The sequence below is a fragment of the Daejeonella lutea genome (assembly GCF_900168015.1).
GTDB classification, from domain to species: Bacteria; Bacteroidota; Bacteroidia; order Sphingobacteriales; family Sphingobacteriaceae; genus Daejeonella; species Daejeonella lutea.
Genome location: NZ_FUYR01000002.1, coordinates 346029 through 403699, shown reverse-complemented (window position 1 = coordinate 403699; position 57671 = coordinate 346029). Strand labels below are relative to the sequence as shown.

The following is a 57671-nucleotide window of genomic DNA, read 5'->3' as shown; positions in this document are numbered from 1 at the left end:
GGCAGCTTGATCATGCTTTTAGCTATAATCTATTTGCATCTTCAAACACCAAATAACAGTTATGATATCGCAGAATTTTATAAACTCAATTTAGATTCATCAACTCAGGGATGGATATTCTGGGCATTCTTCCTGGCATTCGCGATCAAGATGCCAGTATTTCCCTTCCATACCTGGCAGCCTGATACGTATACAGAAGCCCCAACCGCTGGAACAATGTTACTTTCAGGAATCATGTTGAAAATGGGAATATATGGTGTGATTCGCTGGCTTATACCAGTAGCGCCGCTTGGTTTTCACGATTGGGGATTAACTGCACTCGTCCTCTCAATAATCGGTGTCGTATATGCATCAATAATTGCCTTTACTCAGAATGATATAAAAAGGCTGATCGCTTATTCTTCCATTGCTCACGTAGGCTTAATATCAGCAGGAATTTTTGCCTGGAATATGCAGGGTTTGCAGGGTGCGATGATCCAAATGCTGAACCATGGTATTAATGTCGTTGGAATGTTCTTCGTCGCAGATATCATTATTAGGAGGATGGGCACACGTGAACTTGACCAACTTGGTGGAATTGCAAAACCTGCGCCGAAACTTGCTATAGCTTTTTTAATAATCGTATTAGGTACTGTTGCCTTGCCTTTAACCAATGGGTTCATCGGAGAATTTCTTTTGTTAATGGGTGTTTACAACTATAATATTTATTTCGCGGCCTTAGCAGGACTCACCATCATATTAGGGGCGGTTTATATGCTCAGAATGTACCAAAAGGTCATGTTGGGTGTAACAAACGAAAGGACCACAATATTCAGCGATATTGACACCACCGAAAAATCAGTGCTTCTTATTGTTTCAGTACTGATTATAGTAATTGGGATTTATCCACAACCAATACTTCATATATCTGAAGCTGCAATTTCTAATTTGCTCGAACAGGTAAACCAAAAGATTTTAGTACAGTAAGCATGAGCTCATTAATAACCCTATCTATTTTAGCCATTCTGGTTCTCTACCTGGGCCTGTACAAAGCAAAAAATGCTTTGCTGCCAGCTACTCTGCTGGGACTTGCTGGTGCTTTGGTATTAGCGGTTTTGGAATGGAATGGCGGAGCACAGCCGATTTACAGCGGAATGATGCTATTTGACAATTTCGCAATTGCATTCACTACAATATGTATCTTTTCTACTATGTTGATACTATTGATCTCAAAGGATTATTTTGAAAGTATCAGTGAGCATGTTGCTGAATACTATACCCTCATCCTATTTTCCCTTGCGGGGATACTGGTAATGGTTTCGTACCACAATCTTACCATGCTGTTTATCGGCGTGGAAATCATGTCAGTAAGCTTGTATATTCTCGCCGGCATTCGGAAAGATGATTTCAAGTCGAACGAAGCTGCGTTAAAATATTTTTTAATGGGCGCATTTTCAACTGGCTTTTTGCTATTTGGAATCACGCTGCTTTACGGAGCAACAGGCACGTTCGACCTTACCCAAATACGTGATTATGTTATAGCGAACCCAACAGGAATCTCACCATTATTTTATACTGGCATAACTTTACTGATAATTGGATTGTGTTTCAAGGTCGGAGCTGCGCCCTTCCACTTCTGGACACCTGATGTTTATGAGGGCTCGCCAACTTTGATAACCGCATTCATGAGTACAGTTGTTAAGACAGCAGGCTTTGCAGCTTTCCTACGATTGTTCCTAATGTGTTTTGCACCGTTGCATGACTTCTGGATGCCTGCCCTGCTTGTAATCTCTCTCCTGACACTTTTTGTTGGAAACGTTACTGCTTTATATCAACATAGCTTTAAAAGAATGCTTGCATTTTCAAGTATTTCTCACGTGGGTTATATGTTGTTTGCTATCGTTGCATTGGGAGTGAACTCAAGTAATTCAGTTTTTATTTATGCAACTGCTTACTCCATAGCTTCGATTGTCGCATTTGCTGTGCTTATTCTGGTCAAGCGTCAAACTGGTGCAGATAATTTTGACAGTTTTAACGGGCTTGCCAAAAAGAATCCTTTTATAGCCTTTACACTTACAGTGGCAATGTTATCGCTTGCCGGAATACCGCTGACAGCTGGTTTTATTGGAAAGTTCATGATGTTTTCGACTGCCCTTGCAGAATACCATATCTGGCTGGTAATATTAGCTGTGCTGAATGCCGTGATTGGTATTTTCTACTATTTAAGGGTTATTGTTGCCATGTACTTCAAAGGTGCGGAACGGAATGAAATTCAATCGTCCTCATATTTTAATTTTGTTTTGGGCTTCTCCGCATTAATTACCGTTGTGATTGGTGTATATCCAGGCTTCATATCAAGCCTTTTCTAAGCCAAACTATTACATAAATATTGTAGCTTTACGCATATTGATTTTATGCAAGAGATTTGGGACTCCCTGCAACACCTTGTTGATCCGGTAAAACTGCTTCGGGAAGGAGGATTCTATCTTCTTCTATTTGTAGTTTTTGCGGAAACAGGATTGTTTTTTGGGTTTTTTCTGCCAGGTGATTATCTGCTTTTTTTAGCAGGTATGTTTGTGGCAACCAATAAACTGGACGTTTCAATATATGTGCTTATAGGCGGACTTATAGCCGCTGCAGTTGCCGGAAACTTTGTTGGATATTGGTTTGGAAAGAAAACGGGGCCAGTTCTGTATGAGCGAGACGACTCCATTTTTTTCAAGAAAAGATTTTTGCGGGCAGCCGAGAATTATTATAAAAAACAGGGTGCATTTGCTTTGATAATGGGCCGATTTATACCTATAGTACGAACTTTTGCTCCAATCATTGCCGGGATTGTAAGACTTGACTACAGGAGATTTGCATTTTATAACATTTCAGGTGCTTTCCTGTGGATTACATCCTTAACTTTGCTGGGGTTCTTTCTTGGCAGAAGATTTGAGAAGGAAATTGATGATTATCTCTTGTACATAATTGTTGGTTTTATCTTAATAACAACTATTCCTCTGATTGTTACTTATTTGAAGAGGAAGATCGGTGCAGACAGAGAAGATGCAGAGGAGCTAAATCCTGAATAAATATGATTAACGATAACCCCTGGCATACAGTTTCTCCCGGTGAAAATATCCCTGAGATCGTAAACGCGATCATCGAAATTCCAAAAGGTTCAAAAGCAAAATATGAAATTGATAAGGATTCTGGACTGATCAAGCTTGACCGAGTCTTGTTTTCGTCGGTAATGTATCCTGCAAATTATGGCTTTATACCGCAAACGTATTGCGATGACAAAGATCCCCTGGATATTTTAGTTTTATGTTCAGTTGATGTTTATCCATTGTCAATAGTCGAAGCAAAAGTCGTAGGTGTAATGCACATGGTTGATAATGGTGAGCAGGACGATAAGATTATAGCAGTCGCTAAAAACGATATGTCGGTTAACTACATTGAAGATTTGAAAGAATTACCCCCACATACAATGAATGAAATTGTAAGATTTTTCCAGGACTACAAAGCTCTAGAAATGAAGAATGTTACTATTGAACATCTCTTGGGAAAAAATTACGCATATAAAGTCATCAGAGAAAGTTTGGAGTTATATAAATCGACATTCATAAATAACTAAAAGAATATGGGTCTGGCGTTATTTTTCACTTTTTTTCTGGTTTTCTTAAATGGCTTTTTTGTTGCCGCGGAATTTGCGTTGGTAAAAGTTCGTGCTTCCCAAATTGAAATAAAAGCAAAATCGGGCAGCAGAGTTGCAAAAATCGCAAAACACATGACCCAGCACCTTGATGGGTATCTGGCAGCTACTCAGTTAGGTATTACCTTAGCATCCCTTGGGCTTGGTTGGGTAGGTGAGGAAGTTATGACTGATATTGTGACAAGATTTTTCCATCTTGTGAATATTGATACCAGCACGGCTGTTGCTACAAATATTGGACATGTCCTGGCCTTTGCGATAATCACAATACTTCATATTGTGTTTGGTGAATTGGCTCCGAAATCACTGGCCATCCAACGTCCGATTGGAACTACAATGGGCGTGGCTTTGCCTCTTCATTTTTTCTATCTCGTATTCAGGCCTTTCATTTGGCTTTTGAATGGCTTTGCTAATTTCATCTTAAGACTTTTAGGAATAAGTACTATCGGTGGTCATGAAGCTCATCACAGTTCTGAGGAGCTTCAGTATTTGCTTGATCAGGGCAAGGAAAGCGGTGCATTGGAGAACAACGAACACGAACTCATCAAGAACGTGTTTGATTTTAACGAGCGGGTTGTTAAGAATATCATGGTGCCCAGAACCAAAATTTCAGGCATCGAATTAAATACGCCACATCGCGAACTGCTTGATCTTATTATCCACGAAGGTTATTCACGAATCCCTGTTTACGACGAAACCATCGACAAAATCGTGGGTATCGTACATGCAAAAGATACTCTTCCCCTCTTGGCTGATAATAAGGAATGTGTATTGAAAGATATCATCCGTAAACCTTACTTTATCCCTGAAACTAAGAAAATCAATGACCTGTTGAGCGAATTACAGTTGAAGCGCATCCAGATAGCGATTGTTCTGGACGAGTTTGGCGGTACCGCCGGCATGGTTACCCTTGAGGATATCGTGGAAGAGCTTGTAGGTGAAATACAGGATGAATACGATGAGGAAAAGCCTATCGTAGATAAGGTGTCTTCAACAGAGTTTATTATTGATGCGACAGCTTCTATTTATGATGTTAACGAATACCTTCCGCATGATTTGCCTGAAGACGGTGACTACGATACTGTTGCAGGGCTTGTTAGTGAGATTTTTGGAAGAATACCAGAGGTGGGTGAAACCCGCGAGTATAACGGTTATAGCATTACAATTCTCAAGAAGGCAGATCAAAATGTAGAATCTGTTAAGCTTGAACTTGTCATCAATAACGATGACGCTGTTGACCTCCGATAATGAAAATGCTGGATGCATATTTTTTACACACCTGATATTCATTCAGACACTTACATTCTAAGTGAAGAGGAGAGTAAACATTGCATAAAAGTCTTACGCCTTCAAAAGGACAGTTTGGTACAACTGGTTGATGGCAAGGGTGGTTTTTACGAAGCAATAATTAGCGACCCGCACCCTAAGAGAACTTCCTTGAGCGTTATTAAAGTGCAGGAGGAATTTGGTAGGCGCAACCATCATCTGCATATAGCGATAGCTCCAACTAAAAATATTGAACGCGTAGAATGGTTTCTTGAAAAGGCAACTGAGATAGGGATTGATACAATCACACCTTTAATTTGTGAAAGGTCAGAACGTAAAGAATTGAAAACTGATCGTCTCAATAAGGTTATAACATCTGCCGTTAAGCAATCGATCAAAGCTTACCATCCAAAATTAAACGAGGTCGTACGATTTAAGGAGTTTATTGGATCGGTTTCAAGTACTCAAAAATTTATTGCTCATTGTATCGACGGCGAAAAATTTACGTTAAAAGATAAGATCGCGTTGAATTCTGATTATCTTGTAATGATCGGCCCCGAAGGAGATTTCAGTCCGTCAGAGGTATTGGAAGCCCTCGCAGTTAACTTCGTTCCAATTAGCCTGGGCAACTCCAGGTTAAGGACAGAAACCGCGGCTCTTGAGGCCTGTTTTGAGATCAACTATCTTAACAGATGAAAGCTTTAATGAAGATCAACCTTCTTGTTTTATTCGTCCTGTTTGCCGGGATTATTTCGTCTTATACGGCTCCGAGTTACAAAATTGCCAAAATGAAGTATAACGGCGGCGGAGATTGGTATGCAAACCGCACGGCACTACCTGAACTAATCAGCTTTTGCAATAAGAATTTAGGGACTAATTTTGATAAAGACGAAGCGGTTGTTGAGGCCGGAAGTGCTGAAATATTCAATTACCCGTTTGTGTATTTAACTGGCCATGGCAATATTGTTTTCAGCGATCAGGAAGCGGAAAACCTTCGTAAGTACCTAACCGGTGGAGGTTTTTTGCATATTGATGATAATTATGGACTGGATAAGTTTATCAGACCACAAATGAAACGGGTATTCCCCGACCTCGACTTTATCGAGCTGCCATCCAACCATAGTTTATATAATCAGAAGTTTAAATTTCCAGGAGGACTTCCGAAAATCCATGAACATGATGGGAAAAGGCCTCAGGGATTTGCATTGATATACAAGGGTAGAGTGGTTTGTTATTACACTTTTGAATGTGATCTTGGGAATGGTTGGGAAGTGGCAGGAACATATTCAAGCGATTCGGAGGATACGCGTCAAAGAGCCTTGAAAATGGGTGCTAATCTGGTTCAATACGCCCTTACGCAATAAGATGTTTAAGATAAAAGTTAACGAACAATTCGATTTTCAAGTAAGATCAGAGAAAGATCAGACTCTTGTTAACGATCAGCCCATGGATCTGGACATTTATTCCATTAGTAAATCAACGTTTCATATCCTCCATGAAAATCGTTCTTATAATGTAGAGCTTGTCACGTTGGACAAGAATCAAAAAACATGCTCCGTTAGGGTAAATAAGAACATTTATACGATGTCACTTACCGACCAATTTGATGAGTTACTTCATAAACTGGGAATGGATAACCTCAATTCTCTGAAAATCACCGAGCTTAAAGCCCCTATGCCAGGGCTTGTCCTCAAAGTACTTGTTAAGGAAGGTGAAGAAGTTTCTAAAGGGTCTAACCTATTGATCCTCGAAGCTATGAAAATGGAAAACATCATTAAAGCTCCTACAGATGGTGTTATAAAATCAATTAAAGTAAACCCGTCAGATAAAGTTGAAAAAAATCAGGTGATGATTGTTTTCAACTAATTCCCTCCGTTCTATTCTCATTCCAGACTGGTCCTTTCGCGAGATATAATTCTTTGCGTATCTAAATATTGCTTAATTTAATGAAAACTTTGGATCAGAAGTTTTTTAAAAACATGTTGGCTGATGGCTATAGAAATTAAAACCAAAGGAGAGTTATATGACGTTTGTATTGTAGGCTCTGGGGCCGGCGGAGGAATGGCGGCGAAAGTCTTAACGGAAGCAGGCTTAAAAGTGGCGCTGCTAGAGGCCGGACCCGATTACGATCCGGCAAATCCTGAGCAGCAGACACAACTGAAATGGTCTTATGAATCTCCCAGGCGTGGAGCTAATACAACCCGGCCTTTCGGCGATTTCGATGCCGCATATGGTGGCTGGGAAATAGAAGGCGAACCGTATACTAAAGCAAAAGGCACAGAGTTCGATTGGTTTCGATCGAGGATGCTTGGCGGCCGTACAAATCATTGGGGAAGAATTTCATTACGGTTTGGTCCTAACGATTTTAAAAGACATGATTTTGATGGTCTAAGTGATAATTGGCCAATTGGTTACGACGATGTAAAACCTTACTACGACCGGGTAGACAAAATGATCGGTGTTTTTGGCACTAAGGAGGGAATCTATAATGAGCCTGATGGCTACTTTCTTCCACCACCAAAACCACGGCTCCACGAGATGATGATAAAGAAAGCCGCTGGGAAAATCGGGATTCCCGTGATTCCATCAAGGCTGTCCATCTTAACAAGACCAGTAAATAAGGACAGGGGTTCATGTTTTTTTTGCGCCCAATGTAGCCGCGGTTGTACAGTACATGCTGATTTTTCATCATCGACCTGTCTGGTGAAGCCAGCTAGAAAAACAGGCAATGCTGATGTTTATGTTAATGCCATGGCACGTGAGGTATTAACTGATAAAGAAGGACGGGCGACAGGTGTCTCATATGTCGATAAAACCGATATGCAGGAGTACCAGGTGAACGCAAAAATTGTCGTCCTTGCTGCAAGTGCGTGCGAATCTGCACGGCTGCTTCTTAATTCCAAATCATCCGCTCATCCTAACGGATTGGCGAACTCAAGCGGCATGGTCGGCAAGTATCTTCATGATTCGACGGGAGCTTCCAGAGGAGCTTTTATTCCGCAGTTGATGGACCGAAAACGATACAACGAAGATGGTGTCGGTGGTCTGCATCTATATATTCCATGGTGGCTTGAAAATAAAAAACTGGATTTTGCGCGCGGTTACCATATTGAGTTTTGGGGTGGTATGAGTATGCCTTCGTATGGCTTTGGCTTCGGAATGGAAAAAACGAACGGTAAATATCCCACAGTTGAGGGCAAGATGAAGGATGCCGGGGGATATGGAGCTGCTTTAAAAAACGACTACCGACGCTATTATGGATCTACTGTAGGTTTTGCCGGCAGAGGCGAAAGCATACCCAGGGTTGAAAATTATTGTGAAATTGATCCCGGGGCCGTAGATAAATACGGCATACCGGTATTGAGGTTTAATTATAATTGGACAGACCAGGAAGTGAAGCAGGCTAAGCATATGCAGGATACCTTTGAAGAAATAATTCATTCAATGGGTGGTGTGGCTAGTGGCGATAAGCCGGGAGCGGATGAAAAATATGGGCTGTTGGCACCGGGACGAATCATCCACGAAGTGGGTACCACCCGGATGGGTAATAACAAAAACACGTCAGTTCTTAACAAATACAATCAGGCACACGATGTAAATAATCTTTTTGTTGTTGACGGCGGAGCTTTTGTGTCCCAGGCTGATAAAAATCCAACGTGGACCATTCTCGCTTTGGCTATGCGTGCGTCAGAATATATCGTTGATCAGTTAAAAAAGCAAAATATTTAATCACATGAACAGAAGAGATTCACTCAAAGCACTTGCCGTTGGAACGGTTAGCGTCGGTACCTTATTATCGTCATGCGATAAAAAGGAAGGAAAAGACTCTGTAGCTGCTGGCAAAAAAGGGGCTTATGGAAGGACCCCGGAAGAGCAGCTCAATGATGAAAAGTTGATGGCTGAAAAGTTCTTCACTGCAGCTGAATTTTCAACGATCACTATTTTGGCTGATATCATAATTCCCAAAGACGACACATCGGGAAGTGCCAGTGATGCCAAAGTCGCAGACTTCATTGAGTTTATTGTAAAGGATCAGCCGGACCTTCAGCTTCCATTGCGGGGAGGACTTAGATGGCTTGATGTTAAATCATTGAAATTATTCAAAAAAGCATTCTCTGATGCCACTGCCGAACAGCGAATCCAGCTTGTGGATCTAATCGCCTATCCTGAAAAAGCGCTTCCTGAAAATGCAGCGGGGGTAAGTTTTTTTGATACGATGCGCGGGCTCACGGCTACAGGGTTTTTTACGAGTAAGATCGGCATGGAGGACCTGGGCTACAAAGGAAATCAACCAAATGCCTGGGATGGAGTACCTGATGATGTCCTAAAACAATTCGGTCTTGAATACGATGCGAAAACCTTGGAGCAATGTTTAAAAGCAGAAGATAGGGGAAAAATAATGACATGGGATAGCTAACTCGGGACAACAAAAAAGGGGCAGATATAATTTATCTGCCCCCTTTTTTTATTAAAAAATTCGCTTATCTCGCTTTCTTAGGAGCCTTAGATTTAGGCTGATTAAATTGAGGTTTTCCTTTTGAAATTATTTCAGGTGCACCAACCAATGTCATGGCCGACCGAAAACCCATCTCAGCACTGGTTTCGTCTTGTTGCATAAATCTTCTGGTAGCAGGATTTAACCAGTAAGCTCTGTCATTCCATGATCCGCCTTTATAAACTCTTGAACGATCATTAACCAGCGTAGTGATTCCGTAAAGATTAGGATTCACAGAGTCAAGATGACCACGGAAATCCGGATTGTAAGGCTTTCCTGCAATTGAGGAAGTATCCTGAGCAGCTTGAGCGCTTTGCATCTCAGCCCATGTTTGCTTCTTTCCAGCTGGTGCAGGATCTTTAATTGGACGACCGTATTTATCCTTCGCATAAATACCTTTCGTCTTGTCGGCCAACCTCTTGTTTACAAATTCATTTCCCCTGAAAGGATTGAAATCTGCGAAATCCTCAAATGTTAGCTTACGATAAACATCGGCAGTCCATTCATTAACGTTTCCGGCCATATTATACAAACCGAAATCATTCGGAACATATGCTCTAACAGGTGCAGTAATATCGGCCTTGTCGTTAAGATATCCCCCAGTTCCCATATTATCCCCTTCACCTCTTTTAAAGTTGGCCAGGATCATTCCCTGAGTTTTCTTTCTCGGCGAACGCACACCAAGACCATTCCACGGATAGATCTTTCCGTCCGCAATATTCTCGTATTCAGTGTTTCCAGCTAATGCTAACGCAGCGTATTCCCACTCTGCCTCTGTTGGCAAACGATAAGGTTGTTTTAAAACCCCGTCTTCCAAGCGCACCGGGCGCGTAGGACCGCCTTTACCAGTTGTTGTAGCGCCATTCGCAGCGTTTGGATTAAGATCTTTTTCCATCTTTTTCCCATCGATTCCTTCTCCGCGATATTGGCCATTTAAGTAAATATCGGTGTTGAATGGATCGGTTGACGTTGAAACAGTTGTTGCGGTACCTGCTTTTCCTCCCCCAGCCAGAGTCTTGTAGTCAAGTAATCTGCCAGTACTACGTAAAATTTCTTCATTAACTCGGTCTGTACGCCACTCACAATAAGCATTAGCCTGTTCCCAGGTAACCCCCACTACCGGATAATCCTGAAAGGCCGGGTGACGCAGGTAGTTATTAACGTATGGCTCATTATAGGAAAGAGGTTGTCTCCAAACCAGCGTGTCCGGAAGGGCATTGTAATAATATTCAGCGTCGTTAGCGTAATTTCTTCTGATCCAGTATAGGTATTCCAGCCAATCTACATTTGAAACCTCGGTTTCATCCATATAGAACGATGCAACTGTAACCCTCCTGCGGACGTTGTCAAACTCATATCCTAAATCCTGATTTAAGCTTCCCCCCATAACAAACGTACCGCCCTCAATAGCGATAGTGCCAGGACCAGGGCCAGCTTTCACTTTATTATTTACCTGGAATCCACCGTTATACTTATCGTTATAGGCCATCCCTGTTTTTGAGGACGTGCCGCTCTTTTTATTACATGAGGATAATACGCCTGCCAGAAAAACCGCGGCGGTAAAAATTAAGGATATTCTTTTCATTACTAACAATGTAATTGGAGCATTAATTTTATAAAAATACGAAATTTGAATAATATCCCCAACGGATATTTATGGTCATTATTGTAGCTGCTAATGCAGATATTATGTTTAAACGAAAATTCTAATTTAAGGTTACAGGACTTATGTTGTCTAGACGCAAAATATCCCGACTTTTAAAGCTCCTGTTATTACCTATAATTTCATTTACGTATTCTAACGTAAGTTAAGTAAATAAATTGTAATTTATTAATATACAGTTGTTTAACATCAGTGAAATTTTGTTGAGAAGCACTATAAAAAAGTTCTTCTAACTATATTAATTTTGAAAAAGAAACGTTGTATATGAGCCTCAATTAAGCTATATGTTCAAAAATGTGTATATTTAATGCACGTCAGGATATTAATTGGGTTTCAGCTTGATATTTGGTAATGATTAACAAACTCTCACTTTGTTGCTGTTTAATTTTTGTTGTTGCCCGATCTGCTGACCGGGTTATGGCTCAAATTCCGCAAAGTGATGGCAAGAGAACAAACACCATCCAAACTGCTGCTCCATTTTTACTTATTGCCCCTGATGCGAGATCTGGTGCTATGGGTGACGTCGGCGCCGCAACATCTCCGGATGCAAATTCCAGCCATTGGAACCCAGCCAAGCTTGCATTTTTAGAGCAACCAACAGGCATTTCAGCGTCTTATACTCCCTGGTTGAGAAATCTGGTGCCCGATGTTGACCTTGGTTATTTGACGGTATTTCATCGCCTTGACGAACGGAACATTATTGGCGGTTCTCTTCGGTATTTTTCATACGGCTCCATTCAATTAACTGATGACAGCAAGAATGACATTGGAGTTTACAGTCCCAATGAGTTTTCCATTGACGGAACTTTTGCGCGGAAGTTCGGTGAGAATTTTTCGCTTGGAACAGGTATAAGATATATTCGTTCAAGTCTAAGTAATGGTCAGTTCAACGGGCAGGATATTCAGCCTGCAACAGCATTAGCCGCGGATGTTTCGGCTTACATGAAGAAAGGTACGCTAATGTTCGGAAAAGATACGGAGTTAGCCTTTGGGCTGAATATTTCAAATATTGGAACGAAAATGAACTATTCAGATGGAAGCTCAAAGTCTTTTCTGCCCACTAATATGAAATTGGGAGGCGCATCCACGTTTAATTTAGATGAACTTAATCAATTTACGGTAGCGCTCGACCTTAACAAACTTCTTGTTCCAACCAATCCCATCAGAGATTCTAATGGTAATATTGTCAGTGGTAAAGATCCTGACCGCTCCGTTCCAGCTGGCATCTTTGGTTCTTTCGGTGATGCACCAGGCGGATTTTCAGAAGAACTGAGCGAGGTAAGCTATTCACTTGGCACAGAATATTGGTATAATAAACAATTCGCCCTTCGTTCGGGATATTTTTATGAAACTCCAACCAAGGGTGACCGGAGATATTTCACAGTGGGAGCCGGACTTAAATACAATGTTTTTAACCTGGATTTCGCATATCTTCTTGCTAACCAGCAAAAAAGTCCTTTAGCGCAAACGCTGCGCTTCTCGCTGGTATTTAACTTTGCAAATAATTAATGAAGATTAGGGTAGGATTTGGGTTCGATGTTCATCAGCTGGCTGAAAAACATCCTTTTATAATGGGTGGAGTAAATCTCGAGCACCATTCAGGCGCCTTTGGCCATTCGGATGCCGACGTGTTAGTACACGCAATATGCGATGGATTATTGGGTGCTGCGAATCTTCGTGATATCGGTTTTCACTTTTCTAATACTGATGATCGGTGGAAGGGTATCAGCAGCCTTCTGATTTTAAAAGAATGTGTAAGTCTTTTGAAAGAAAAAGGTTGGGAAATTGGCAACATTGACGCCATGTTATGTCTTGAAGCACCTAAAATAAATCCTCATATTCCCCAGATGAAACTAAATATTGCCTGGGCAGCGGGTATTAGCGAAGATGACATTTCCATAAAGGCTACTACTAATGAGACTATGGGATTTATCGGCCGGCAAGAGGGTGTTGTTGCATACGCGGTATGCCTAATCGAGAAAGAAAAATAATCAGACTTTACTCTCCGGAATTTTAATATCAGAAAAATCTGCTGCACATTTACCGCAATTACTTGCACAGGCTTTCTTGCTTGTTAGGCTGCGGTACACCATTCGCCCCAGCCATAAAACCGCCAGAGCAAATAATACAAATACTAATATGGTTTGCACGTCCATAATACAAAATTAGGCAATAGCAGTTGGTTTTTAGTCTTTCCTCTGTAATTTTGTACGCTGGCATTGTGTATAAGAATTAGACTGTCGTTCTTCCTCAAAGCCTTGAAACTTTTTCAATTTCCCTATTTTATTATTCCCATCCTCCATTTCCCATTCTCCATTCTCAACTTTCCATTCTCCACTCTCCATTTCCCATTCTCCTTTATAAACAGTACCTTTGCAAAAAATTTTAGAACAAATTTTTAATGCAAAAAATAAGGAATATAGCGATCATCGCTCACGTTGACCACGGCAAGACTACTTTGGTTGATAAAATTTTACACCAAACTAATTTGTTTCGTGACAATCAGGAAACTGGTGATCTGATACTTGATAACAATGACCTTGAGCGTGAACGAGGAATAACGATCGTTTCTAAAAACGTTTCTGTTAGCTATAAAGGAGTAAAGATCAATATTATTGATACTCCTGGTCACGCGGATTTTGGAGGTGAAGTAGAACGTGTATTGAAGATGGCCGATGGTGTCGTTCTTCTGGTTGACGCATTTGAGGGTGCCATGCCTCAAACAAGATTTGTTACTCAAAAAGCACTCTCTCTTGGTTTAAAGCCAGTAGTTATCGTAAATAAAGTCGATAAGGAAAATTGCCGTCCGGAAGAAGTTTACGAGTCAGTATTTGAGTTGTTTTTCAATCTGGAGGCTACTGAAGATCAGTTAGACTTCCCAGTCTTATATGGCTCTTCCAAACAAGGCTGGATGAACACAGACTGGAAAGTGCAAACGGAAGACATCACTCCGCTTTTGGATACTATCCTTGAGCATATCCCACCTGCACCAAGTTTTGACGGTACATTACAGATGCAGATCACCTCGCTTGACTATTCATCGTTCGTAGGACGAATTGCTATTGGTCGTGTTGCCCGTGGTGTTATAAAGGAAAATCAACCGGTTTCTCTTGTTAAACGCGATGGAACTATTCAAAAATCAAGAATTAAAGAATTATACACGTTTGAGGGTCTTGGAAAAGTAAGAGTCCAGGAAGTTTCTTCAGGTGATATTTGTGCCGTAGTTGGTATCGATGGTTTTGATATTGGTGACACTATCGCTGATTTCGATAAGCCGGAGCAATTGGCTGTTATCAAAATTGATGAGCCGACAATGAACATGTTGTTCACGATAAACAACTCGCCGATGTTCGGTAAGGAGGGTAAGTTCGTAACATCTCAACGTCTTCGTGAGAGGCTTTACAAAGAGATGGAGAAGAATCTTGCGCTTAAAGTGGTAGAAACAGAATCACCTGACTCTTATTTGGTTTATGGCCGTGGTATTCTTCACTTGTCAGTACTGATCGAGACCATGCGTCGTGAGGGTTACGAGCTTCAGGTTGGCCAGCCGCAAGTAATCATCAAAGAAATTGATGGTGTTAAATGTGAGCCAATTGAGACTCTTATTGTAGATGTTCCTGCTGAAGTATCCGGAAAGGTTATTGAATTGGTAACTCAGCGTAAGGGTGATCTTTTAGTAATGGAACCTAAGGGCGATCTACAGCACCTTGAATTCGAAATCCCAGCAAGGGGAATTATTGGCCTGCGTAATAATGTTCTGACAGCCACTGCAGGAGAAGCTATAATGGCTCACCGCTTTAAAGCTTATGAGCCATGGAAGGGGAATATCCCGGGCCGTTTGAACGGAGTATTAGTTTCAATGGAAAAAGGTTCTACTACAGCATACTCAATCGACAAATTACAAGACCGCGGTCGTTTCTTTGTTGAGCCTGGTGTTGAAGTTTACGAAGGTCAGATCATGGGGGAGCACATCCGCGATAATGATCTTGTAGTTAACGTAGTCAAAGGCAAGGCATTAACAAATATGCGTGCATCCGGAACTGACGATAACACACGTATTGCAACCGCAATCAAATTTTCACTTGAAGAGGCTATGGAGTATATCCAGGCTGATGAATACATCGAGATCACACCTAAAAGCATGCGTCTGCGTAAGATTTACTTAAGTGAAAACGAGCGTAAGATCAATGCTAAGAAGTTTGTGAACCAGTAATTATTAAGTTGAGAGTTGAGAGTTGACAGTTGACAGCGAACTAAACGCTGTGCTAATTATCAATTATCAATTTTCAACTTTTCACTCGCCAACTTTCAACTTAATAAGGGTTCAGCAAAAAACTGAGCCCTTACTTTTTTTATATAAGTTTGTACTTGATGAGGATACCTGCCATTCCCGGTTTTGACCCCGAAGCTTTTCAAAAGTATTTTAAGAATACCGGATGGCTGATGTTTGGAAAGGTGCTAAGCTTAATTGTAGGGATCTTCATTGCAAAGTTCCTGGGTCCGCACGATTTTGGAGACCTAAGTGTAGCAACTGCCTTCGCTGCAATCATAGCCGCCGTGGGCACACTCGGTCTTGATAGCTTTGTGATACGCGAGGTTCTTGACGAGCCCGCCAAGCGCGACGAGATTTTAGGTACTGCTTTCTGGATGAGACTTGCGGTTAGTCTGGTTCTAGTGCCCGCGTCTGTTCTTATTTATATTTTCTCCAGAAGTATCGCCGAACAGCAAGGGACAGACCTAACGCTTATAATCACTTTTTGCGCCTCAGCTCTGCTGTTCAAATCATTCAACATAATTGATTCCTATTTTCAATCTCAGGTTCGTTCTAAGTTTGTCGTACAGGTTCAAAATGTCTGCCTGATTCTATCCTCAATAATCAAGATAACCTTCGTTTTATTAAAGCTTCCACTGGTTTATTTTGCATTTGCTTTAGTTATCGACGGCCTGATGCTGGCCATCGGACTTGTTATTATATATCATCGGGATAAGCTTCATATCCGTAACTGGACATTTAAAACACACCGCGCTAAATCACTCCTAAGTAAATCATGGCCCTTGATATTGTCGGCCGTGATGGTCACGCTGTACATGCAGATCGACATTTTGATGCTCAAACACTTTGCCGGGAGCACGGAAGCCGGAATCTATAGTTCAGCTGCCCGGATCAGTGAATCATGGTACTTTATTCCCGTAGCAATTGTCACTTCGGTGTTTCCAGCAATCATTCATGCACGAAAAACAGACCCGCCAAGATATCAGAAGCGTCTACAGAATTTATATGATCTCCTGATAATTATAAGTGTACCGGTTGCATTGGTGGTTAGTGTTGGTGCCGATACATTTATTCACCTGGTTTACGGGGATCAATTTCAGGGAGCAGGAATAATGCTTTCCATTCATATTTGGTCGGGAATATTTGTTTTCCTTGGCAGTGCCAGCGGACAATACCTTCTTGCGGAAGGCTATACTATGATCTCATTCTACCGCACAGCAGTTGGTGCAATCATAAACATACTTCTTAATCTTTGGCTAATACCTCTGTATGGCGGACTTGGGGCATCAATCGCAACCTTAATTGCATACTTTTCAGCCACATTCTTTATTCTTGTATTTGCAAGGACCAGACATCAGGGACTGAAAATGCTTAAATCACTTTTTTTAATTTCACTAATACAAAAAATTCCGAGACGTTGAAAAGAAAGGAATCAATCTTCAGCTTGTTAAGTCCGGCGAAAGTTAAAGCTTTACTATCATTTGGGGTCAAAGGCTATCTGGCAGAGATAGGATGGTTCAAAGCCTTGAGTACACATTCACCAATTGATGATAATGGTGAGCCAATTCCCTGGGTGACCTACTCATTTATTGATTTTATTTCACAGCGAATAAAGGATAGCCATACCGTTTTCGAATTTGGTTCAGGTAATTCAACGCTCTATTATGCAAAAAGGGCGAAGAAGGTCGTTTCGGTAGAACATGATAAAGCATGGTATGAAAAGATCGCTGGATCATCTCCCTCAAATGCAGAAATGATATTTTGTGACCTTCAGAGTAACGGTGATTATAGCAGGATGCCTTCGTCTTTACCCGGAAAATTTGATATTATTATTGTCGATGGTCGTGACAGGGTTAATTGCTGCTACAACTCATTGTCAGCGTTGAGTGAAACAGGTGTAGTTGTTTTGGATGATTCTGAAAGACTAAAATATAATGACGCCCGAGTATTTTTTGAAAAAGAAGGATTCAAAGAAATTTCTTTTTCAGGAATCTCCCCTGGCCTTTTTTATAGAAAATCTACTTCGGTATTTTACAAGGGCAATAATTGTTTGGGTATTTAGGTGATCAACCCGTGGAATGAAAGTAGTTACAATTCAATTTTTACCCCCTATTAATCGTAATGAATAAAGAAGAACTGGTGAGCTCTGGATTGAAGACCGCCTACGACGATTTTTATAAAGGTAAAGACGACGAATGGCGCATGCTTAGTGCAAAGTACAAGGCGCGAAATATAGTTCAGGTTTGTGGAAGTGGTCAGTTCAAAAAGATACTCGAAGTTGGTGCCGGAGATGGAAGTATTTTGAAATATCTGGACGAGTGGCAGTTTGCTCCTGAGCTTTACGCGTTGGAAATTTCCGAAAGCGGAGTTGAACAAATTGTACAAAGAAAACTGAATACTATAAAGTCGGTTCAGGTTTTCGATGGTTATCAGATTCCTTTTGCAGACAATGAATTTGACCTGGTAATTTTATCGCATGTTTTGGAGCACGTTGAATATGAAAGGATGTTGCTCCGTGAGATCAGGCGGGTATCAAAAAATGCAGTTATAGAAGTGCCGATTGATTACAGGTATGATGTCGACAAAAGGATGAAACATTTTCTGGCTTATGGTCACATCAATATGTACACACCAAGTTCGTTAAGATTTTTGGTCCAGACTGAGGGTTTTGAAATCCTGAGCGATAAGATTACCATAATTGAACCGGAGGTTACAAAATTCAATACTTTTGTTAATCAAAAGAAAAGCCGGAATTTCTTCAGCACGCTCAGGATCGACCTCGAATTCTGGGTTAAGGTGTTCTTAATAAAACTTGGCGGCAGAAAAAGGCACGAGAAATTTGCCAGTGCTTATACGATTTTACTGCACAAAACAAAAGAGTCGGAGATTTTAACCTGAGCAAACAAATAAACTTCATGAGAAGCAGAACGTATTTCCTGACCTTTCTAATAATAGGTTTATTCATTCTGATTGGAAGCGGAGCGTTCCGCCAAATTGAAGCAAGCTTTACCCTTGATTCGCTGCGCATTCGTCAGCAATACAATTCATCTCCGGTGTTGTCGGCCGAGGAATCCATAAAAACAATGGAGCTTGAAGATGGATTTGAAGTTAAAATCGTTGCGAAAGAACCCCTGGTTAATTCGCCTGTTGCCTTTGTTTTTGACAAAATTGGACGGATGTGGGTTGTTGAAATGGAAGGCTATATGCCCGACACCGTCGGAACTGACGAAGATAAGCCGAGGGGCCGTATAACAATTCTGAGCGATAAAAATGGTGATGGGATGATGGACGATCGCAAAGTATTCCTGGATTCCCTGCTTCTCCCTCGTGCCATTTGCCTTATTGGAAATGGAATTCTGGTTGCAGAATCACCGCGTTTATGGTTTTATGAAATCCGCGATGATAAGCCTGTCAAAAAAACTTTAGTGGATCCAACTTATGCTGAAGGCGGTAATGTGGAGCATCAACCTAATGGTCTTTTTCGAGCCCTGGATAATTGGATTTACAATGCAAAATCTGACCGTCGCTATCGTAAGCAAGGGGAAAAATGGTTAATTGAAAGAACTCATTTCCGTGGGCAGTGGGGCATCAGCCAGGATGATCAGGGGCGATTATTTTATAATAACAACTCTGAGAATTTACTTGGCGACCTCTTTAGTCCAGGCTTTGGTGCATCGAACGAGAATCAATTGTCCGTCGCAGGATTCAATAAAAAAATGGTCGGCAGCAATAAGGTTTATCCGGCTAGAGCTACAACGGGTGTAAACAGGGGTTATCAGCCAGGTGTACTTGATGATAGCCTTCGACTCGTGAATTTCACTGCGGCATGTGGGCCTGTTATATACAACGGTCACCTGTTTGGCAAGCAATATTATGGTAATGCATTTGTCGCAGAACCCTCAGCCAATTTGATCAAAAGAAACATTCTCGAAAATAACGGCTATTCAGTAACGGGCAGACAAGCCTATCCGAACAAAGAATTTTTGAGAAGCACTGACGAACGATTCCGGCCTACCAATCTGTATAATGGGGCGGATGGGGCATTGTACATTGTTGATATGTACAGAGGTATTATCCAGCACAAAACGTATTTAACCCCATATTTAAAGAACGAGATAAAAGAACGTTCACTTACCGAACCACTGTCATATGGGAGGATATACAAAGTTGTGCCGAAGAACAGAAAATCCCGGCCAGTTAAGTTTTCCGGCGATAAGATCAAGCTCATTAAGCTATTAGGAAATGAAAATGGATGGGTTCGGAGCATGGCTCAGCAGATCTTAATTGATGCCGGGGATAAGAACGTAGCGCCTCTTCTAAGGAAACTTTTAAAAACTTCAACTCAGCCCCTTGCATCAACTCACGCACTCTGGACATTGGAAGGCTTGAGCTTGCTAACCAAAGAAGACTTATGGCCCTTTCTCACAAGTCCGGACCCGAACCTGCGAATGCAGGCATTCGCCCTTTCCCGGTCAGTAATTAACAAGGAAAATTATACTGAGTTCGTCACATACTTCGAAAAATTGATAGCGGCAAAAGATCCACAGGCAGCCCCATACATTGCTTTTCTAAGCCCAGCTATCAAACCTTTTAGTTCTCTTGCTCAGAAATCGCTCCTATTGAACTTGGGCAAAACCTTCGGAACTGATCTATACGTTTCAGATGCGGTTATTAGTGGACTGAAAAACGAAGAAGCTTGGTATTACAAAGACTTCACTGCTTCAAACCCAGATACAGCTCTTACAATTAACCGGAGGCTAAGGAAGGTTTTGGCAGATGCAGACAAAGCCAAAAATAACAAGGTTGATCTTGCGGTGCAGTTTCCACGAGGTGCAACCATATTCAAATCTTTCTGCCAGACCTGCCATGGCCCTGATGGAAATGGTGTGGCTTCTCTGGCACCACCTCTTAACAATTCTGAGTGGGTAACGGGCGACAAGAATAAATTGAGTGCGATCGTTTTGTTTGGGTTAACAGGTCCTATCCAAATTGGGAACAAGCTTTACAAGGCACCGGAAATAAATGGAGAGATGCCGGGCATTGCAGCAAATAAAGAATTTTCCGATGCGGATATTTCACAACTTCTCAACTATATCAGGAATTCCTGGAACAACAAAGGGGATTTGATTCAAAGCGGGGATGTTTATGGAGTGCGAAACAAATTCAAAGGGCGTCAAAAACCTTTCACGATGGATGAATTGCTAAACATGAAATAGTCGCCTGATTTGATTAATATCTGTTAAATGAAAACCATCTTACTAAATATTATTTGCTGCGTCCTGACAATGAATACATTTGCTCAAAGTAAACAGATCATAAAGCTTTGGCCAGGCCCTGTACCCGGTCAAAGCCAAGCAAAGCATCCGGCTGAGCCAGCCGCAGACACCAGCAGAAACGTTAAACGGATTACGAACATTACTGACCCTCAGTTAACGGTTTATCGTCCGCAGGGAAAATCAAATGGAGCCGCCATTATTGTTTGTCCGGGCGGGGGGTACAAAATCCTCGCTTTCAACCTCGAAGGAGAGGAAGTTGGCGAACATTTCGCTGCCAAGGGCTTCACTGTTTTCTTATTGGAATACCGGGTACCTGATAACCGTGAAGGAGCCCTGCAGGATGGTCAGCGTGCCATTCGGCTTGTTCGTGACAGGGCAGACGAATGGAAACTGGATAAGAATAAAATCGGTATGCTGGGTTTTTCAGCAGGGGGGCACATGGCAGTCATGGCTGGTACAAGTTTTAACACGAGGACCTACGAGCCAATTGATAAAACGGATGATATATCCGCTCGTCCGGATTTTCTCGTACTGATTTACCCTGCATACACGGCAAACGGTCCGAATAAGCAAGAGCTTAATCCCCTGATCAAAGTGACAAGTGAGACACCGCCTGTTTTCATATTTTTCACCGCCGACGATCAGAATGATCTTCCTTTGCCTCTAGCAAATGCTTTACGGGTGCAAAAACTTCCGTTTGAATTTCATATTTACCCAAAAGGCGGACATGGTTATGGTTTACGACCTGGAAATAACGCTGCATTAGAATGGCCCCGCCTCGCGGAGAAGTGGCTATCGAATACTTTGGGGATGAACTAAACGTTTTCTGTCGTCATTGGCATTATTAAGGATCACACCTGAGGCCCAATTCATATAGAACTAAATCGCACCGATGCAAACCCTGGCTCCCATAGCTTTATTCGTTTATAACCGTCCTGAGCATACACGGCGTACCATCAAGTTTTTGAAGCAGAATTTACTTGCAGATGAGTCCCGGTTATTTATTTTTTCTGACGCAGCAAAAAATGACCTCCATAACGGCAAAGTTGCAGAGGTGAGGGATATCATCAGATCAGTTGAAGGTTTTAAATCAGTACAGGTAATAGAACGGAAAGCCAATTTAGGACTTGCTAATTCAATCATTGATGGCGTCACCATGCTCACGGAAAAATATGGTAAAGTCATAGTTTTCGAAGACGATCTGATTAGCTCAAAATTCGCCCTGCAGTATTTCAATGATGCATTACAACGTTACGAAAATCAGGATCGGGTTATGCATATTGGGGCGTACATGTATCCTCTAAAAAGTAATAACTTACCCCAGACCTTTTTTTATCGTGCGGCGTCAAGCTGGGGTTGGGCGACTTGGGGAAGGGCATGGAAATACTTCGAACCTGATATCGATAAGATCATCAGTAATTTTGACAGTCACAAGCGATACCAGTTCTCCATTGAAGGCACTATGAACTTCTGGAAACAGGTAAGGGAATTCAAAAGAGGGAAGAATAATTCCTGGGCCATCAGATGGTATGCATCCATATTTTTGAACGACGGACTAACTCTCAATCCCTCGGCTTCTCTAATCAACAATATTGGACATGATGGGACCGGAATTCATTCCGGGAAGAATAATATGTACGATGTTAAAATCAGTGAACGGAGGGTAACGGAGTTTCCGGACGTCATTGAAGAGAACAAGGAAGCATACCAGTCAATTAAGTATTTTCTGGCGAATCGGAAAGGGAGTTTTTTAGAACGTGTTGTCAGATTCATCAAAGAGATATTATAGATGGGATGCTATATCAAGCCAATACCTTTTTTTATGGATTTGATAAATTGCCACCGGCTTTAGCCGGTGGGCAAGATAACGGTGTCACTGGGCTTTAGCCCAAACGCTAATGGTTGGGCTGAAGCCCGTTCACTATGCAATCCAATACCTCCAGCTAAAGCTGGAGGCAATTGATGCGATGGCCCTTTATACTTTCTTGAAATAATACTTCTTGAAGGCACCAGGTGGCTAGCCTTAAGAGCATTTATTTTGTATTTTTGATATTCGTGAAGATACTTCATCTAAATACTTACACTGGAAACGGAGGAGCAGGAAAGGCATGCGACCGTCTGAGTAAAGCGCTTCAAAAGCATGGAATAGATTCACAGGTAGCCGTCAATTTTCTTTTTAAAGACAACCCTGAAGTTCACGATCTTTCAAGCGGCTTTTTTTCTAAATGGTTAACCGCAGCAGCGATTATTCTCGAACGCCTGGCCAATAAAATTTTTGTTAAGCCTCTGCCAATCCCTTTTTCAATACCCTTGTGGGGGAAGGACCTATCGCAACGGAAATTGTTGAAATCAGCCGATATTATTCACATACATTGGGTGAATCACGCATTTCTGCGCCCGGAAGACATTGCGAAGCTTTCCAGTTTAAACAAGCCCCTGGTGTGGACTTTTCACGACAGCAATGCGTTTACCGGAGGTTGCCATGTTCGGTACACGTGTGATCACTACATGAATGAATGTGGCAATTGTCCGGTGCTTAGACGATCGCATCCCCAGGACTTGTCTCATCGAATCTGGATGAGAAAAAACAAATCTTATCAAGGAATAGAGTTGACCATCATCGCGCCAAGTGCATGGATGGCCGAGTCTGTACTGAAGAGTAAGCTGTTAAATTCTAAGTCAATTATAACTATACCAAACACACTTAATATGGAGATTTTCAAGCCGCATACACAAGCTGAGTCCCGCAAAAACCTCGGGCTTTCGTCGGATAAGTTCATTATCATGAGCGGTTTTATGCCATCCCGCAAGGATATGCATAAGGGAACCTCATATCTTGTTGAGGCATTGGAAATTTTTGCCCGGGATCAACAAGTAGATAAAGATAAAATTGAACTAGTCATCTTCGGAAATAGAGACACCAGCAATGTACCTGCATTTCCCGTCAGAACCACATTTCTGGGTACCATTGCATCTGAGGAAAAGCTCTCGATGTGCTATAGTGCTGCCGATGTATTTATGGCACCTTCGCTTGAAGACAATCTTCCATATACTGTTATGGAAAGCCTCGCATGCGGTACGCCTGTGGTCGCATTTACTACGGGCGGAATTCCAGATATGGTTGAGCATAAATCAAATGGCTACCTGGCTGAGTATCGTTCATCAAGCGACCTTGCCGCCGGGATAAGCTGGGTATTTAGTCATGCCGACAGGCTAATGCTTCGATCAAACGCGCGAAACCACATTATGGATAATTTCTCTGAACAGGAGATCGCACAACGACATGTGAAAATGTACAATTCTTTATTAAGTGGCCATGTTTCAGCCTAGATTAAGCGTCATAACAATAGTTTACAATAATGTGCATGATATTGAGCGCACGGTGCTTTCAGTACTTGGACAGACCTATTCAAACATTGAATATATAGTGATTGATGGTGCCTCTACGGATGGCACTTTGGAAGTTTTAAAGAAATACGAGTCGCGCATTAGTAAGTTAGTTTCAGAAAAAGACAAGGGCATTTACGATGCGATGAACAAAGGCCTCGCCCTGGCCGAGGGTGACTACGTCCTGTTCATGAATTCGGGAGATGAGATATATGCTGCAGACACCGTTGAAAAAATATTTGCTTCCGAACCGGACGGAGATATCTACTACGGCGAGACCGAGATGTACGATGAAAATTGGAAGAGCCTCGGACAAAGACGGCATAAAGCTCCTGAGAACTTCACCTGGAGAGACTTTAAATTTGGAATGAGTATCAGTCACCAGGCTATCTACATCCGCAGGTCTCTAACAGAACCATATGATCTCGATTATAAGCTAAGTTCAGATATTGACTGGATTTTAAAAGCTGCGAAGCGTTCGAAAAAGATAGTCAACACCAGAATGTATGTCGCGAAGTATCTTGTTGGAGGAATGTCCAAAAAGCGGCATCGCCAAAGCCTGATCGAGCGCTTCCATATTTTTTCAAAACACTACGGCCTTATCCCAAATCTGTTCAATCATGGGATCATTGCTGCGAAATTAGCTGCGTATTATGTAAAGCATAAGAGGACGAACGATTGAGGTCCTTTTGCTTCTGTTTTGAGATGCTCTCTCGGTGTGTACGCTAGCGCTCCCCTTTTTTCAACCTGCCTGCGGTAGGCAGGGGGAAGCTGTCCGCCCAGGGCGGATCCGATAGCTATCGGATGAGGGGTCAAGTTTACCCCTTCACCACCTTCGCTCCCTCATCCGGCTTCTTAGCCTCCAAGTACATCGCATATCCAAGTGCCAAAACAAGCAAAATAGACGCAATTAACGAGATTATCTCCCCAGTATAATATGATGCAGGCTCGAACTTAAATTCCAGTTTGTGATTACCACCTGGCAGCTGTGCGGCTCTTAACAGATAGTTGGCTCTAAAATATGGAACTTTTTGTCCGTCAACATAGGCATTCCACCCATGTTTATAGTACATTTCAGAAAACACAGCCAGTGCATCTTTGCCTGAGGAATACTCATATGTCATGAGGTCTGGGTGATATGAGGTTAACCTGATAAATCCATTCGCATCAAATCCAATTCGTCTAAGGTCGATCATTGGCTTGAACTCCTCCGAAACAATCATCACCTTTTTAGGATCAAAACTGCTGATCGCAGCCATCTCCTGGTCCGCATTTTTAACATATGTAACACTCGGTACAAACCAGGCATTGCCGGCTGCGCTGTCCCTGTTTTGTACGGTTTGTTTTGAACCGGTTTGATCTGACGTAATTACATACTTAGTGTTCAGCATGTCAAGTACATCTTCATTGATAGAACCATTAAACTGTTTGTCAAGCAGCTCCTGGTACCGTTTCAATTTAGCCGCATGGTATCCGCCAAGACTCTTATGGAAATAGGAAGGACCTGAATCTGAGAAGGGACCTTGTCTGCCGCTTAGATCAAATACTCTGTAATTTGACGTATCGCGCATGATCATCTGATCCACATCCCTAGGTTGAAATTGCTGTGCCAGAACATTTTTCTCAACAAACTTTTCATTGTTCAGGTATCGGCGATCAATATTCCACATATCACCTAAAATCACGGCAGCCAGAAGAATAAATACGATCTGTGGACTAAGTTTCTTATTGATTAAAGTCCAAATGAGTCCGGCACCAATGAGAACGAAAACCAGCGAGCGCAAGGCATCCATTCGCGCCATGCTGATCCGATCCTGGATCAGGGAATTTGCAATGCTGTCAGCGAACGGGCGGTCGCCATTAGTTAATTGGGTTAATTGCTCGACAAATTGATTATGGCCAGTCGCCCTGAAATCCAGTAGTAAAGATGGAACGGCGATTAATATCAGTAAAAGTCCACCAGTTATGTAAAGCGAATACAGCAGATGTTTCTTTAGCTTATTCGGATCTTCTGTGTGGAATGCAACTTCTTTTACTGCAAGAATTGCAAGCACCGGTACCAATAAAGCTGCAATAACCAGGATTGATTCAACTGCACGAAATTTATTGTAAAGCGGGAAGTAATTAAAGAAGATATCGGACAAGAAAGGCATATGTCTTCCAAACGAAAGCAGCAAACACAACAAGGTCGCACTAAGGATCCACCATTTGATTCTGTGTTTTATAATGAATAATCCCAGAACAAACAGGAAGCATATAATAGCCCCAAAATACCACGGACCGGATGTGAATTGCTTGTCGCCCCAGTAGGTGCTTAAGCCGACACCATACAATTGCTGCATCGCAGGCATGATTTGTTCTGCCGGAATTCCCTTTGATCCAAGTGTCTTTGCAACTTCAGAATCTACACCTAAGTCAGATACCCCGGAAGCACCGCCGTAAGCATTCGGTACCAAGAAGGTGAGGCTTTCTCCAACACCCTGGCTCCATGCGTAAGCATAGTCCCTGTCCAGGCCGTTATTCGGTTCAGACTTATCAGTTGTTAAATTCGATGGTCCACGGGTTGATTCTTTTGCGTACTCATAACTTGTCCACAATGCACCTGCATTTACTGCAATTGAAAGAACCGCCGCTGCTGCGAGATAGGCGAAAGACTTAATGAATTCTTTGGTGGTCTTTGCTTTAATTGCGTGATATAATTCTATCCCTATAAGGATCAGAAGTACCAGGAACAGATAGTACGTCATCTGGATATGGTTGGTCCTGATCTCAATAGCGAGAAATAAGGCGGTTATCGCCGCTCCGGCAAGATATTGCCTCCGGAAGGTCATTATTATACCGGCAAGAATAGGGGCAAAAAATGCGATTGCAATTGCTTTGTTGCTATGACCGGCATCTATAATCTGAAAGTTATAGGACGAGAAAGCGAATGCAATCGCACCGGCTGCAGCCAGCCAGGGATTCATTCTCAGCACACAGAACAGAAAATATGCACCCAATAAATAAAGCAGAACAGTATCAATAGGATTTGGGAAAACTGCTTTGAAAAATGAGATGACGTAGGTAGTTATGTTATTAGGATACTGAACCCAAATCTGGTAAGATGGCATACCTCCGAACATGGAATTCGTCCAGAGAGGACCTTTACCATCTTTGGCTTTGTAGTCCATGATCTCTTTTTGCATGCCTTGAGCTTGAATAACATCACTTTGAAACAGGGCTTTTCCCTGCAGCGCAGGACTGAAATACACGAAACATATCGCAATAAAAATTCCTATGATCGCCAGGTGAATGCCATTGCGTTTAAACCAGTTATTCATTATCCTCAAATTAGTTGAATGCCAAAAATAGAAAAAAAGTAATACGTTTTAAGTTGAACGCAATACGTTTCGCAACAGGCATGTCAGATGGAAGGATTTAACGGGCATTCATCTGGCGATTAGAGCACTCTATCTTGAAGAATTTCATTCATAAAAATGGCAATGGCTACTCAGATAGTAGGGACAAAGGGAAATGGCTTTCTTACCGACCCTGAAGGGGTCGAATATTTATAGAAAATGTTGGTCCCGAAATCCCGACCCTGAAGGGGTCGTATGTGTTGTCGTATTATTTAAATGAATTCGCATTCTAAATGCGACCCCTTCAGGGTCGATGAAAATGCCGATTTCGATACTATAAATATGTGACCCCCTCGGGGTCAAAGGAATATTAGAGAAAAATCCGGAATATTAATGGCTGTGGTGGACGTAGTTTTTTCCGTCTGGCCCTAACACCTAATTACTAACAACTAACCACCATCACCGATTGTCCTTCTCCGCCCAGCCTGTCAACCGTCAACCGTCAACCGCAACAACCTACTTCACCTCCTCGTAATCAACAAAATCACCCGCATTATCGCCACGGCTTTTTTCCTTTGGAGGCATGTAGTCAACTCTGATACGACCGTCCGGGTTATGATTATGTTGTTGCTGATATCTTTGGTTTGCCTGGTTTTGCGCTTTCGCCATCATCTTATGGAAAAACATAGGTAATAACAATCTGGCAACCATTTTTAGCAGCCATAAAACGCAAATAGTAATAAATAAAATCTTTAATAATGCCATGAGAATAAATTCTGATCTTCAAATATAGACGATAAAATGTTGAATATGTTTCACTGTTTTGTAAAGTTATACGTTGTACGTAATACGTTATACGTTTTCTTGCCGACGTACCCAACGTGAAGTTATACGGTTTACATTCTTAATAATAACTATTACAACGTACCAGAACGCCAAGTATGTTTTCCGTTTCTTTCTGACGTACCAAACGTTAAACCACACGTTTTATTAAAATCCAACTTCAAAGATCGGATAGGTTCGTTCGCTATCCGCCCAGACGTACAACGTACAACGTATTACGTATAACGTACAAAGTTCAACTCACTATCTCCACCACTCTCCCCACCTGTCCATCCTCCAGCCTGACCTTAATCCCTCTTGAATGAAAAGCAGAGCTTGTGAGAAGGCTTTGAACTATACCTCTTGTTCGTTTACCCGTTCTCTGATCCTTTTTAAGGATTATGTCGACTTCGAGGCCGGGATATATGTCTTTTCTATATTGGCCGTTCATGTTGTTTGCGTTGTGAAATTTTATTAACGTGATCGGTGGCAGCGCCCGGTGATTCGAGAATAGCATTGAAAGTTGTAATCGTGGTGATGGTTCTACGAATAAAAGTGGCTACCGCCGGTAATCAGTAATCAGGTGGCTACGCCCAGTGGTGGTAACCGCCATTGAGATTTGTTTTAGTAATATAGGTACACATGCACTGATTACTGATCACTGATTACTGATACTGATTACTGATCACTGATTACTGATCACCTGATCACTGATCACTCCCTTCATTTACCAGTCCCAGTCCCAAACCTCTCCTCCATAATCTTCTCCAGCGCAAACATTTCATCCCGCAATTTTGCAGCAAGCAGGAAGTCCATGTCTTTAGCGGCGTTAACCATATCTTTTTTCGTTTTGTCGATCGATTTTTGAAGCTCCGGTTTGGTCATATATTGAACAATCGGATCGGCAGCCAAGTCATCTGTCATCTCTTTTTCAATGTATGCCTTTTGAACTCCTCCCTTGAAGTCCATTACCGAGGTCTGTTCGATAATAGCCTCCCACGATTTACCTATTGTCCTCGGTACTATTCCATGTTCCGTATTATACGCAATCTGCTTTTCACGCCTGCGATTGGTTTCATCAATAGTAACCCGCATACTATCCGTGATCTTATCCGCATACATGATAACCCGCCCGCGATCGTTTCGGGCTGCCCGGCCAATAGTCTGGATGAGTGAACGCTCAGAACGAAGAAATCCTTCCTTATCAGCATCGAGAATAGCTACAAGTGAAACTTCAGGAAGATCCAATCCTTCACGCAATAAATTTATCCCCACAAGTACATCGAACACGCCAAGCCTTAAATCTCTAAGTATCTCAACCCTTTCAAGGGTTTTGACCTCGGAGTGAATATACCGGACCTTTATCCCCAGCCGATCCATGTATTTAGTAAGTTCTTCCGACATTCGCTTCGTCAGAGTAGTTACCAACACACGATCTCCCATCTTGACTGTCTTATCGATCTCGTCAAGCAGATCATCGACCTGGTTTATAACCGGCCTGATCTCTATCACCGGATCAAGGAGTCCCGTTGGGCGGATTACCTGTTCAACGAAAACCCCCTCCGTCTGTTCCAGCTCATAATCTCCCGGCGTTGCGCTGACATAAATTGTTTGCGGTGCAAGTTTCTCAAATTCATTAAAATTTAAAGGCCTGTTATCGAGTGCAGCGGGGAGGCGGAAGCCATAATCAACAAGAGAAAGTTTCCTTGAGCGGTCGCCGCCGTACATTGCCCGGATCTGCGGCACTGTAACATGGCTTTCATCGATCACCATAAGATAATCTTCTGGAAAATAATCCAGGAGACAGAAGGGGCGCATTCCCGGAGTTCTGCCGTCAAAGAACCTCGAGTAATTTTCAATACCGCTGCAATAGCCAAGCTCACGCATCATCTCCAGGTCGTAATTTACCCGTTCTTCCAGCCGTTTAGCCTCCAGGAACCGCTTTTCGTCAATAAATTGCTGCTTGCGGCTTTCAAGTTCCTCCTGGATAGACCAAACCGACTTATTGAATCGATCCTTAGGTGTTACGAACAGATTGGCGGGAAAGATGGCCATATGTGTCATTTTCTCCATTGTCTTTCCCGACGCAGGATCTATCGTGGTCAGCTCTTCAATATCATCTCCAAAGAAAGAAACCCGGTAGGCATAATCCATGTACGCAGGATATATATCGACCGTGTCTCCCTTAACCCGGAATGTTCCCCTTCTGAAATCGGCAGTTGTACGTGAGTATAGGATCTCAACAAGGCGATGCAAAAATGCATTCCTGCTGATCTTTGTCCCTACTGCAAATCGAAAAACCGAGTTTGAAAAATCCTCGGGGTTTCCCATACCGTAAATGCAGGAAATTGATGAAACGACGATCACGTCACGCCTGCCGGACATTAATGCCGAAGTGGTACGCAAACGCAACTTTTCAATCTCCTCATTGATCTGGAGGTCTTTCTCAATATAAGTGTTCGATGAAGCGATATAAGCCTCAGGCTGATAGTAGTCGTAGTAGGAAACAAAATAATTAACCGCGTTATCCGGGAAGAACTGTTTAAATTCTCCATAGAGCTGTGCCGCAAGCGTCTTGTTATGGCTGAGGACCAACATCGGCTTTTGCGTCTCCTGCACAACATTCGCTATGGTAAAGGTTTTTCCGGAGCCTGTAACCCCTAAAAGCGTCTGATAATGTTCGCCACTATTAACGCCTTCAACCAATTGACGGATCGCCTCAGGCTGATCGCCGGTTGGCTTATATTCAGATGTTAGCTTAAATTCCATATGCCCTGCAAAGGTAAAAGTTGTAAGTCGTAAGTCGTAAGTTGTAAGTAATAAGTTTTAGGTTTGTGCAGCGATCCGGATAAGCGTAGTTGTCGGTATGTCTGCGCATTTTTGACTTATAACTTACAACTTATAACTCATGTTTGTTCAATGTGACTCGTTTCTATCACTAAACCAGCTATATCTCACATGACCCCCTCCATCTACAAACACCTCTTCTTCGACCTTGATCACACCATTTGGGATTTCGACAAGAATGCTGAAGAGACGCTCCATGAACTATATCATACTTACGGGCTGAAGGACCTGGGTTTGCACTCTCCTGATGCCTTTATCGAGACGTACACTAAAAACAACCATCAGCTTTGGGCAGATTATCATATTGGCAAGATCAGCAAAGAGGTATTGCGTTCAACAAGATTCTCAAAGACTTTTATTGAACTGGGGTTGTCGCCTGATAGAATACCAATCAATTTTGAGAACGATTATGTTACTATCTGTCCTACAAAAACAAACCTTTTTCCGCATGCTCACGATACGCTGGAGTATCTTCGAAGCAAGTACACTCTTCACATCATATCCAACGGGTTCAAAGAATCTACAGAGCTAAAAATCGGGAATACCGACCTTGCAAAATATTTTAGCACCATTTTCATTTCAGAAATAATAGGATTTAACAAACCTGATAAAGCTATATTTGATCATGCCTTAAATACGACCACTGCATCAGTCGCAGAAAGCCTGATGATCGGGGACAGCGTTGAGGCTGATATCAGAGGCGCACAGGCTTACGGGATGAAAGCGATCTTTTTCAACCCCGGACGCAAAGAAAAGCCCGAAGATGTGGTACATGAGATTTATTGCCTTAGTGAATTAGTACAGATACTGTGAGCGTAAACAGCCATTTCAAGTCGATGATTGAAGCCGTAGGCCAATATGAAACCCTTTTACAGGAGGTATCGGAAGAAGTATTTACCCAAAGTCCGGCAGAAGGACAATGGTCATACTCTGAAACCTTTTCTCATATCTTTCAATCAAATTTGGCTTCATTAATAGCTGTTGAGAAGTGTTTTCTCAAAACGGGAATCATTAATAAAAAGGGCACCCCCTGGCAGGTTTTGGCTATACTTTTCTTTGGTAGACTCCCACCAGGGAAATTCAAAGCACCCGAGCGCATCGCCTCAATGGTGAAGATCATAAGCAAAGAAGAAGCATCAAATTTGATTGTTAAATTTCGAAAGCGTCTCTCAGAACTCAAAGATAAAGTGGATAAAGCCGACAGGGATCAAATGATCAAGCACCCCCGCCTGGGACTCTTAAATGCAAAGCAATGGTGGAGGTTTATCGAAATCCATACGAAACACCATACACGGCAGCTTGAGAGAATTTCACGTCAGTTGAAAGGTGAAAGGTGAAAGGTGAAAAGTGCGACACGGATAATCGACCCTTTAACTTTCCTCTTTCACCTTTCCTCTTTCAACTAATCAAAGTTCTTCCTCCTCAAACCCCACATCATACGGACTTAGCCAAATCCCCACGATAACAATTATCAAAAGTAGTATGATCTGAATAATGAATTCTGTGGTCATGTTAAAGATTTTATACTAATTACGTAATCGGGAATGAGGAGATTGTTAAGGAAACGTTAAACTTTAAATCGCTGGGGAGACTTCCGGGGCTTTGTTTCACCTTTCACCTTTCACCTTTCCCCTCTTTTATCTTAATATTGTAGCAAATGCCGATGTATGATCAAGCAGTTCCGCAGTATTAATCCTGTAAATATCCTTTTCCTTGCGGTTATCACGCTTTTGCTGAGAGCCGGTATTTTTATGCATCTTCCTGAGCAGGTCAGTGTTGATTTTATCGAGCCTTTTGCGAGGTTGCTTGTTCCAATTCCGGAAAACTCACTTCCAACACTAACGAATATTTATGTTGCGGCGTTTTTGATTTTTGTACAAGCCTTGCTTTTCAACTGGATCGTAAATTCGTATAACCTTCTGGGGAAATCAACGTATCTGCCAGCCTTACTATACATTTCTGCAGGGAGTTTATTTACCCCATTCCTGATATTAAGTCCTGCCCTGTTTTGTAATTTCCTTTTATTGTGGATGTTGGAGCGTTTCCTCAGTATTTACAAAAGAGATGAAGTTCGATCTGTTATGTATGACCTGGGAATGATCGTTGCATTAGGCACGCTCATATACTTTCCCTTTATTGCAATGCTTCCGCTTCTCTGGATCAGCCTCATTATTTTCCGGCCCTTTAACTGGAGAGAGTGGCTTGCCGTGATCACTGGTTTCATAACAATCTTCTTTTTCCTGGGTGTTTTTTATTATTGGAACGACTCTCTGGACCAGTTCTATAGGATCTGGCTGCCACTGACATCAAAATTTCCCACCAACCTTCGGATTAATTTTTACGATACCCTTGTCCTCCTGCCTGTTGCCGCTATTTTGGTACTGGGATTTTTCCAGCTGCAAAAGAATTTTTTCCGAAGCGTGGTTCACCTTCGCAAATCGTTTCAGCTACTATTTTTTATGTTCATTATCGGTCTGGTGTCATTCTACCTGAAAGAAGACCTCAGATTATACCATTTTCTTTTATGCGCACCCCCCGCAGCAGTATTAATGGCGTATTATTTTGTTCATGCTGGGAAAGTCTGGCTTTATGAAAGTATGTTTTTGGTGTTGGTTGGAGGGATAGTATATTTTCAAATTTTTTAATGTTCCCGCTCATGTCCGCCCAGGCCGGACTAATTCTGTTGCTTTAGGTCAAAATTGATCCCGCCTCGTGCCGGCGGAAGAGCACCTACTTTTTTCTGCAGGCAAAAAAGTAGGCATGCCGACCAACGGGAGACCACGAGTGCCTTAATAAACAATAAACAAAAACGAGTAACAGCCCGCGCCTGCCTAATATTTGTTGTAAATCCACGTTTTAGCCCCATGTCGCAATCCAAGCCGTGTGAATGTTTGTGCAAGAATTGAGTTTGACTGCAACACTTCTGCATTGCTTGAATTGCTGGTAAACTTTAACAGAAACATTTGGGTCTAAAACGCGCCTTTACCGCCAAATCTTAGGAGGGCGTGTTCTGCAACCTGCAGAGATAGAAGAACTATTAATATCAGCTACCCAGCGTACCCACCGATCCTCCATCACGTCATGTACGTTTGCCTGCGTTCGCCTTAGGCGGACGCCTCTCTACACCAGCTAAGCTATGTGTACGCTTCTCTGGCCAAAGCACTGAATCTCCGTTCACCGTCATTCCGCATTGGCTGGTGCGGCAACTTCAGGTGTAGCCTCAGCACAAGCTTTAATAGCGCCAGGCGCAGCGGCGGCTCTTTTGCTTACTTTTCCAGCTGCAGGGAAAAGTAAGTGCCAGTCCGCCGGCACGAGGCGGAAAAAATGCAAACTGTACCCAATACATAAAGTATGTGAACTTCGGCCATGAGGCGAGGATAAATATTATTTGGCGCGCGAAAGCGCCCTTTTAACCTTTTTTAACACTAAAACCCCTCACCAGTCTCAAATTTTGAATAGATTTGTAGCATAAACCGGTTCGATTCGATTCGTGCAGGTCTAAATAAAAATTTATCATAATGAAATTTGGAGTTGTAATTTTCCCTGGATCAAACTGTGACGAAGACATAATCTATGTCCTGGAACAGGTAATGGGACAGGAAGTTATTCGTTTGTGGCATAAGGATCATAATCTGCAAGGTGTGGATTTTGTTGTTTTGCCGGGTGGATTTTCTTTCGGCGACTATCTCCGTTCAGGTGCTATTGCGAAGTATTCTCCTTTAATGCAGGAGATCATTCAATTTGCAAATAAGGGTGGATATGTACTCGGGATTTGCAACGGTTTCCAGATCCTTGCGGAAGCTGGTTTGGTGCCGGGAGCTTTGCTTCACAATACCAGCAGAAAATTCATCTGTAGAAATGTCTTTCTGAAACCGGCAACTTCTAATAGCTTAATGACATCCCTGCTTGATCCTGCGAAAGCATTGAAAATACCGATAGCACACGGCGAGGGTAACTATTTCGCTGATGCGGATTCTCTGAAGAAAATTCAGGATAATGATCAGGTGCTGTTTCATTACTGTGATGAAAATGGAAATGTTTCTGCGGCTTCAAATCCAAATGGTTCCCTGAATAATATAGCCGGTGTATGTAATGTAAACAGGAATGTATTTGGACTGATGCCACATCCTGAGCGTGCTGCTGATGCTATATTGGGCAATCAGGACGGTTTGGGCATCTTTGAGTCTATCCTAAATATCGCACACGCGTAATGTCGCGACTGGTTATTGACATTGGCAATTCACGTACAAAGATTGCCACTTTTGATGATCAGAAACTTGTCAGCCTTAATGTTCTTGAAGAACTCAGCGAGGATAAGCTGCAATCGTATTTAAAAGAAACACCTGTACAACAAAGTATTATTTCATCAGTTAAAGATGGAATAGAGGACTTAGAAAAAGTACTTGTCGGGCAGACCGATTACATCCGCTTTTCAGCCGCAAATGCAGGGATAGATAATCAATACAAAACTCCCCAGACACTTGGTCTTGACCGTCTGGCTGGCGTGGTTGGAGCTAAAGCGTTAAATCCCGGGAAGAATTGTCTGGTGATTGATTTAGGTACCTGTATTACTTATGATGCGATCGACAAAGATAATGTCTATCGTGGTGGGAGTATTTCAGCGGGTTTAAAAATGAGGCTTCGTGCAATGCACGACTTTACCGGGAGACTTCCCTTGGTTCCGCTGAAAGAGTTCGACGGTCTGGAGGGAAATGATACTGAAACTTCTATGCTTTCGGGAGTGGTAAATGGTACCTATTTGGAGATTGCCGGATTTATTGAGCGGTATAGATCTCAATATGCTGAATTGCAGGTTATACTGTGTGGAGGGGATGCGAATTTTTTTGATACCAGGTTTAAAAATAGCATCTTTGCGCACACTTTGAAAACCGAGCCTGATCTGGTACTTATTGGTTTAAACGAAGTTATTAATCAACAATGATAAAGATTTTTAAAAATATATTTTTTGTTACCATTCTTGCTGCCAGTGTATCCGCTGCAGCGCAGACCACTTCAAGCTCGCCGTATTCTCAATTCGGTCTCGGCGATCTTAAAGGTTCACTTTTACCGCAAACCCGGGGTATGGGTGGTATCAGTATGGGTATTCGTAAGCCTGGTGTCTATGATAACATCAACATGGCAAATCCAGCTTCCTATTCAACTTTGTCTCTGACCGCTTTCGAAGTTGGGGCGTCCATGGACCTTCGGAGCCTTAGTAAAGCTGGTGTAACTGGTAAAAGCCAATTCAATTCGACATTAAGCCATATCAACTTTGGTATTCCTGTAAACAGAACTTCAGCAATTAGTTTCGGACTAGTACCATATAGTGACCTGGGCTATCAATTTAAGAATACAGGAGTCCTGGATACCAATGACGTTGAATACGTATATGGCGGTGAAGGAGGTGTGTCTAAAGCTTATGCCGGCTATGGTTTCAAGATCGGGAAAAATCTGAGCTTAGGATTTAACATCGGGTACTTGTTTGGTAGCCTGAAAGAAAATCGCTCCATCGATTTCCTTGACTCAAAACAGGAAGGTGGGTATGATGTAACTACCTTAAATTCACGTACGCAGTTCCAGCATTCAATTGGGGGCTTCAGCTTCGACATAGGACTTCAATATGAGGCGAATATAAGCGATAAGACGAAATTGATCCTGGGCTACGCAAGTAATACGGGAAATAAAATTAATTCACGAAATGATATAGTCACCACCCGATACAGAAGAAATCTGAAAGGCGACGATCAGGGGGTTATTGATAGCACCTACTACCTGAAGGGTGGTAAAACCAAGATCAACATGCCATTAACTCATACTGTTGGTTTTGCTTTTGAAAATAACAATTCCTGGTTGTTCGGTGCGGATGTGTCTTACGGCAAATGGTCGGACTATAGCGAAGGATCGGTAAACGGAGGCTTGAACAATAGTTTAGGTGTCGCTGTTGGTGGTCAGGTAACTCCTGATGCCAGTTCAATCAACAACTACTGGAAGCTGGTTGATTATCGCCTGGGGATGAAGTACGACCGTACCTTTATTAATATAGGTGGAAACGATATTAAGCAATATGGACTGACGTTTGGTTTTGGCTTCCCGCTACCAAGCAGCCGCTCTTCCTTCTACCGTATAAATCTTTCGACCGAAATCGGCAAGAGAGGGACGGAGAAAAATAATCTTGTCAGCGACAAATACGTCAATGTTCATCTCGGGTTTACGCTCAATGACAAGTGGTTCCAGAAAACTTATATTGAATAGATAATGAGGATTCACCGTATTATATCCTGCCCGCCGGCGGGCATAACCGGTGCCATTCTTACAGTGCTTTGCCTCCTGTTAATTACCGGCTGCGAGAATAACCTTAAAGACGTAGAGCAAATTTCTGCTAAAAAGCTTTCTGTGCCAGTGGACAAATCTACAGGAGTAACAGTACTATACAGCGATTCGGCTTTCGTCAAAGCCAAAATGATCACCCCCGAGTATCTTCATTATAAAACGGAGAAGCCCTATATCGAGATGAAGAAGGGAGTGACTGTCATTTTTTATGATACCCGACAGCAGGAGACCAGCCGCGTGACATCGGATTATGCGATCAGACGTGAAAATGAAAAGGTTGTAGAGTTGAGAAAAAACGTTGTTGTTACCAATAATAAAGGTGAGACTTTTAAATCAGAGGAACTTATTTGGGATGAAACTAAAGGAAGGTTTTTCTCCAATCAGCTGGTAAGTGTTACTACTCCCGGAAATATCATGTACGGAAAGAACTTTTGGGCCACCCAGGATTTTTCATACTATGAAATTGAGCAGGCTTCAGGGGATTTGAGCTTAACGGAGAAACAGGGATTTTAGGGAGTTGACAGTTGATGGTTGACAGTTGACGGTTGATGGTTGACAGTTGGAAATCGGATAACACAGCGTTGCCAGTTGAGAGTTAAAAATTGAGAACTGAGAATGTGAAACTATCCCGTGAATTCTCCACTCTCCACTCTCCATTCTCCACTCTTTTAAGCTGTTACATTTTTATTAAACTTTATCCATTTTTTGTATCTTGCGCCCTCTTTTAAAAATTATAATAGAATATTGATATGGGAATAATGAGTTTTTTGCGGAACCGTGCCGGGATTATCATCGTTGGAGCGATTGGTTTTGCAATAGTTGCATTTTTAGTTAGTGATGCGGTTCAGATGGGCGGATCGTTAATGAATTCAAATCAAACGGAAGTTGGTGAGGTTGATGGAGAAGCAATTTCTGTGCTTAAGTTTAATGAGCAGGTCGAATTGAATACCAATAACTTCAAACAGCAGATGGGCCAAAGCAATTTGGATCCTCAAATGACTTCCTATATCATCGAGAATACCTGGAATCAGCAAGTTTCTAAGATCTTGATGGATAAAGAAATAAACCGTCTGGGATTGCAGGTGAGCAAAAATGAGCTGAATGATCTTATTACCGGTAAAAATCCTGATCCGCAGATCCTGCAAAACTTTGGCGATCCGCAAACTGGCCAGCTGAACAGGGTTCAATTAAATTCCTTCCTGGATAATATTAAAACTCAGGATGCAAAAAGCCCGGTGAGCATTCAGTGGACTTCATTTCTGTTAAACATTCGTGAGAACAAGCTTGCCCAGAAATACAATAATCTGGTGAAGAACAGTTTATATGTTACATCACTTGAGGCTAAAGAAGATTACAATCAGCGGAACAGACTGGCCAACTTCAAGTACGTAAATCTTGAATATGCTTCTATCCCGGATAACCAGGCTAAAATCACCGACCAGGATTATAAAGATTACTATAACGAAAACAAATACCGTTTCAAAAACCTGCAGGAAACAAGAACATTTGAATATGTTGTTTTTGATGCTAACCCAACAAAGACAGACACTGCAGACACTAAAGCTATTGTTGACAAAACTGCGGCTGATTTCCGTGCTGCAACAAATGATTCCCTTTTCGTGAGTATCAACTCTGAGACGAAAATGCCTGTTAGTTATGTTCGTAAAGGGCAACTCGAGGCTGCTTTAGATTCGGCGGTTTTCGCATCGTCTAATGGTGCATTCATTGGCCCAATCTTTTCCAACGGCCAGTACAAAATGGTTAAGGTGCTTAACATTAAATCAAGCCCAGACTCGGTAAAGGCAAGTCATATTCTTATAAACCCGGCAACTGAAGGTGGCGTAGATAAAGCGAAGGCAAAAGCTGATTCTATTGCAGGACTTATCGCTAAAGGTGCAAGCTTTTCAGAACTTGCGACTAAATTCGGTACGGACGCTTCTAAAGATAAAGGTGGAGATTTAGGAACTTTCGCACGGGGTGCAATGATCCCGGCGTTCGAAGAGGTTGTTTTCAATGGTAAAACTGGTGATGTTAAAGTAGTAACAACTCAATTTGGAGTGCATGTGATAAAGATCACTGGCCAGGTGGGAAGCTCAAGAGTTGCTAAAATAGCGATGGTAGATAAGTCTCTTGCAAGCAGCAGCAAAACTCAGCAGCTAGCTTATTCGAAAGCGACGTCTTTTTTAAGCACTGCCAAAGATGGTGAGTCTTTCGATGCAAGTGCCCAAAAATCGGGTTATTCTAAGCTGATTGCAGAAAATGTAGTAGCTACCCAGTCCTCTATTCCGGGTCTTGATAATCCTAGAGAAATGATCCGCTGGGCTTTCGGAGCTGATAAAGGCGATGTTTCAGAGCAAGTATTCGAGATGGGCAATAAGTTTGCAGTAGCAAAAGTTGTTGATGTCTTCGAAAAAGGAACACTTCCGCTTGAGCAGGTTAAAAAGCAAATTGAGACAGCAGTTCGCAATAAGGTAAAAGCACGTATGCTAACTGAAAAGTTGACAGCAGCACGTAATGGTGCTTCGTCAATTGAGCAGGTAGCACAAAAAGCAGGCAGACCGGTTACACCAGTTCAAAATATAGTCTTTGCTAACCCGGTAATTCCTGGAATTGCTCAGGAAAATAAGCTCGTAGGAACAATATTTGGGTCACAGCCAGGTAAATTATCTGAAGTGATCGAAGGTGATAACGGCATCTACGTTTTCGTGGTAAATGGCTTTTCAAGTCCTGCACCCCTCACCAATGTGTTTAAACAAAAGGTTCAGGTGTCTCAGGCGCTTGTACAGCGTGCACCAGGCGAAGCATTTAAAGTCCTGCGCGACAAAGCGGACATCAAAGACAATCGCGTGAAGTTCTTTTAAGCAGCTAATTGCTTAACTTTGTAACCGGGAAGGATTGATATCGTTCCCGGTTTTTTGTTTAGAGGTGGTGCCTTACGGCACTCACAAAATTTATTAACTGCAGAGTGCGCAAAGTACACGCCGAGAGCGCAGAGATTGCACGCTTAGACTCTGCGCTCTCGGCGAAAAACTCTGCGTACTCTGCGGTAAAATCTTTTGGTTATGGAAATACAAGAAAACATCATCAACAAAGTCGCCCAAAGCGGCCTTCTAAGCTTCGACCTTGCAGAGCTTTATCCGCAGGGCGAGCGTATTCTATATGATATAAAAGATAACCTTTTCCACGGCCTGATGCTGCGGGAGAAAGATTTCAGGGAATTCATCAAAGAGCACAACTGGGAGCAGTACACCGGTAAGCACGTTGCAATCACATGCAGTGCCGATGCAATAGTTCCCACCTGGGCTTATATGCTTTTGGCGAATCGTCTCGCACCCGTTGCACAGACCGTTGTGTTTGGAAATCTCGAATTGCTGGAAACGATTCTTTTCGAAAGACAGCTGGAGAAACTAGACCTCGAAAAATACCGGGATCAGCGAATTGTGATCAAAGGCTGCGGCGAGATCGCCATACCTGAATCCGCTTTTATTGACCTGACAGTACGCCTCACAGGAGTTTCTAAAAGCATAATGTACGGAGAGCCGTGTTCTACCGTTCCTATTTATAAGAGGAAAGACTGAATAAGTTGACGGTTGACGGTTGACGGTGGAGAGTTGAGAGTGGAGAATTGAGACCCGATAGCTATCGGGTGTAGAGTTGAGAATGGAAAGTCGAAAAGGATCGACGGATTGAAAACATTGCATTACGATAGGTACGCCTGCAAGATGCTGATAGCTGATACCTGTTAGCTCATAGCCCAGCAAAAATGAATTATAAACTACTCATATTTATACTACTAATCTCCGTTGCGAAGGCCTCGTCCCAGGAACTCCGCAGCGTGCAGGAGCCGGTATTCCAGGTGGGGGAGAAATTGCGCTATAAGCTGAGATATGGTTTTATTACGGCTGCTGAGGCTAATATCCGTGTAGAAAGTACCGATACCAAATTTGAAGGTAAACCTGTTTTTCATCTCGTTGCTGAGGGCAAGACGGCCGGTTCATTTGATGTTTTTTACAAGGTTAGGAACCGCTATGATTCTTATATAGATCAGAAGGATCTAAGTCCTTATCTGTATACGGAAAGTATTCGTGAAGCGAATTACCGGCGTTCCGACAGGGCCCGATTTTACCAGGATGAGAAGAAAATTGTTTCTAATAAAGGAACCTTCAAGGGCGACGGCCAAACCTTTGATGTACTTTCGGCATATTATTTTGCCCGAAGCCTGGATATCACCAAACTGAGCGTCGGATCTAAGTTCAGTATGGATTATTTCCTGGATGATGGGGTTACGAAGTTAACCATTCAGTACGTCGGTAAAGAGCGGGTCAAAACCGCTTTAGGTTATTTTAACTGTCTGAAATTCAGCCCGTCAATCCAGCCCGGGAGAATTTTCCGAAAAGACAGCAAGTTATATCTTTGGATAACCGATGATGGGAACCGGATTCCTGTAAAGGCACAAGTAGAGATATTGGTGGGTTCAGTTACTCTGGAGCTTGCTTCGGCGAGTGGCTTGAAGTATCCGTTGACGGCGTTGAAAAAATAGTAATTAGAACCAGGAACCAAGAACCAAGAATCAAGATTTCCACAAAGCGTACCATTAAGATATTTGCCCAGACTTATGTCGTCCAACGCCAAAATATCCATTGTCGGTTCATTAATTTTCGATATAATTTAAATTTTAGTCGCCACATTGAATTAAGATGCATCCAACTGTCAACTGTCCACTGTCAACTGTCCACTCATTGAAATGATCCAGGTACAAAACACCCTAGTTCACGAAGACATAATCAAAGAAAACTTCGTCTGCAACCTCAACAAATGCCAGGGTGCATGTTGCATCGAAGGCGATTCGGGCGCACCGCTTGAACGTTTTGAACTGGCTGTGCTGGATGATATCTATGCGAAGGTCAAGCCCTATATGACGGAAAAAGGCATTGCTGTCATCGAAGAATTCGGAACTTACGTAAAGGACTTTGAAGGTGATTATACGACACCCTGTATAGATACAAACAAAGAATGTGCTTATGTGACCTGGGAAAACGGCATCAGCAAATGTGCAATTGAAAAGGCATACGAACAAGGTGCGATTGCCTGGAAAAAACCCATCTCATGTCACCTTTACCCGATCCGCATAACCAATTATCCCGAGTTTGATGTGCTGCATTATGATCGCTGGAATATCTGCAGCGATGCTTGTTCGTTTGGCAAGGAACTGAAAGTTTCGGTTTATGAATTTTTGAAAGAGCCGCTGATCAGGAAGTATGGTGCAGAGTGGTACGACGAACTTCGCGAGAAGGCAGGTGAGGTTTATTAAAAACTAAACCGGGGCGGGGATTGTTGTAAAGGTGTTTACACCATTCAATAACCTTGTCATGAAAAAATATCTTTTCCTAAGCGCAATTCTTTTTGCCCTCGCTTCCTGCGGTGATCCAAATCACTATTGCTATCACGCCGGCCAGGAACCAGACCATACCACCAACCATGATCAGGAAACCATCCAGGGAAGGGCTCCGGATAGTACGGTAGTGGTTCGTGATTCTACTAATATTGGTGTGGGGGATACGACGATTGAGAGAACACACTAAAAGTTGAGAGTTGAAAGTTGAGATAATTTAGCGTTGATTACGTGCCTTTTTTACAATTGTTTTTAAGCTCTAGGGGCTTGGCTTTACTATTTGGTGCACCACTTCCCCTCTCGAAAACAGGTGAGCCACTTATAGAGCGTATTTCCGCTCATTCCATACATTAAGCAAACGTATTTTAACATTATACCAGATTCGACTAGTCGGACTGCTTCCTGAATTACTTCCCCGGGGATAGCGATCACTCTTGTTTGCGCGCTCATACTTGAGCCCAGTTTCTTGATTTGTTTCCATACACTTTGTTTTTTAGTGTATAGCTACTTAGGAAGTGTCACTTCGTCCAGCAATAGTAGTGCTAAGTATCAGTGGTAGTGTAGCTCACATCGACTTGATCTCCACAGAATTAAATTAATAAAGTATCCTGAATTTTATGGTGTGGTCAATCTGCTTGAGATCTTTCAAAACTCGTTTATCATAATGGTCACTTACATCAGTAATGACATAGCCGATATCTGTATTAGTCATTAGGTATTGTCCAACGATATTAATGTCATGATCTGCGAATACCTGGTTTATGCTCGCCATCACACCCGGAACATTATGGTGAATATGAATCAGCCTGTGAGCACCGGCGATGCGGGGAAGCTGTAGATTAGGGAAATTTAAACTCCTGTACGTATGCCCGTGATTGATGAAATTAATCATGCGCTTGGCAATAAATTCAGTATTACCTGCATTGTTTTTCGGGTCATCAAAAACCACAATACCCATATCAGTACAGATATCTTTCGACAAGATTAACCGACTGTTTCCAAGGTACCCAATGGTCTTAAGTTTTACTGCACGCTTGAGCTTTTCGTCTTCCAGAACTTCTCCATTTGCAAGCAGCATCATCCCAACATCGGGAACATATTTTTCCTCAAAACTTGTTTTATGTCGGATTGAGAAGCCATCTTTTTTCAACGTTTGTATTGCGAGGGCAGGCACGTCTCCAATAACGAGACATAAAATTCTATTTTTTGGATATGAGATTGCCCGCGGCAAATTATTCACATATAAGAACTCATCGAAACTTGGCGTAACATGATCCGCCTTTTCAGCCACAGTTTTACGTTCTATATTCTCAGTAAAGGCGTAAAACTTTCTGATCATACCAAACTCCTTTAGCTGAAAGTCTGAATGACCGTCGCCAATGCCGTAAATATCTCCTTGCAGTTTGAGATCCTTTAGTAGAGTTACTTTACCACCTTCGTTGGATAGCGGATTGGTTTCATCATAACCGATGATCTTTCCCGAATTGTCGAAAACAAACGTATTAGCGTAAATATTCTCTTTTGATATATGATAAGATGAAACAACGGGAATGATAAATTCTTTAAATCCACCCGAAACAATTAGCACGTCGTCGGCATGTTTTTTAAAGAATGTCTTATTCCGCGAGAATGACGCCGACACTTTCGTTTTCAGATGAGAGATTAGTTGCTTTAAATGTTCTTTATCTGCATCGAGTAATTGAACCCGTGCAGTCAGACTCTCACGAAAGGACATCTTTCCTTCCATAGCCGCATTTGTCAGATCTTCGATTTTCTGATAAATGCCTTCACGATTCGGGTGGTCTTTTAAGGAAATTCTTGCCAGTTCGTCGAGCGCTTCTACCTGAGTAAAAGTGCTGTCGAAATCAATAATATAAAACTGCTTCAATCTATTGGTATTAATTCGTGTTGTAATTCTTACAGATCTCTGCAATGGTTTCCCTGACAGATCTGAACTCCAAATTTAGAGCCTTTTTAATTTTTTCATTGGAATAATTCTGCTTTTTGAAGGCAGTACGGACGGTATCCTTATTTAGGCTATTGGGTTTTCCAGACAGAGCCGACAAAATTCCTTTACCATATCTTGCCACATTAAGCATCCAGGGCTGCAAAGCAATAGCAGGCTGTTTCTTGTTTAAGCCGGTTGCTATTTCCGAAAACAAATCCCTGTACGACCAATTTTCAGCACTAATTATGAAACGTTCGTTCGAAATATCACTTTCCATTAATCTTATCATTGCTGATGCCACATCAGTCACATCAACATACCCGAAACTTCCTCCTGGGTAATACGGCAAGCCTTTTCTTATCGCTTCAAATAGCTGCCCGCTACCTTCACTGCCAGCATTCCTGCCAATAATTATTGATGGATTGACGATCACCGTATTTAAACCTTCAGCAGCAGCGCGAAAAACTTCCATCTCACTTTCGTATTTGGACACGGAATAACTGCTTTGTCCTGCTCCGAATTCCCAATGGTTTTTTTCGGTTATCAGGTCGTTATGTTTACTGTCTCCTACGGCGGCGACTGAGCTAACATGCAGCAATTTATCGACATTGTGAGCTACACTAGCATTTAGTAAATTAGACGTCCCTTCCACATTCACCTTCATCATTTGCTTTTTGTCTTTTTGTGCGAAAGACACCAGCGCGGCACAATGGTAAACATTTTTAATTCCCACCAAAGCCTCATCCAGACTGAAGTAATCCAAAAGGTCTGCATCCACCCACTCGATATTATGTTCATTTTTTATGATGAGAGGAATGATTGAAGACGATCGTTTGATGGCACGGACCTTTTCGCCTTTTAACAAGAGCTGACTAACTAGTTCGGAACCTAAAAAACCGGTGGCGCCGGTGACTAATACCATGGAATGTTTTTTTTATTGCTTTCAAAAGTACTTGAATAAACTGATATTTGCTTTTAGTCTGTTGTCACAATCCTGGCGTCCGACTGAATTGTTTAACGGGGCCCATCGATTAATCGATCTCAGAACTAATTTCTTATGTCTTTATCCGATTTTCTTTCCCCTGTTAGCTATGTATCACCGAAAAATGGTTTTTACAACAGTCATTTAGGCTCCAAACTGGAAATTTATACTTCTGATTTTCCCGTTCTTGAAGAAAATACTTACGATATAGCAATTATTGGCGTTCAGGAAGATCGTAATGCGATTAATAACTCAGGTACTGCCCTTGCTGCTGACCATTTTCGCGAGAAATTTTATGCTTTAAACGAAGGTAATTATACAACCAGGATTGTAGACCTGGGGAATATCAAGGCCGGTCATAGTGTTTCTGATACATACGTCGCGGTCAAGCTGGTTGTGTCTGAATTAATGAAAATTAATATTCTTCCGGTGATTATCGGAGGTGGCCAGGATCTGACATATCCGCAGTTCCTTGCTTACGAAGACCTGGAACAGAAAATTGATCTTTTGGTAGTTGACTCACATTTTGATCTGGACGATGATTCAGAAGGTGTAGACGGCACCACATCTCAATCTTATCTAAACAGAATCCTTTTGCACCAGCCCAATTATCTCTTCAATTTTAGCAATATTGGTTACCAGACTTATTTTGTCAATCAAGACAGCCTTAAGGTAATGGATAAGCTTTATTTTGATATCCACCGGCTTGGTGATTTTGCTAACTCCATAACCATTTCAGAACCAATTATTCGCAATGCCAACATGATCAGTTTCGATCTGGCTGCAATTCGCTCATCGGATGCTTGTGCAAATGCCAATGCTACACCAAATGGGTTTTATGGCGAAGAAGCTTGCCAAATCTGCCGATATGCAGGTATGAATGATAAGCTGACGTCTATCGGGTTTTATGAGTTTAATCCCGCATACGACCAGAATGGACAGACGGCATTGCTACTGGCGCAGATGGTCTGGTACTTTGTGGATGGATTTTATAATCGTAAAAAGGAATACCCGCTGCTGCCGAAATCACAGTACATTACATACCGCGCGAGCCTGAAGGACGGTTCTCACGAACTTGTTTTTGTTAAAAGCAAAAAATCTGACCGATGGTGGATGCAGGTACCATATCCTAGTGGTCTGTCAAAGAACGAACGCCACCACCTGGTTCCTTGCAGATATGAGGATTATCAAATGGCGAATGCCGGTGAAATGCCGGATTTGTGGTGGCGGACTTATCAGAAACTTATTTAAGTTGACAGTGAAGAGTTGACAGTTGACAGTTGCTGAACGGACAGGGAACACTCAGCATTGCAATTAGATGAACTTATCACTGATTAACTGCTTTGCTGATCGTAGTGTAAAAAGAATTCTATATCTTCAAAACCAAGCTAGACAACACTGAATGCTCCTACTCGGCATCGACCTTGGTACTTCTTCAATAAAGGTTTCTGTAACGGATTCACAGACCCAGAAATGTATTGCAAGTGCGCAGTATCCGGAAACCGAGTCTGAGATAATTGCGCTTAAGACCGGCTGGGCAGAGCAATCGCCGGAAATATGGTGGGAGCATGTCCAGCAGGCTATTTTGATTTGTAACTCCAAGAAGCTATATGATCCGCGTGATATTAAAGCCGTAGGGATTGCATACCAGATGCATGGATTGGTTGTGGTGGATAAGGATCAGAACGTCCTTCGAAATTCTATCATCTGGTGTGACAGTCGTGCGGTAGAAATTGGCAACAATGCTTTTAAGGCTATCGGCGCTGATAAATGTTTGAAAGAACTGCTTAATTCCCCAGGTAATTTCACCGCATCTAAGCTTGCATGGGTAAAGGCAAATGAGCCTGATATCTACCATAAAATAGATAAGGTCATGCTACCAGGCGATTTTATTGCGATGAAACTTACTGGAGAAATCACAACAAGTATTTCAGCTCTTTCTGAAGGGGTATTTTGGAATTTTAAAGAGGATCAATTATCAGGGGAGGTAAAAAATTATTATGGCTTTGACCCCCATCTCATCCCTGATATCCAACCAGTATTTTCAGAACATGGGAAAGTGAAAGCTGAAATAGCCACTGCGCTCGGACTCAGCCCTAACATAGCGGTCACTTACAAGGCAGGCGACCAGCCAAATAATGCCTTATCACTGAATGTGCTCAAACCGGGCGAAGTTGCTGCTAACGCCGGGACATCCGGAGTTGTTTATGGGGTTTCAGATCAGCTGACATATGATAATCAGTCGCGCATCAACACCTTTGCACACGTTAATTATACCCCTCAACAGAAACATCTCGGTGTTCTTTTATGCATTAACGGAACGGGTATCCTTAACCGCTGGGTTAAAAACACCTTTGCTCCGGAAACAACCTATGACAAGATGAATGCTGAGGCCGCTACAGTTGAATCGGGAAGCAATGGAATCCGCATTATCCCATTTGGCAACGGGGCAGAGCGCATGCTGAATAATAAAACTGTGGGAGCACATTTTCACAACCTTGATCTGAATGTTCACAAGCCAGCTGATATTTTCCGGGCTGTGCAGGAAGGGATTGCTTTCTCTTTTCGTTACGGGCTGGATATCATGCGTGAAAATGGAATGAGCCCTACCGTTATCCGAGCTGGTAAGACTAATATGTTTTCAAGCAAGGTGTTCACTGAATCATTTGTAAATGCCTGCGGCGTACCCGTAGAGCTATACGAGAACGATGGAAGTGTGGGCGCTGCCATCGGAGCGGGAATCGGAGTTGGAGAGCTTACGTTGGAGAATGCCTTTAGTAATGTTAAAGCTCTTAAAATTGTGGAGCCGGATGCAACGCATGACCATGAAGTTTTCTACCAGGAGTGGAAGGAGTTGTTAACCGCCCGGTTGGAAATGATTCATGACGCATAGAGATTGTTTCGCTTCTCTCACAAAGACAGGCTAAGGCTTCTGTTTAAAGTGATAAACAGCAAACCTGAAAAAGTTAGCCCAGTCGAACCCCGTCATATTGTGTACTCCAATACGATTATGATAACCCAACGGCGATTGAATTACCGCCGTATTTGGAACAGGGGCTTCAGCTCCTAAACCTGTCTTCAGACTGTATAAACTATAAACTGGTTCTGCATGCTTTAATGCAAGGAATGTCCCTTTCGGATCTGCCCATAAGTCTTCTGTTGCATTCGTCGCGTATACCGGCCGTGGCGCCACAAGTCCGATCAGCATATGCTGGTCAACAGGAAGGAGGCTTTCCTTATCATTAAATTTTTTATAATTCGTATTGAACCAGTGAGGGAAAGACGTGTTAATTCTTCTGATCCTTTCCCCAAACTCTCTTCGTGCCAGCTTCGCTCCGGTACTTCCCGAACAGTTGCTCACACAAAGTGCAAAACGCTGGTCCTGAGCGGCAGTCCATAAGGAGGCTTTACCGCCGCGTGACTGCCCAACAATGGCTACTTTATCCTTGTCTACCAGCGCTTCATTTTGAAAATAGTCCATCACCCGGCTTGCGCCCCAAGCCCAGGCACCAATAGCTCGCATACCATTATCTGCTGCAAGCTGTTCAGGATACAATTGCAGTACCCCATTCATGAAAAGCTTCGGATCATCCGGAGCCAGATCAGCATTATGAAATGCAGCCATAGTATAACCAGCTGCGATTCCCTCTTCCGCAGGCCAAAAATCACTCTTTACTGTTCTAGTAGGATCAGTTTGATCTTTTGCCCTGTTATTAATGAGAAGAAAAGCCGGCGCAGGCTTCTGAACATGGTTAGGAATAAAGAGAACCAGGTTAATTTTTACACTCTTGTTTTGCCTGAATACTTCAATTAAAACCTCTTTAAGATGTGCCTTCCCATTCATGGCATTCTTATCTTCGTTGCTCAGGGAGTACCGGATACTATCGTAATCTTTGGGAACCTGCCCGTAAATATTATCTTCAAAAAGCCTTAGTATTTCCGGTCTGCGGGATTGCTCCCACTGGGCTTTATTCGTTACCAGTTTGCCGGATTGTGTTTTAAGCATTGCAGGCAAGGTATAGGCCGGCACTTTAGCCTCATCGTAATTGGATTCTTTATGATCCTGCGCTTTTACAGAAAGCGTTGCCAGGAAAAAGATAAGTGCTAATACCGATGCCTTCATACTGATCTGATTTTTACGCAAAATATGAAAACGAAGGCTAATCACCCACTTTCAACTAAATTCTATAAATTAGAAATCTAAATAAAAGCTATGTCATCTATAACCCTGGGCAATAAGGAATTCTTCAAAGGCATCTCTCAAATAAAATATGAAGGCCTGCAATCTGATAATCCATTAGCATTTCGCTGGTACGACGAGGATAAGATCGTCGGTGGTAAGACCATGAAAGAGACCCTACGTTTTGCTTGTGCTTACTGGCATTCCTTTGTCGGAAATGGAGCTGATCCTTTCGGTGAGCCAACCCACATCTTTCCATGGGATGAGAAGTCTGACCCGGTGGAACGTGCGAAAGATAAAATGGATGCGGCTTTCGAATTCATCACAAAAATGAATTTACCTTACTATTGCTTCCATGATGTCGATGTGGTGGATTATGGCAATGACATCGTGGAGAATGAGAGACGCTTGCAAACCATTACAGAGTATGCAAAGCAAAAACAACAGGTTAGTGGGGTAAAGCTTTTATGGGGAACAGCCAACTTATTTTCTCATCGCCGTTATATGAATGGAGCAGCTACTAATCCTGATTTTCACGTGTTAAGTCATGCTGGAGCACAGGTAAAAGCTGCGCTTGACGCGACCATTAGTCTTGGCGGAGAAAACTATGTCTTCTGGGGCGGGCGCGAAGGGTACATGAGCTTGCTGAATACAAATATGAAACGCGAGCAGGAGAACTTCGCCCGGTTCCTTCACATGGCAAAGGACTATGCGCGCAGACAAGGATTTAAAGGAACGTTCTTTATCGAACCTAAACCCTGCGAACCTACAAAGCATCAGTACGATTACGATGCGGCAACGGTTATCAGCTTCCTTCGCCAGTACGATTTGATGGAAGATTTTAAACTGAATATTGAAGTAAACCATGCTACCCTGGCAGGCCATACGTTCCAGCATGAACTGCAGGTGTCGGCTGATGCTGGCCTTCTGGGATCTATTGACGCAAACCGTGGTGATGTACAGAATGGCTGGGACACAGACCAATTCCCTAATAATATAAACGAGCTGACAGAAGCCATGCTGGTTATCGTTGAGGCCGGGGGATTCCAGGGTGGAGGTATCAACTTCGATGCTAAGATCCGCCGAAATTCTACTGACCCGGCTGATCTGTTCTATGCTCACATAGGTGGTATGGATACATTCGCGCGCGCCTTAATAGCCGCTGATAATATTCTTAATAAATCAGACTACAGGAAAATACGCGAAGAGCGCTACGCCTCATTTGATTCCGGTAAGGGAATGGATTATGCTGCCAGGAAGCTTACTTTGGAAGACCTGAGAGCTTATGCTATCGAAAAAGGTGAACCTGAGGTGAGGAGCGGTAAGCAGGAGCTGCTGGAGAATTTGGTGAACAGGTGGTTGTAATTGCCGAAGCTTAAAGTTGATTACACCTGTTAATCTAACTTGACAACTTCAGTTCCATTCTCGACCCCAACCCTGTAAACCAGCATCTCAACACCAGTCTCTTTTTTATACACCTCTGAAACTTTCTTAATAAGGTCGGGTACGGCTTCGTGTTTGATCAGGTTAATAGTACAGCCTCCAAAGCCGCCTCCCATCATTCTGGCGCCTAAAACATTTGGATTGTCTATGACAATGTCGACCAGCAGATCGAGTTCTTTACAACTGACTTCATAAAGCTTGCTCAACCCGTCATGGGTTTCAAACATCTTCATTCCAAATGCAGCAACGTCATTGTTTTCCAGGTCTTTGCATCCCGCAAGAAGCCTGTTGCTTTCGGCAACTACAAAGGAACAGCGCTGGTAAACCAATTCGTTTACCGGTTTCACAAACTCTAACAACATCTCCTCAGTTACGTCCCGCAGACTTCTAACGTCTTGTTTGAGACGTTTTGCTTCAGACCTCCGACCTCCGGTCTCCGACTTCAGTCCTCCGGTCTCCGACTTCAATCCTACCTGAACTAGCCGCACCCCCTCCTCACACTGTTCTCTCCTTTCATTATATGCCGAAGATGCCAGCGAATGCTTAACCCTGGTATCAAACAGGACCGCGGTAACCCCTCCCAAACGAAACGGAATATATACATACTCCAGGCTTTGGCAATCAAGCCTGATCAGGTGATCCTTTTTGCCGAACATACTCGCAAACTGATCCATAATACCGCACTTCATCCCCACAAAGTTATTCTCTGCAGCCTGTGAGATCTTAACGAGATCCGTTTTCTCTATTTCAAGTTCAAAAAGCTCATTGAGCGCATATGCAGTGGCACACTCTAATGCAGCAGATGAGGAAAGGCCTGCTCCGGGAGGAATATCCCCGCCAAACACAATATTAAACCCAGTTTGCGGCCATCGAATCGCACTGAGATCTTCTCCGCCTCGTATCTTATCAATCCCATTCCTCTGTCCTTCTTCCACCTTATGCATCCTATTCCCCTCTCCGTCACGCATTTTATGTATCCTAATAATCCTATGCATCCTAAGCTCATTCACCACTCCTAATATGTAATCAGGCCACAACTTCCCCGATCTCACAATCTCAGCCACGGCCGTCTTATGATCATCATTATAATCCAAAGAATGTATATGTATCTCATCATCCGTCCGTTTTTGAATTCCCAGATATACTGCTTTATCTATAGCTGCCGGCAAGACAAATCCCATATTATAATCTGTGTGCTCGCCGATAAGGTTAATGCGTCCGGGGGAGCGAATAATGAGCGGCTCCTGAGAGAAGACCTCGCGGAACTTTGATCGGATAGCTAAAGGGTAATCTGTGATTTCGGCTGCCATATATAGATATTTCCCCAAACTTGGCTTTTTATTGCGATTTATTCAAACTTGATTAATAATGGTTCGTGATGTGTGGTTTTAAGGGCTCTTTACAGCCCCTGCATTTGCCGTTCATTTGCCGTTCATTTGCCGTTGAAAGGTACTTTATCAAGGCGTTATTTTTAAAGCGTAGAATCATCAACCTATGCATGTTGTTTTCGATCTCCGCTATTTTTGTTTAGGTACGCCCTTTATGAAATAATTCCCAGATTAACGCGTTGGAGTAATTCCGAATTTTCTAGCTAATTTTAGCTCTTACATCTTACAATGAAGCATTTCAATCTTCTACTTTCGTTCTTACTGATCATCAGTATTGTTCCAGCTATTGCCCAGCAGCAGCCCTATACGATCAAAGGAAGTATCGATACATCCCTTAAGATCTCCACTATCTATTTTGGCCAGGGATCATTTGTAAGCAATCAGGCGCCGCAGATAAAAAAGGTGCCGGTTCAAAACGGTCAATTTATAATTACCGGTAATATACCGGAGCCCAGTCCGGGGTTTTTATCGCTGGCTGAAAATCTCAAACCAAAAGATCCGTCAGAGTTTAAGCAGTTCGTACTCGATAAGGGAAATATTTCGATTGTGGTAAAAGGAAAGCTTGCAACTGCGGCTATTTCGGGTTCGAAGGCCAATGACGAAGTTGTCAAATATACTGCCGGCCAGTCGCCATACATGGCAAAGCTAAGTGCACTAAATGAAGCAGCTGAGCGGCAATCCCAAATGGGGGTTCCACTGGATACAATTATCAAAATGTATTCTCCCTCCCTGAAAGAGGCTGGAAAAGAGCTTATTGCTTATCAAATGAATTACATAGAGAAGAATCCATCCGCATTCATTTCTGCTCTGATGCTTCCCGAAGTCACCCGGACTACCAATAATTTCTTTGAAGCGGAGGCTTCCTTTAATAAGCTCGATGCAACGGTAAGACTGAGCCCGACGGGTAAAGCAATCATCGACTACATTACAAAGGAAAAAAAGACCTCTGTGGGAGCCTTTGCTCCCGAATTCGCTGCAGCTGATACCGCCGGTAAAGTAGTTGCGTTGTCATCCCTAAAAGGAAAATATATTCTGCTCGATTTCTGGGCAGCCTGGTGCGGCCCTTGCCGCCAGGAGAACCCGAATGTGGTTCGTGCTTTTCAAAAGTATAAGGACAAAGGATTTACTGTTTTAGGTGTGTCGCTCGACCGCGATCGGAAAGACTGGCTTAAGGGTTTACGGGATGATAAATTAACCTGGACCCACGTTTCTGAACTCAAGCATTTTCAAAGCCCAACGGCTGTGCTTTATGGGATAAACAGCATTCCGAGGAATTTTTTGCTTGATCCAACTGGGAAGATCATTGCGCGGGATCTGAGAGGCCCGGATCTGATTGAGAAACTGGAAGAAGTTTTTAGGGAACAAACAACAAGGAACAAGGAATAAAGACTGCTAAGCGTGAAATATGCGCCTAGGTCTTTGCTCTTTGTTCCTTGCTCTTTACTCTACATGAGATCCGCCCCGATATCAGCCCTGAAATACCTGCCATCGAAATAAATCCGGCCAGCATCGGCAGTAGCTTTCTGCACAGCATCAAATATGTTATCCTGTAGGGAGGTAATCGCAATTACTCTTCCTCCGTTCGATTTAACAATCCCGTTTTCAAGTTCAGTTCCTGCATGGAAAGCAACAGAATGTCTTAGATTTTCGATGCCGGTAATGGTCTTGCCTTTAAGATATTCCCCTGGATAACCGCCGGCAACCAACATGATAGTAGCCGCAATCTTAGAAGATATCTTCAGTTCTTTGTCTGCAAGATTCTCATCAGCAACCCCCTTGAACAATTCTATAAGATCGCTTTCAATTCTCGGGATAACACTCTCCGTTTCCGGATCGCCCATGCGTACGTTATATTCAATCACATATGGATCTTTGCCTTCAGGAGTATGTGAGGCCATCAGACCTATAAATATGAAGCCTTTGTAAGGAATATTATCCTTTTTTAAGCCCTCGATGGTTGGAATGATAATACGTTCTTCTACTTTCTTCATGAACTGTGCGTCAGCAAAAGGAACCGGAGAAACAGATCCCATCCCGCCAGTATTTAAGCCTGTATCACCTTCGCCAATGCGCTTGTAGTCTTTAGCCTCCGGAAGGATCTTATATGATTTCCCATCAGTTAGCACGAAGACAGATAGTTCTATCCCTGTCAGGAACTCCTCAACAACAACCGTGCTGCTCGCTTCGCCAAACTTCGCGTCGGCAAGCATCGCTTTCAGTTCAAGCTTTGCTTCATCAAGGGTTTCACAAATAAGTACGCCTTTACCGGCCGCCAGACCGTCAGCTTTCAGAACGATCGGCAGTTTCTGAGTATCAAGGTAGGCTAAACCTTCTTGTAAAGTTTCTACGGTAAAAGATTTAAACGCAGCTGTTGGAATGCCGTGCCTGATCATAAATTGCTTTGAAAAGTCCTTGCTTCCTTCGAGTTGAGCACCTTCCTGCTGCGGCCCGATAACCGGGATATGGGCCAGATCTGCCCGATCGAGGAAATAATCATGAATGCCTTTAACAAGTGGCTCTTCAGGCCCAACCACTACCATCCCAATGTTATTCTTAAGTACAAATTCGGCCAGAGCGCCGAAATCTGTCGCTTTAAGGTTCACGTTCTTTCCATAAGCGCCCGTTCCGCCGTTACCAGGAGCGATGTATAACTGCGACAATAATGGGCTTTGAGCCATTTTCGATGCGAATGCGCTTTCACGCCCGCCGGAGCCGAGGAGGAGGATGTTCATAATGCGAAGATAGCAAATTAGAGAATTAGGGATTAGCAAAATAGAGAAAACGCGAATCGGCTAGGGTCAGAAGTCGTACTAACTGCGTGAATTTTATTAGCATCTAAGCATTATAAACAAAGGCTATTGTTGCTATATTGCTGTAACAATTTATAAAACCCTCAGAAAGTGAAAAATAATCGCCGGAATTTTCTGAAGGTTGCAGGTATAACAGGGATTGGGGTAGCTGGGGCGGGAATACTTAGCAGCCTTGCAAATGTACCTCAACCTGCTTCTGAACCGGAGCCTGCTGCTGATCCTCAGCCAATAACTGATAATAGTCAAAGTATCATTGGACTGTATGGACCCTGGGCCGCATCTCTGAACGAGAATAAAATACCTGCTTTCTCATTCCGGCATGAGAAGTGGCAAAAAGTAGGCAAATGGAAAAAGGCTGCGAAGCAGCGCTTGCTTGAACAATTAGCGATCCCTGATATTGGCGGTGTGCCCAAAGTGACGCTTAAAAAGACATACACTTATGATGGCTTGCACATTGAAGAACTAAGCTGGCAACTTCCATATGGACGTCCAACTGACGCAATATTGCTAAAGCCAGAAAACGCCAGCGGACGCTTACCTGCAATTCTTGCCTTTCATGATCATGGAGGTAATAAGTATTTCGGAAGGCAAAAAATTACAAGGACTTCAGCCAGCCGTCACCCGGTGATTGAAGACCACCAGAAGGAATACTATGCTGATCTTGCCTGGGCAAATGAGATTGCCAAACGTGGCTATGTGGTTTTGGTTGCTGATGCATTTCTGTTTTCAAGCCGCAGAGTGCTTTTGGAGGATGTGCCGCCTCAATTGAGGAAGGGCCTCGATGATAGTAATCCTGAAGATCCCAACAACATTAAATCCTACAATATCTGGGCTGCCGAACATGAACACGTGATGGCTAAATCACTGTTCAGTGCAGGGACAACATGGCCGGGAGTGTTTCTTGCCGAAGATCAGAAAGCTCTGGATGTTTTGTGCGCCCGCCCTGATGTAGATGCTAGCCGTATCGGGTGTGGCGGGCTATCCGGAGGCGGCATCCGCACGGTGTTCATGGGAGGTGTTGATCCGAGAATTAAGTGCGCCGTTTGTATGGGATTTATGACTACCTGGAAGGATTTAATTCTGCATAAATCATATACTCATACCTGGATGAGCTTTGTTCCGTCAACTCCTAATGACCTGGACTTCCCTGAAATTCTTGGACTGCGGGCACCCTTACCCACTCTTGTATTGAATAATATTGAGGATGGATTGTTCACGCTATCTGAAATGCGGGAGTCGGATGAAATACTCGCTGCAGTATATAAAAAGGCGGGAGCAGAAAAGAACTACAAATGCACCTTTCATCCGGGTATTCACAAGTTTGATAAACCTATGCAGAAGGAAGCATTCGATTGGTTCGATCAATGGCTTAAAGGCTAAGGCAGCTTCAATTTAGCATTAAGACGAATGATATATCTATTTTCAATTAACAAATAAGAATACATGGAGAAGAATCGCAGAGACTTTATAAAACTTGCCGGAATAGCTGGTTTAGGTGTAACCGGAGCGGGGATAGTTCCTGCGTTCGCAGGGTCGGATAATAAGAGCGAGATCTACCCGGGATATAACAAAGGCAAGAGTCATGTTCAAACCTTCAACATGTCAGGCTTTGCTGCCCCAAAGCTGGAAACAGTGCGAATCGGTTTTATTGGAACCGGGAACCGTGGTAGTGCAGCAGTAGTCCGCATGAGTAAGATAGGCGGTGTACAGATAAAAGCAATAGCTGATTTGCGACCTGAAAAGGCCGAGGCGGCTAAAAAGAGTGTGAAGGCTTCAGGCCAGGATCCAATGATCTATAGCGGAAACCCGGAGGAGTGGAAAAAGGTGTGCGAGCGCGAAGATGTGGATCTGATTTACATTGCCACTCCATGGGACCTGCACACACCGATGGCCGTTTATGCAATGAATCATGGTAAGCATGTATGTGTCGAGGTTCCCGCAGCCACGACAGTTGAGGAATGCTGGCAGCTGGTAGAAACTTCTGAACGGACACGCAAGCATTGCATGATGCTGGAAAATTGCTGCTATGATTTTTTTGAGCTGCTTACTCTGAATATGGCCAGACAGGGTTTCTTTGGTGAGATTGTTCATGCTGAGGGGGCGTATATCCACGACCTTCTTGAAGGCGACTTTTCTAGGGAGAAATATTATA

Annotated in this window: 52 protein-coding genes (2 of these 52 cut by a window edge); 39 read left to right on the top strand and 13 right to left on the bottom strand. The window is 42.7% G+C overall.

Annotated features, from left to right (window positions below; all coding sequences use genetic code 11):
- From B5X60_RS10785 to B5X60_RS10740, 10 genes are all read left to right on the top strand, one after another.
- On the top strand, positions 1-966 hold the 3' portion of the coding sequence (locus B5X60_RS10785; protein WP_079702697.1) for a complex I subunit 4 family protein. The gene continues 495 nt to the left of window position 1, outside the view; only the last 966 of its 1461 coding nucleotides appear in the window; its start codon lies off the left edge, out of view; the stop codon is at positions 964-966.
- 2 nt (positions 967-968) lie between these two features.
- Entirely contained in the window at positions 969-2348 is a 1380-nt protein-coding gene (locus B5X60_RS10780; protein ID WP_079702696.1) for an NADH-quinone oxidoreductase subunit N, read from the top strand.
- Positions 2349-2393: 45 nt separating this feature from the next.
- On the top strand, positions 2394-3056 hold the full coding sequence (locus tag B5X60_RS10775; protein ID WP_079702695.1) for a DedA family protein: 663 nt from the start codon (positions 2394-2396) through the stop codon (positions 3054-3056).
- 2 nt (positions 3057-3058) lie between these two features.
- Entirely contained in the window at positions 3059-3601 is a 543-nt protein-coding gene (locus B5X60_RS10770) for an inorganic diphosphatase (RefSeq protein ID WP_079702694.1), read from the top strand.
- Between the two features lie 6 nt (positions 3602-3607).
- Positions 3608-4927: a hemolysin family protein gene (locus B5X60_RS10765; protein WP_079702693.1), complete on the top strand. Its 1320-nt coding sequence runs from the start codon at positions 3608-3610 to the stop codon at positions 4925-4927.
- Between the two features lie 12 nt (positions 4928-4939).
- The gene (locus B5X60_RS10760) at positions 4940-5641 is read left to right on the top strand and encodes a 16S rRNA (uracil(1498)-N(3))-methyltransferase (RefSeq protein WP_079702692.1); all 702 of its coding nucleotides are present in this window, start codon (positions 4940-4942) and stop codon (positions 5639-5641) included.
- 8 nt (positions 5642-5649) lie between these two features.
- Positions 5650-6309, top strand: a complete 660-nt coding sequence (locus B5X60_RS10755; RefSeq protein ID WP_079703247.1) for a DUF4159 domain-containing protein — start codon at positions 5650-5652, stop codon at positions 6307-6309.
- Between the two features lies 1 nt (position 6310).
- On the top strand, positions 6311-6811 hold the full coding sequence (locus B5X60_RS10750) for an acetyl-CoA carboxylase biotin carboxyl carrier protein subunit (protein WP_079702691.1): 501 nt from the start codon (positions 6311-6313) through the stop codon (positions 6809-6811).
- Between the two features lie 123 nt (positions 6812-6934).
- Positions 6935-8674: a GMC family oxidoreductase gene (locus B5X60_RS10745; protein WP_079702690.1), complete on the top strand. Its 1740-nt coding sequence runs from the start codon at positions 6935-6937 to the stop codon at positions 8672-8674.
- A 4-nt stretch (positions 8675-8678) separates the two neighbouring features.
- Positions 8679-9362 carry a gluconate 2-dehydrogenase subunit 3 family protein gene (locus B5X60_RS10740; protein WP_079702689.1) on the top strand — a complete coding sequence of 228 codons (684 nt, stop codon included), beginning with the start codon at positions 8679-8681 and terminating at the stop codon, positions 9360-9362.
- A 64-nt stretch (positions 9363-9426) separates the two neighbouring features.
- Here B5X60_RS10740 and B5X60_RS10735 read toward each other — a convergent pair whose 3' ends face one another.
- The gene (locus B5X60_RS10735) at positions 9427-11025 is read right to left on the bottom strand and encodes an SUMF1/EgtB/PvdO family nonheme iron enzyme (protein WP_079702688.1); all 1599 of its coding nucleotides are present in this window, start codon (positions 11023-11025) and stop codon (positions 9427-9429) included.
- Positions 11026-11454: 429 nt separating this feature from the next.
- Between B5X60_RS10735 and porV the strand changes: the two genes are divergently transcribed.
- Positions 11455-12612 (top strand): type IX secretion system outer membrane channel protein PorV, encoded by a 1158-nt coding sequence (gene porV, locus B5X60_RS10730; protein ID WP_079702687.1) that lies wholly within the window; start codon positions 11455-11457, stop codon positions 12610-12612.
- Positions 12612-13094 (top strand): 2-C-methyl-D-erythritol 2,4-cyclodiphosphate synthase, encoded by a 483-nt coding sequence (gene ispF, locus B5X60_RS10725; protein ID WP_079702686.1) that lies wholly within the window; start codon positions 12612-12614, stop codon positions 13092-13094. Before porV ends, ispF begins: the two co-directional genes overlap by 1 nt.
- Here the strand turns inward: ispF and B5X60_RS18145 are convergent, their stop codons facing one another.
- Together B5X60_RS18145 and B5X60_RS18300 are read right to left on the bottom strand one after the other, a co-directional pair.
- Complete coding sequence (locus B5X60_RS18145; protein ID WP_139377453.1) at positions 13095-13259, bottom strand: FeoB-associated Cys-rich membrane protein; 165 nt, start codon at positions 13257-13259, stop codon at positions 13095-13097. It lies immediately after the preceding gene.
- Positions 13260-13289: 30 nt separating this feature from the next.
- Entirely contained in the window at positions 13290-13448 is a 159-nt protein-coding gene (locus B5X60_RS18300) for a hypothetical protein (RefSeq protein ID WP_170878422.1), read from the bottom strand.
- A 56-nt stretch (positions 13449-13504) separates the two neighbouring features.
- Between B5X60_RS18300 and typA the strand changes: the two genes are divergently transcribed.
- From typA to B5X60_RS10680, 9 genes are all read left to right on the top strand, one after another.
- The gene (typA, locus tag B5X60_RS10720) at positions 13505-15316 is read left to right on the top strand and encodes a translational GTPase TypA (RefSeq protein ID WP_079702685.1); all 1812 of its coding nucleotides are present in this window, start codon (positions 13505-13507) and stop codon (positions 15314-15316) included.
- Between the two features lie 158 nt (positions 15317-15474).
- Positions 15475-16797 (top strand): flippase, encoded by a 1323-nt coding sequence (locus tag B5X60_RS10715; RefSeq protein WP_079702684.1) that lies wholly within the window; start codon positions 15475-15477, stop codon positions 16795-16797.
- A complete protein-coding gene (locus B5X60_RS10710) occupies positions 16794-17438 on the top strand; it encodes a class I SAM-dependent methyltransferase (protein ID WP_079702683.1) in 645 nt (214 codons plus the stop codon). Before B5X60_RS10715 ends, B5X60_RS10710 begins: the two co-directional genes overlap by 4 nt.
- 59 nt (positions 17439-17497) lie before the next feature.
- Positions 17498-18274 carry a class I SAM-dependent methyltransferase gene (locus tag B5X60_RS10705; RefSeq protein ID WP_245803508.1) on the top strand — a complete coding sequence of 259 codons (777 nt, stop codon included), beginning with the start codon at positions 17498-17500 and terminating at the stop codon, positions 18272-18274.
- A gap of 17 nt (positions 18275-18291) precedes the next feature.
- Entirely contained in the window at positions 18292-20592 is a 2301-nt protein-coding gene (locus B5X60_RS10700) for a DUF7133 domain-containing protein (RefSeq protein WP_079702682.1), read from the top strand.
- A 27-nt stretch (positions 20593-20619) separates the two neighbouring features.
- Positions 20620-21471, top strand: coding sequence for an alpha/beta hydrolase (locus tag B5X60_RS10695; RefSeq protein WP_079702681.1), 852 nt, complete (start codon positions 20620-20622; stop codon positions 21469-21471).
- 73 nt (positions 21472-21544) lie between these two features.
- The gene (locus tag B5X60_RS10690) at positions 21545-22441 is read left to right on the top strand and encodes a glycosyltransferase (RefSeq protein WP_079702680.1); all 897 of its coding nucleotides are present in this window, start codon (positions 21545-21547) and stop codon (positions 22439-22441) included.
- A 266-nt stretch (positions 22442-22707) separates the two neighbouring features.
- Entirely contained in the window at positions 22708-23982 is a 1275-nt protein-coding gene (locus B5X60_RS10685; RefSeq protein WP_079703245.1) for a glycosyltransferase, read from the top strand.
- Positions 23969-24721 (top strand): glycosyltransferase family 2 protein, encoded by a 753-nt coding sequence (locus B5X60_RS10680; protein WP_079702679.1) that lies wholly within the window; start codon positions 23969-23971, stop codon positions 24719-24721. Before B5X60_RS10685 ends, B5X60_RS10680 begins: the two co-directional genes overlap by 14 nt.
- Before the next feature lie 136 nt (positions 24722-24857).
- On the opposite strand, the gene B5X60_RS10675 is transcribed toward B5X60_RS10680, so the two are convergent.
- The 4 genes from B5X60_RS10675 to uvrB form a co-directional block, all read right to left on the bottom strand.
- Positions 24858-27359: a YfhO family protein gene (locus tag B5X60_RS10675; protein WP_079702678.1), complete on the bottom strand. Its 2502-nt coding sequence runs from the start codon at positions 27357-27359 to the stop codon at positions 24858-24860.
- A gap of 534 nt (positions 27360-27893) precedes the next feature.
- Positions 27894-28142 (bottom strand): DUF4834 family protein, encoded by a 249-nt coding sequence (locus tag B5X60_RS10670; RefSeq protein ID WP_079702677.1) that lies wholly within the window; start codon positions 28140-28142, stop codon positions 27894-27896.
- 313 nt (positions 28143-28455) lie between these two features.
- On the bottom strand, positions 28456-28650 hold the full coding sequence (locus tag B5X60_RS10665; protein WP_079703244.1) for a YwbE family protein: 195 nt from the start codon (positions 28648-28650) through the stop codon (positions 28456-28458).
- Between the two features lie 272 nt (positions 28651-28922).
- The gene (uvrB, locus tag B5X60_RS10660; RefSeq protein WP_079702676.1) at positions 28923-30968 is read right to left on the bottom strand and encodes an excinuclease ABC subunit UvrB; all 2046 of its coding nucleotides are present in this window, start codon (positions 30966-30968) and stop codon (positions 28923-28925) included.
- 189 nt (positions 30969-31157) lie between these two features.
- Between uvrB and B5X60_RS10655 the strand changes: the two genes are divergently transcribed.
- The 12 genes from B5X60_RS10655 (at position 31158) to B5X60_RS10600 (ending at position 42958) form a co-directional block, all read left to right on the top strand.
- Positions 31158-31859, top strand: coding sequence for a YjjG family noncanonical pyrimidine nucleotidase (locus B5X60_RS10655; protein WP_139377452.1), 702 nt, complete (start codon positions 31158-31160; stop codon positions 31857-31859).
- Positions 31856-32383, top strand: a complete 528-nt coding sequence (locus B5X60_RS10650) for a DinB family protein (RefSeq protein WP_079702675.1) — start codon at positions 31856-31858, stop codon at positions 32381-32383. The genes B5X60_RS10655 and B5X60_RS10650 overlap by 4 nt, the downstream gene beginning before the upstream one ends.
- A 330-nt stretch (positions 32384-32713) precedes the next feature.
- Entirely contained in the window at positions 32714-33691 is a 978-nt protein-coding gene (locus B5X60_RS10645; protein WP_079702674.1) for a DUF6427 family protein, read from the top strand.
- An 873-nt stretch (positions 33692-34564) separates the two neighbouring features.
- Positions 34565-35257, top strand: a complete 693-nt coding sequence (purQ, locus tag B5X60_RS10640) for a phosphoribosylformylglycinamidine synthase subunit PurQ (protein WP_079702673.1) — start codon at positions 34565-34567, stop codon at positions 35255-35257.
- Positions 35257-35988 carry a type III pantothenate kinase gene (locus tag B5X60_RS10635; RefSeq protein WP_079702672.1) on the top strand — a complete coding sequence of 244 codons (732 nt, stop codon included), beginning with the start codon at positions 35257-35259 and terminating at the stop codon, positions 35986-35988. The genes purQ and B5X60_RS10635 overlap by 1 nt, the downstream gene beginning before the upstream one ends.
- The gene (locus tag B5X60_RS10630) at positions 35985-37298 is read left to right on the top strand and encodes a porin family protein (RefSeq protein ID WP_079702671.1); all 1314 of its coding nucleotides are present in this window, start codon (positions 35985-35987) and stop codon (positions 37296-37298) included. Before B5X60_RS10635 ends, B5X60_RS10630 begins: the two co-directional genes overlap by 4 nt.
- Positions 37299-37301: 3 nt before the next feature.
- Positions 37302-37889: an LPS export ABC transporter periplasmic protein LptC gene (gene lptC, locus B5X60_RS10625; RefSeq protein WP_079702670.1), complete on the top strand. Its 588-nt coding sequence runs from the start codon at positions 37302-37304 to the stop codon at positions 37887-37889.
- 245 nt (positions 37890-38134) lie between these two features.
- A complete protein-coding gene (locus tag B5X60_RS10620; RefSeq protein WP_317043751.1) occupies positions 38135-40237 on the top strand; it encodes a SurA N-terminal domain-containing protein in 2103 nt (700 codons plus the stop codon).
- 201 nt (positions 40238-40438) lie between these two features.
- Positions 40439-40954 carry a DUF2480 family protein gene (locus B5X60_RS10615; protein ID WP_079702668.1) on the top strand — a complete coding sequence of 172 codons (516 nt, stop codon included), beginning with the start codon at positions 40439-40441 and terminating at the stop codon, positions 40952-40954.
- 185 nt (positions 40955-41139) lie between these two features.
- Complete coding sequence (locus B5X60_RS10610) at positions 41140-41916, top strand: DUF3108 domain-containing protein (RefSeq protein ID WP_079702667.1); 777 nt, start codon at positions 41140-41142, stop codon at positions 41914-41916.
- A gap of 204 nt (positions 41917-42120) precedes the next feature.
- A complete protein-coding gene (locus B5X60_RS10605) occupies positions 42121-42687 on the top strand; it encodes a DUF3109 family protein (protein WP_079702666.1) in 567 nt (188 codons plus the stop codon).
- 58 nt (positions 42688-42745) lie between these two features.
- Positions 42746-42958 (top strand): hypothetical protein, encoded by a 213-nt coding sequence (locus B5X60_RS10600; RefSeq protein ID WP_079702665.1) that lies wholly within the window; start codon positions 42746-42748, stop codon positions 42956-42958.
- Positions 42959-43087: 129 nt separating this feature from the next.
- On the opposite strand, the gene B5X60_RS18295 is transcribed toward B5X60_RS10600, so the two are convergent.
- The 3 genes from B5X60_RS18295 to B5X60_RS10590 form a co-directional block, all read right to left on the bottom strand.
- Positions 43088-43249: a hypothetical protein gene (locus B5X60_RS18295; protein WP_170878432.1), complete on the bottom strand. Its 162-nt coding sequence runs from the start codon at positions 43247-43249 to the stop codon at positions 43088-43090.
- Positions 43250-43363: 114 nt separating this feature from the next.
- Positions 43364-44656: an HAD-IB family phosphatase gene (locus B5X60_RS10595; RefSeq protein ID WP_079702664.1), complete on the bottom strand. Its 1293-nt coding sequence runs from the start codon at positions 44654-44656 to the stop codon at positions 43364-43366.
- A 10-nt stretch (positions 44657-44666) separates the two neighbouring features.
- Positions 44667-45638 (bottom strand): NAD-dependent epimerase/dehydratase family protein, encoded by a 972-nt coding sequence (locus B5X60_RS10590; RefSeq protein ID WP_079702663.1) that lies wholly within the window; start codon positions 45636-45638, stop codon positions 44667-44669.
- Between the two features lie 135 nt (positions 45639-45773).
- Between B5X60_RS10590 and B5X60_RS10585 the strand changes: the two genes are divergently transcribed.
- A complete protein-coding gene (locus B5X60_RS10585; RefSeq protein ID WP_079702662.1) occupies positions 45774-46949 on the top strand; it encodes a formimidoylglutamase in 1176 nt (391 codons plus the stop codon).
- Positions 46950-47100: 151 nt separating this feature from the next.
- Positions 47101-48591 carry a xylulokinase gene (locus tag B5X60_RS10580; RefSeq protein WP_079702661.1) on the top strand — a complete coding sequence of 497 codons (1491 nt, stop codon included), beginning with the start codon at positions 47101-47103 and terminating at the stop codon, positions 48589-48591.
- Positions 48592-48621: 30 nt separating this feature from the next.
- On the opposite strand, the gene B5X60_RS10575 is transcribed toward B5X60_RS10580, so the two are convergent.
- Positions 48622-49821 carry a glucuronyl esterase domain-containing protein gene (locus B5X60_RS10575; RefSeq protein ID WP_079702660.1) on the bottom strand — a complete coding sequence of 400 codons (1200 nt, stop codon included), beginning with the start codon at positions 49819-49821 and terminating at the stop codon, positions 48622-48624.
- 90 nt (positions 49822-49911) lie between these two features.
- Between B5X60_RS10575 and xylA the strand changes: the two genes are divergently transcribed.
- Positions 49912-51243, top strand: coding sequence for a xylose isomerase (gene xylA, locus B5X60_RS10570; protein WP_079702659.1), 1332 nt, complete (start codon positions 49912-49914; stop codon positions 51241-51243).
- A 29-nt stretch (positions 51244-51272) separates the two neighbouring features.
- Here xylA and galK read toward each other — a convergent pair whose 3' ends face one another.
- Positions 51273-52631: a galactokinase gene (galK, locus tag B5X60_RS10565; protein WP_079702658.1), complete on the bottom strand. Its 1359-nt coding sequence runs from the start codon at positions 52629-52631 to the stop codon at positions 51273-51275.
- Positions 52632-52937: 306 nt separating this feature from the next.
- Here galK and B5X60_RS10560 point away from each other — a divergent pair, with 306 nt between their 5' ends.
- Positions 52938-54095, top strand: a complete 1158-nt coding sequence (locus tag B5X60_RS10560; RefSeq protein WP_079702657.1) for a TlpA disulfide reductase family protein — start codon at positions 52938-52940, stop codon at positions 54093-54095.
- A gap of 59 nt (positions 54096-54154) precedes the next feature.
- On the opposite strand, the gene purD is transcribed toward B5X60_RS10560, so the two are convergent.
- Positions 54155-55441 (bottom strand): phosphoribosylamine--glycine ligase, encoded by a 1287-nt coding sequence (gene purD / locus B5X60_RS10555; RefSeq protein ID WP_079702656.1) that lies wholly within the window; start codon positions 55439-55441, stop codon positions 54155-54157.
- Positions 55442-55609: 168 nt separating this feature from the next.
- Between purD and B5X60_RS10550 the strand changes: the two genes are divergently transcribed.
- Complete coding sequence (locus tag B5X60_RS10550; RefSeq protein WP_139377451.1) at positions 55610-56899, top strand: dienelactone hydrolase family protein; 1290 nt, start codon at positions 55610-55612, stop codon at positions 56897-56899.
- A gap of 63 nt (positions 56900-56962) precedes the next feature.
- Positions 56963-57671 carry the 5' end (the start) of a Gfo/Idh/MocA family protein gene (locus B5X60_RS10545; protein WP_079702655.1) on the top strand. Its footprint extends 719 nt past the window's final position, so 709 of the gene's 1428 nt are visible here — the first part of the coding sequence; its start codon is at positions 56963-56965; its stop codon lies beyond the right edge, outside the window.

Bases quoted from the DNA above. Each gene is read 5' to 3' on its own strand.
- B5X60_RS10780 (WP_079702696.1), top strand. From the start codon at position 969: ATGAGCTCATTAATAACCCTATCTATTTTAGCCATTCTGGTTCTCTAC.
- B5X60_RS10775 (WP_079702695.1), top strand. From the start codon at position 2,394: ATGCAAGAGATTTGGGACTCCCTGCAACACCTTGTTGATCCGGTAAAA.
- B5X60_RS10770 (WP_079702694.1), top strand. From the start codon at position 3,059: ATGATTAACGATAACCCCTGGCATACAGTTTCTCCCGGTGAAAATATC.
- B5X60_RS10765 (WP_079702693.1), top strand. From the start codon at position 3,608: ATGGGTCTGGCGTTATTTTTCACTTTTTTTCTGGTTTTCTTAAATGGC.
- B5X60_RS10760 (WP_079702692.1), top strand. From the start codon at position 4,940: ATGCATATTTTTTACACACCTGATATTCATTCAGACACTTACATTCTA.
- B5X60_RS10755 (WP_079703247.1), top strand. From the start codon at position 5,650: ATGAAGATCAACCTTCTTGTTTTATTCGTCCTGTTTGCCGGGATTATT.
- B5X60_RS10750 (WP_079702691.1), top strand. From the start codon at position 6,311: ATGTTTAAGATAAAAGTTAACGAACAATTCGATTTTCAAGTAAGATCA.
- B5X60_RS10745 (WP_079702690.1), top strand. From the start codon at position 6,935: ATGGCTATAGAAATTAAAACCAAAGGAGAGTTATATGACGTTTGTATT.
- B5X60_RS10740 (WP_079702689.1), top strand. From the start codon at position 8,679: ATGAACAGAAGAGATTCACTCAAAGCACTTGCCGTTGGAACGGTTAGC.
- B5X60_RS10735 (WP_079702688.1), bottom strand. From the start codon at position 11,025: ATGAAAAGAATATCCTTAATTTTTACCGCCGCGGTTTTTCTGGCAGGC.
- porV (WP_079702687.1), top strand. From the start codon at position 11,455: ATGATTAACAAACTCTCACTTTGTTGCTGTTTAATTTTTGTTGTTGCC.
- ispF (WP_079702686.1), top strand. From the start codon at position 12,612: ATGAAGATTAGGGTAGGATTTGGGTTCGATGTTCATCAGCTGGCTGAA.
- B5X60_RS18145 (WP_139377453.1), bottom strand. From the start codon at position 13,259: ATGGACGTGCAAACCATATTAGTATTTGTATTATTTGCTCTGGCGGTT.
- B5X60_RS18300 (WP_170878422.1), bottom strand. From the start codon at position 13,448: ATGGAGAGTGGAGAATGGAAAGTTGAGAATGGAGAATGGGAAATGGAG.
- typA (WP_079702685.1), top strand. From the start codon at position 13,505: ATGCAAAAAATAAGGAATATAGCGATCATCGCTCACGTTGACCACGGC.
- B5X60_RS10715 (WP_079702684.1), top strand. From the start codon at position 15,475: ATGAGGATACCTGCCATTCCCGGTTTTGACCCCGAAGCTTTTCAAAAG.
- B5X60_RS10705 (WP_245803508.1), top strand. From the start codon at position 17,498: ATGAATAAAGAAGAACTGGTGAGCTCTGGATTGAAGACCGCCTACGAC.
- B5X60_RS10700 (WP_079702682.1), top strand. From the start codon at position 18,292: ATGAGAAGCAGAACGTATTTCCTGACCTTTCTAATAATAGGTTTATTC.
- B5X60_RS10695 (WP_079702681.1), top strand. From the start codon at position 20,620: ATGAAAACCATCTTACTAAATATTATTTGCTGCGTCCTGACAATGAAT.
- B5X60_RS10690 (WP_079702680.1), top strand. From the start codon at position 21,545: ATGCAAACCCTGGCTCCCATAGCTTTATTCGTTTATAACCGTCCTGAG.
- B5X60_RS10680 (WP_079702679.1), top strand. From the start codon at position 23,969: ATGTTTCAGCCTAGATTAAGCGTCATAACAATAGTTTACAATAATGTG.
- B5X60_RS10675 (WP_079702678.1), bottom strand. From the start codon at position 27,359: ATGAATAACTGGTTTAAACGCAATGGCATTCACCTGGCGATCATAGGA.
- B5X60_RS10670 (WP_079702677.1), bottom strand. From the start codon at position 28,142: ATGGCATTATTAAAGATTTTATTTATTACTATTTGCGTTTTATGGCTG.
- B5X60_RS10665 (WP_079703244.1), bottom strand. From the start codon at position 28,650: ATGAACGGCCAATATAGAAAAGACATATATCCCGGCCTCGAAGTCGAC.
- uvrB (WP_079702676.1), bottom strand. From the start codon at position 30,968: ATGGAATTTAAGCTAACATCTGAATATAAGCCAACCGGCGATCAGCCT.
- B5X60_RS10655 (WP_139377452.1), top strand. From the start codon at position 31,158: ATGACCCCCTCCATCTACAAACACCTCTTCTTCGACCTTGATCACACC.
- B5X60_RS10645 (WP_079702674.1), top strand. From the start codon at position 32,714: ATGATCAAGCAGTTCCGCAGTATTAATCCTGTAAATATCCTTTTCCTT.
- purQ (WP_079702673.1), top strand. From the start codon at position 34,565: ATGAAATTTGGAGTTGTAATTTTCCCTGGATCAAACTGTGACGAAGAC.
- B5X60_RS10635 (WP_079702672.1), top strand. From the start codon at position 35,257: ATGTCGCGACTGGTTATTGACATTGGCAATTCACGTACAAAGATTGCC.
- B5X60_RS10630 (WP_079702671.1), top strand. From the start codon at position 35,985: ATGATAAAGATTTTTAAAAATATATTTTTTGTTACCATTCTTGCTGCC.
- lptC (WP_079702670.1), top strand. From the start codon at position 37,302: ATGAGGATTCACCGTATTATATCCTGCCCGCCGGCGGGCATAACCGGT.
- B5X60_RS10620 (WP_317043751.1), top strand. From the start codon at position 38,135: ATGAGTTTTTTGCGGAACCGTGCCGGGATTATCATCGTTGGAGCGATT.
- B5X60_RS10615 (WP_079702668.1), top strand. From the start codon at position 40,439: ATGGAAATACAAGAAAACATCATCAACAAAGTCGCCCAAAGCGGCCTT.
- B5X60_RS10610 (WP_079702667.1), top strand. From the start codon at position 41,140: ATGAATTATAAACTACTCATATTTATACTACTAATCTCCGTTGCGAAG.
- B5X60_RS10605 (WP_079702666.1), top strand. From the start codon at position 42,121: ATGATCCAGGTACAAAACACCCTAGTTCACGAAGACATAATCAAAGAA.
- B5X60_RS10600 (WP_079702665.1), top strand. From the start codon at position 42,746: ATGAAAAAATATCTTTTCCTAAGCGCAATTCTTTTTGCCCTCGCTTCC.
- B5X60_RS18295 (WP_170878432.1), bottom strand. From the start codon at position 43,249: ATGGAAACAAATCAAGAAACTGGGCTCAAGTATGAGCGCGCAAACAAG.
- B5X60_RS10590 (WP_079702663.1), bottom strand. From the start codon at position 45,638: ATGGTATTAGTCACCGGCGCCACCGGTTTTTTAGGTTCCGAACTAGTT.
- B5X60_RS10585 (WP_079702662.1), top strand. From the start codon at position 45,774: ATGTCTTTATCCGATTTTCTTTCCCCTGTTAGCTATGTATCACCGAAA.
- B5X60_RS10580 (WP_079702661.1), top strand. From the start codon at position 47,101: ATGCTCCTACTCGGCATCGACCTTGGTACTTCTTCAATAAAGGTTTCT.
- B5X60_RS10575 (WP_079702660.1), bottom strand. From the start codon at position 49,821: ATGAAGGCATCGGTATTAGCACTTATCTTTTTCCTGGCAACGCTTTCT.
- xylA (WP_079702659.1), top strand. From the start codon at position 49,912: ATGTCATCTATAACCCTGGGCAATAAGGAATTCTTCAAAGGCATCTCT.
- galK (WP_079702658.1), bottom strand. From the start codon at position 52,631: ATGGCAGCCGAAATCACAGATTACCCTTTAGCTATCCGATCAAAGTTC.
- B5X60_RS10560 (WP_079702657.1), top strand. From the start codon at position 52,938: ATGAAGCATTTCAATCTTCTACTTTCGTTCTTACTGATCATCAGTATT.
- purD (WP_079702656.1), bottom strand. From the start codon at position 55,441: ATGAACATCCTCCTCCTCGGCTCCGGCGGGCGTGAAAGCGCATTCGCA.